General features: G+C 70.1%; 60 protein-coding genes (2 of these 60 cut by a window edge). 14 read left to right on the top strand and 46 right to left on the bottom strand.

The annotated features are described in order from the left end of the window. The 6 genes from SACCYDRAFT_RS05740 to SACCYDRAFT_RS05715 form a co-directional block, all read right to left on the bottom strand. Nucleotides 1-172: the start of a helix-turn-helix domain-containing protein gene (locus SACCYDRAFT_RS05740; protein WP_043536196.1), read on the bottom strand. Its footprint begins 1,730 nt before the window's first position; only the first 172 of its 1,902 coding nucleotides appear in the window; it begins with the start codon at nt 170-172; its stop codon lies beyond the left edge, outside the window. Next, nucleotides 123-1,442 (bottom strand): MFS transporter, encoded by a 1,320-nt coding sequence (locus tag SACCYDRAFT_RS05735; RefSeq protein WP_005454439.1) that lies wholly within the window; start codon nt 1,440-1,442, stop codon nt 123-125. The genes SACCYDRAFT_RS05740 and SACCYDRAFT_RS05735 overlap by 50 nt, the downstream gene beginning before the upstream one ends. A 45-nt stretch (nt 1,443-1,487) precedes the next feature. Next, nucleotides 1,488-2,240: a 3-hydroxybutyrate dehydrogenase gene (locus SACCYDRAFT_RS05730; RefSeq protein WP_005454438.1), complete on the bottom strand. Its 753-nt coding sequence runs from the start codon at nt 2,238-2,240 to the stop codon at nt 1,488-1,490. Nucleotides 2,241-2,330: 90 nt separating this feature from the next. Next, nucleotides 2,331-3,188 carry a type I methionyl aminopeptidase gene (gene map, locus SACCYDRAFT_RS05725; protein WP_005454437.1) on the bottom strand — a complete coding sequence of 286 codons (858 nt, stop codon included), beginning with the start codon at nt 3,186-3,188 and terminating at the stop codon, nt 2,331-2,333. A gap of 129 nt (nt 3,189-3,317) precedes the next feature. Further along, nucleotides 3,318-3,755: a VOC family protein gene (locus SACCYDRAFT_RS05720; RefSeq protein ID WP_005454436.1), complete on the bottom strand. Its 438-nt coding sequence runs from the start codon at nt 3,753-3,755 to the stop codon at nt 3,318-3,320. 1 nt (nt 3,756) lies between these two features. Beyond that, nucleotides 3,757-4,341, bottom strand: coding sequence for a DinB family protein (locus SACCYDRAFT_RS05715; protein ID WP_005454435.1), 585 nt, complete (start codon nt 4,339-4,341; stop codon nt 3,757-3,759). A 61-nt stretch (nt 4,342-4,402) separates the two neighbouring features. Here SACCYDRAFT_RS05715 and SACCYDRAFT_RS05710 point away from each other — a divergent pair, with 61 nt between their 5' ends. Further along, the gene (locus SACCYDRAFT_RS05710) at nt 4,403-5,362 is read left to right on the top strand and encodes a helix-turn-helix transcriptional regulator (RefSeq protein WP_005454434.1); all 960 of its coding nucleotides are present in this window, start codon (nt 4,403-4,405) and stop codon (nt 5,360-5,362) included. 25 nt (nt 5,363-5,387) lie between these two features. Here SACCYDRAFT_RS05710 and SACCYDRAFT_RS05705 read toward each other — a convergent pair whose 3' ends face one another. The 5 genes from SACCYDRAFT_RS05705 to dxr all read right to left on the bottom strand — a co-directional run bounded on the left by SACCYDRAFT_RS05705 (nt 5,388) and on the right by dxr (nt 10,644). Then, nucleotides 5,388-6,239, bottom strand: coding sequence for a GNAT family N-acetyltransferase (locus SACCYDRAFT_RS05705; RefSeq protein ID WP_005454433.1), 852 nt, complete (start codon nt 6,237-6,239; stop codon nt 5,388-5,390). 66 nt (nt 6,240-6,305) lie between these two features. Beyond that, entirely contained in the window at nt 6,306-6,875 is a 570-nt protein-coding gene (locus tag SACCYDRAFT_RS05700) for a Uma2 family endonuclease (RefSeq protein WP_005454432.1), read from the bottom strand. A 66-nt stretch (nt 6,876-6,941) separates the two neighbouring features. Beyond that, nucleotides 6,942-8,093 (bottom strand): flavodoxin-dependent (E)-4-hydroxy-3-methylbut-2-enyl-diphosphate synthase, encoded by a 1,152-nt coding sequence (ispG, locus tag SACCYDRAFT_RS05695; RefSeq protein ID WP_005454431.1) that lies wholly within the window; start codon nt 8,091-8,093, stop codon nt 6,942-6,944. A gap of 112 nt (nt 8,094-8,205) precedes the next feature. Continuing rightward, entirely contained in the window at nt 8,206-9,414 is a 1,209-nt protein-coding gene (locus tag SACCYDRAFT_RS05690; protein ID WP_005454430.1) for a M50 family metallopeptidase, read from the bottom strand. A gap of 3 nt (nt 9,415-9,417) precedes the next feature. Next, nucleotides 9,418-10,644 carry a 1-deoxy-D-xylulose-5-phosphate reductoisomerase gene (dxr, locus tag SACCYDRAFT_RS05685; protein ID WP_005454429.1) on the bottom strand — a complete coding sequence of 409 codons (1,227 nt, stop codon included), beginning with the start codon at nt 10,642-10,644 and terminating at the stop codon, nt 9,418-9,420. Nucleotides 10,645-10,738: 94 nt separating this feature from the next. Here dxr and SACCYDRAFT_RS05680 point away from each other — a divergent pair, with 94 nt between their 5' ends. Beyond that, on the top strand, nt 10,739-10,999 hold the full coding sequence (locus SACCYDRAFT_RS05680; protein ID WP_005454428.1) for a DUF2631 domain-containing protein: 261 nt from the start codon (nt 10,739-10,741) through the stop codon (nt 10,997-10,999). A 98-nt stretch (nt 11,000-11,097) separates the two neighbouring features. Here SACCYDRAFT_RS05680 and rlmN read toward each other — a convergent pair whose 3' ends face one another. Further along, entirely contained in the window at nt 11,098-12,219 is a 1,122-nt protein-coding gene (rlmN, locus tag SACCYDRAFT_RS05675; RefSeq protein ID WP_005454427.1) for a 23S rRNA (adenine(2503)-C(2))-methyltransferase RlmN, read from the bottom strand. Then, on the bottom strand, nt 12,216-13,004 hold the full coding sequence (locus SACCYDRAFT_RS05670) for a class I SAM-dependent methyltransferase (protein ID WP_005454426.1): 789 nt from the start codon (nt 13,002-13,004) through the stop codon (nt 12,216-12,218). The genes rlmN and SACCYDRAFT_RS05670 overlap by 4 nt, the downstream gene beginning before the upstream one ends. Nucleotides 13,005-13,072: 68 nt before the next feature. Here SACCYDRAFT_RS05670 and SACCYDRAFT_RS05665 point away from each other — a divergent pair, with 68 nt between their 5' ends. Beyond that, the gene (locus SACCYDRAFT_RS05665; RefSeq protein ID WP_005454425.1) at nt 13,073-13,915 is read left to right on the top strand and encodes a VOC family protein; all 843 of its coding nucleotides are present in this window, start codon (nt 13,073-13,075) and stop codon (nt 13,913-13,915) included. Nucleotides 13,916-13,925: 10 nt separating this feature from the next. On the opposite strand, the gene SACCYDRAFT_RS05660 is transcribed toward SACCYDRAFT_RS05665, so the two are convergent. The 5 genes from SACCYDRAFT_RS05660 to rpsB form a co-directional block, all read right to left on the bottom strand. Then, nucleotides 13,926-14,816 carry a phosphatidate cytidylyltransferase gene (locus SACCYDRAFT_RS05660; RefSeq protein ID WP_005454424.1) on the bottom strand — a complete coding sequence of 297 codons (891 nt, stop codon included), beginning with the start codon at nt 14,814-14,816 and terminating at the stop codon, nt 13,926-13,928. Then, complete coding sequence (gene frr / locus SACCYDRAFT_RS05655; protein WP_005454422.1) at nt 14,816-15,373, bottom strand: ribosome recycling factor; 558 nt, start codon at nt 15,371-15,373, stop codon at nt 14,816-14,818. The genes SACCYDRAFT_RS05660 and frr overlap by 1 nt, the downstream gene beginning before the upstream one ends. A 2-nt stretch (nt 15,374-15,375) precedes the next feature. After that, complete coding sequence (gene pyrH / locus SACCYDRAFT_RS05650; RefSeq protein ID WP_005454421.1) at nt 15,376-16,125, bottom strand: UMP kinase; 750 nt, start codon at nt 16,123-16,125, stop codon at nt 15,376-15,378. Nucleotides 16,126-16,225: 100 nt separating this feature from the next. Further along, the gene (tsf, locus tag SACCYDRAFT_RS05645) at nt 16,226-17,044 is read right to left on the bottom strand and encodes a translation elongation factor Ts (protein ID WP_005454420.1); all 819 of its coding nucleotides are present in this window, start codon (nt 17,042-17,044) and stop codon (nt 16,226-16,228) included. A gap of 41 nt (nt 17,045-17,085) precedes the next feature. Beyond that, on the bottom strand, nt 17,086-17,916 hold the full coding sequence (gene rpsB, locus SACCYDRAFT_RS05640; RefSeq protein WP_005454419.1) for a 30S ribosomal protein S2: 831 nt from the start codon (nt 17,914-17,916) through the stop codon (nt 17,086-17,088). Between the two features lie 411 nt (nt 17,917-18,327). Here rpsB and SACCYDRAFT_RS05635 point away from each other — a divergent pair, with 411 nt between their 5' ends. After that, nucleotides 18,328-18,897, top strand: coding sequence for a murein hydrolase activator EnvC family protein (locus SACCYDRAFT_RS05635; RefSeq protein ID WP_005454418.1), 570 nt, complete (start codon nt 18,328-18,330; stop codon nt 18,895-18,897). Nucleotides 18,898-18,928: 31 nt separating this feature from the next. Here SACCYDRAFT_RS05635 and SACCYDRAFT_RS05630 read toward each other — a convergent pair whose 3' ends face one another. The 19 genes from SACCYDRAFT_RS05630 to SACCYDRAFT_RS05540 all read right to left on the bottom strand — a co-directional run bounded on the left by SACCYDRAFT_RS05630 (nt 18,929) and on the right by SACCYDRAFT_RS05540 (nt 36,094). Further along, on the bottom strand, nt 18,929-20,077 hold the full coding sequence (locus SACCYDRAFT_RS05630; protein ID WP_005454416.1) for a FliA/WhiG family RNA polymerase sigma factor: 1,149 nt from the start codon (nt 20,075-20,077) through the stop codon (nt 18,929-18,931). Next, nucleotides 20,049-21,026 (bottom strand): tyrosine recombinase XerC, encoded by a 978-nt coding sequence (locus SACCYDRAFT_RS05625; protein WP_005454415.1) that lies wholly within the window; start codon nt 21,024-21,026, stop codon nt 20,049-20,051. The genes SACCYDRAFT_RS05630 and SACCYDRAFT_RS05625 overlap by 29 nt, the downstream gene beginning before the upstream one ends. 74 nt (nt 21,027-21,100) lie before the next feature. Continuing rightward, nucleotides 21,101-22,297 (bottom strand): DNA-processing protein DprA, encoded by a 1,197-nt coding sequence (gene dprA / locus SACCYDRAFT_RS05620; protein ID WP_005454414.1) that lies wholly within the window; start codon nt 22,295-22,297, stop codon nt 21,101-21,103. After that, a complete protein-coding gene (locus tag SACCYDRAFT_RS05615) occupies nt 22,294-23,805 on the bottom strand; it encodes a YifB family Mg chelatase-like AAA ATPase (RefSeq protein ID WP_005454413.1) in 1,512 nt (503 codons plus the stop codon). Before SACCYDRAFT_RS05615 ends, dprA begins: the two co-directional genes overlap by 4 nt. Further along, entirely contained in the window at nt 23,806-24,225 is a 420-nt protein-coding gene (locus SACCYDRAFT_RS05610) for a YraN family protein (protein WP_232283831.1), read from the bottom strand. Nucleotides 24,226-24,405: 180 nt separating this feature from the next. Next, nucleotides 24,406-24,729: a DUF2469 domain-containing protein gene (locus tag SACCYDRAFT_RS05605; RefSeq protein WP_005454411.1), complete on the bottom strand. Its 324-nt coding sequence runs from the start codon at nt 24,727-24,729 to the stop codon at nt 24,406-24,408. Beyond that, nucleotides 24,726-25,565 (bottom strand): ribonuclease HII, encoded by an 840-nt coding sequence (locus SACCYDRAFT_RS05600; RefSeq protein ID WP_005454410.1) that lies wholly within the window; start codon nt 25,563-25,565, stop codon nt 24,726-24,728. Before SACCYDRAFT_RS05600 ends, SACCYDRAFT_RS05605 begins: the two co-directional genes overlap by 4 nt. Before the next feature lie 4 nt (nt 25,566-25,569). Continuing rightward, a complete protein-coding gene (gene lepB / locus SACCYDRAFT_RS05595; RefSeq protein ID WP_005454409.1) occupies nt 25,570-26,550 on the bottom strand; it encodes a signal peptidase I in 981 nt (326 codons plus the stop codon). Between the two features lie 42 nt (nt 26,551-26,592). After that, nucleotides 26,593-26,952, bottom strand: coding sequence for a 50S ribosomal protein L19 (gene rplS, locus SACCYDRAFT_RS05590; protein WP_005454408.1), 360 nt, complete (start codon nt 26,950-26,952; stop codon nt 26,593-26,595). Nucleotides 26,953-27,103: 151 nt separating this feature from the next. Continuing rightward, nucleotides 27,104-27,883 (bottom strand): tRNA (guanosine(37)-N1)-methyltransferase TrmD, encoded by a 780-nt coding sequence (gene trmD, locus SACCYDRAFT_RS05585; RefSeq protein ID WP_005454406.1) that lies wholly within the window; start codon nt 27,881-27,883, stop codon nt 27,104-27,106. Between the two features lie 48 nt (nt 27,884-27,931). Then, complete coding sequence (gene rimM / locus SACCYDRAFT_RS05580; protein WP_005454405.1) at nt 27,932-28,456, bottom strand: ribosome maturation factor RimM; 525 nt, start codon at nt 28,454-28,456, stop codon at nt 27,932-27,934. 20 nt (nt 28,457-28,476) lie between these two features. Beyond that, complete coding sequence (locus tag SACCYDRAFT_RS05575) at nt 28,477-28,716, bottom strand: RNA-binding protein (protein WP_005444189.1); 240 nt, start codon at nt 28,714-28,716, stop codon at nt 28,477-28,479. Further along, the gene (rpsP, locus tag SACCYDRAFT_RS05570) at nt 28,713-29,168 is read right to left on the bottom strand and encodes a 30S ribosomal protein S16 (protein WP_005454403.1); all 456 of its coding nucleotides are present in this window, start codon (nt 29,166-29,168) and stop codon (nt 28,713-28,715) included. Before rpsP ends, SACCYDRAFT_RS05575 begins: the two co-directional genes overlap by 4 nt. 156 nt (nt 29,169-29,324) lie before the next feature. Then, nucleotides 29,325-30,776, bottom strand: coding sequence for an aldehyde dehydrogenase (NADP(+)) (locus tag SACCYDRAFT_RS05565; protein ID WP_005454402.1), 1,452 nt, complete (start codon nt 30,774-30,776; stop codon nt 29,325-29,327). Nucleotide 30,777: 1 nt separating this feature from the next. Then, nucleotides 30,778-32,382, bottom strand: coding sequence for a tripartite tricarboxylate transporter permease (locus SACCYDRAFT_RS05560; protein ID WP_005454401.1), 1,605 nt, complete (start codon nt 32,380-32,382; stop codon nt 30,778-30,780). Between the two features lie 20 nt (nt 32,383-32,402). Then, nucleotides 32,403-32,855 (bottom strand): tripartite tricarboxylate transporter TctB family protein, encoded by a 453-nt coding sequence (locus tag SACCYDRAFT_RS05555; protein WP_005454400.1) that lies wholly within the window; start codon nt 32,853-32,855, stop codon nt 32,403-32,405. Continuing rightward, nucleotides 32,852-33,835: a Bug family tripartite tricarboxylate transporter substrate binding protein gene (locus SACCYDRAFT_RS05550; protein WP_005454399.1), complete on the bottom strand. Its 984-nt coding sequence runs from the start codon at nt 33,833-33,835 to the stop codon at nt 32,852-32,854. The genes SACCYDRAFT_RS05555 and SACCYDRAFT_RS05550 overlap by 4 nt, the downstream gene beginning before the upstream one ends. 17 nt (nt 33,836-33,852) lie before the next feature. Further along, entirely contained in the window at nt 33,853-35,142 is a 1,290-nt protein-coding gene (locus tag SACCYDRAFT_RS05545; protein WP_005454398.1) for a glucarate dehydratase family protein, read from the bottom strand. Between the two features lie 10 nt (nt 35,143-35,152). Beyond that, nucleotides 35,153-36,094: a 5-dehydro-4-deoxyglucarate dehydratase gene (locus SACCYDRAFT_RS05540; protein ID WP_005454397.1), complete on the bottom strand. Its 942-nt coding sequence runs from the start codon at nt 36,092-36,094 to the stop codon at nt 35,153-35,155. A gap of 69 nt (nt 36,095-36,163) precedes the next feature. Here SACCYDRAFT_RS05540 and SACCYDRAFT_RS05535 point away from each other — a divergent pair, with 69 nt between their 5' ends. Genes SACCYDRAFT_RS05535 through SACCYDRAFT_RS05520 form a run of 4 tightly spaced genes read left to right on the top strand, consistent with a single transcriptional unit; the run spans nt 36,164 to nt 39,695 of the window. Continuing rightward, entirely contained in the window at nt 36,164-36,976 is an 813-nt protein-coding gene (locus SACCYDRAFT_RS05535) for an IclR family transcriptional regulator (RefSeq protein WP_043536189.1), read from the top strand. After that, nucleotides 36,973-37,737, top strand: coding sequence for a sulfite exporter TauE/SafE family protein (locus SACCYDRAFT_RS05530; RefSeq protein WP_005454394.1), 765 nt, complete (start codon nt 36,973-36,975; stop codon nt 37,735-37,737). Before SACCYDRAFT_RS05535 ends, SACCYDRAFT_RS05530 begins: the two co-directional genes overlap by 4 nt. Nucleotides 37,738-37,783: 46 nt before the next feature. Then, nucleotides 37,784-38,908 (top strand): L-talarate/galactarate dehydratase, encoded by a 1,125-nt coding sequence (locus tag SACCYDRAFT_RS05525; RefSeq protein WP_005454392.1) that lies wholly within the window; start codon nt 37,784-37,786, stop codon nt 38,906-38,908. A 10-nt stretch (nt 38,909-38,918) separates the two neighbouring features. Next, nucleotides 38,919-39,695 (top strand): FadR/GntR family transcriptional regulator, encoded by a 777-nt coding sequence (locus SACCYDRAFT_RS05520; protein ID WP_005454391.1) that lies wholly within the window; start codon nt 38,919-38,921, stop codon nt 39,693-39,695. On the opposite strand, the gene SACCYDRAFT_RS05515 is transcribed toward SACCYDRAFT_RS05520, so the two are convergent. The 7 genes from SACCYDRAFT_RS05515 to SACCYDRAFT_RS05485 form a co-directional block, all read right to left on the bottom strand. Next, the gene (locus SACCYDRAFT_RS05515) at nt 39,672-40,484 is read right to left on the bottom strand and encodes a CPBP family intramembrane glutamic endopeptidase (protein ID WP_005454390.1); all 813 of its coding nucleotides are present in this window, start codon (nt 40,482-40,484) and stop codon (nt 39,672-39,674) included. The two genes, SACCYDRAFT_RS05520 and SACCYDRAFT_RS05515, sit on opposite strands and share 24 nt — an antisense overlap. Nucleotides 40,485-40,540: 56 nt before the next feature. Then, nucleotides 40,541-41,260, bottom strand: a complete 720-nt coding sequence (locus SACCYDRAFT_RS05510; RefSeq protein WP_005454389.1) for a CPBP family intramembrane glutamic endopeptidase — start codon at nt 41,258-41,260, stop codon at nt 40,541-40,543. A 66-nt stretch (nt 41,261-41,326) separates the two neighbouring features. Then, nucleotides 41,327-42,391 carry an amidohydrolase family protein gene (locus SACCYDRAFT_RS05505; RefSeq protein ID WP_005454388.1) on the bottom strand — a complete coding sequence of 355 codons (1,065 nt, stop codon included), beginning with the start codon at nt 42,389-42,391 and terminating at the stop codon, nt 41,327-41,329. Nucleotides 42,392-42,400: 9 nt separating this feature from the next. Then, nucleotides 42,401-43,939: a signal recognition particle protein gene (ffh, locus tag SACCYDRAFT_RS05500; RefSeq protein WP_005454387.1), complete on the bottom strand. Its 1,539-nt coding sequence runs from the start codon at nt 43,937-43,939 to the stop codon at nt 42,401-42,403. 410 nt (nt 43,940-44,349) lie between these two features. Next, nucleotides 44,350-46,710, bottom strand: coding sequence for a [protein-PII] uridylyltransferase (locus SACCYDRAFT_RS05495; RefSeq protein ID WP_005454386.1), 2,361 nt, complete (start codon nt 46,708-46,710; stop codon nt 44,350-44,352). An 8-nt stretch (nt 46,711-46,718) separates the two neighbouring features. After that, a complete protein-coding gene (locus SACCYDRAFT_RS05490) occupies nt 46,719-47,057 on the bottom strand; it encodes a P-II family nitrogen regulator (RefSeq protein WP_005454385.1) in 339 nt (112 codons plus the stop codon). After that, a complete protein-coding gene (locus SACCYDRAFT_RS05485; RefSeq protein WP_043536185.1) occupies nt 47,054-48,352 on the bottom strand; it encodes an ammonium transporter in 1,299 nt (432 codons plus the stop codon). The genes SACCYDRAFT_RS05490 and SACCYDRAFT_RS05485 overlap by 4 nt, the downstream gene beginning before the upstream one ends. Nucleotides 48,353-48,519: 167 nt before the next feature. Here SACCYDRAFT_RS05485 and SACCYDRAFT_RS05480 point away from each other — a divergent pair, with 167 nt between their 5' ends. The 3 genes from SACCYDRAFT_RS05480 (at nt 48,520) to SACCYDRAFT_RS05470 (ending at nt 50,640) form a co-directional block, all read left to right on the top strand. Beyond that, nucleotides 48,520-49,377 (top strand): putative RNA methyltransferase, encoded by an 858-nt coding sequence (locus SACCYDRAFT_RS05480; RefSeq protein ID WP_005454383.1) that lies wholly within the window; start codon nt 48,520-48,522, stop codon nt 49,375-49,377. Between the two features lie 5 nt (nt 49,378-49,382). Beyond that, complete coding sequence (locus SACCYDRAFT_RS05475; RefSeq protein ID WP_043536183.1) at nt 49,383-50,057, top strand: (2Fe-2S)-binding protein; 675 nt, start codon at nt 49,383-49,385, stop codon at nt 50,055-50,057. Nucleotides 50,058-50,229: 172 nt separating this feature from the next. Beyond that, the gene (locus SACCYDRAFT_RS05470) at nt 50,230-50,640 is read left to right on the top strand and encodes a pyridoxamine 5'-phosphate oxidase family protein (protein WP_005454380.1); all 411 of its coding nucleotides are present in this window, start codon (nt 50,230-50,232) and stop codon (nt 50,638-50,640) included. Nucleotides 50,641-50,649: 9 nt separating this feature from the next. On the opposite strand, the gene SACCYDRAFT_RS05465 is transcribed toward SACCYDRAFT_RS05470, so the two are convergent. Together SACCYDRAFT_RS05465 and aceB are read right to left on the bottom strand one after the other, a co-directional pair. Further along, nucleotides 50,650-51,420: a LamB/YcsF family protein gene (locus SACCYDRAFT_RS05465; RefSeq protein WP_005454379.1), complete on the bottom strand. Its 771-nt coding sequence runs from the start codon at nt 51,418-51,420 to the stop codon at nt 50,650-50,652. A 61-nt stretch (nt 51,421-51,481) separates the two neighbouring features. After that, complete coding sequence (gene aceB / locus SACCYDRAFT_RS05460) at nt 51,482-53,056, bottom strand: malate synthase A (RefSeq protein WP_005454377.1); 1,575 nt, start codon at nt 53,054-53,056, stop codon at nt 51,482-51,484. 126 nt (nt 53,057-53,182) lie between these two features. Between aceB and SACCYDRAFT_RS05455 the strand changes: the two genes are divergently transcribed. The 3 genes in view from SACCYDRAFT_RS05455 to SACCYDRAFT_RS05445 are tightly spaced (at most 56 nt apart) and all read left to right on the top strand, a layout consistent with a single transcriptional unit that may run on beyond the window. Continuing rightward, nucleotides 53,183-53,959, top strand: coding sequence for an IclR family transcriptional regulator (locus tag SACCYDRAFT_RS05455; RefSeq protein ID WP_005454375.1), 777 nt, complete (start codon nt 53,183-53,185; stop codon nt 53,957-53,959). A 56-nt stretch (nt 53,960-54,015) separates the two neighbouring features. Continuing rightward, nucleotides 54,016-54,567, top strand: coding sequence for an RNA polymerase sigma factor (locus tag SACCYDRAFT_RS05450; protein WP_005454363.1), 552 nt, complete (start codon nt 54,016-54,018; stop codon nt 54,565-54,567). Beyond that, nucleotides 54,564-54,986: the start of an LCP family protein gene (locus SACCYDRAFT_RS05445; protein WP_005454361.1), read on the top strand. 648 nt of this gene lie beyond the right edge of the window; the window shows 423 of its 1,071 coding nt (coding positions 1-423); it begins with the start codon at nt 54,564-54,566; its stop codon lies beyond the right edge, outside the window. The genes SACCYDRAFT_RS05450 and SACCYDRAFT_RS05445 overlap by 4 nt, the downstream gene beginning before the upstream one ends.

Raw genomic sequence — 54,986 nt, 5'->3', positions numbered from 1 at the left:
GCTGCATGGTGGCGCTGTCCGCGGGCACCCGGGCGAGCTCGTCGCTGCTCGCGCCCGCGGACAGCAGCTCCAGCAACCGCCGGGCGGCCATACCGTCCTCCGGACGTGTGTGGGTCACCAGCTCATGCTGCCACCGAAGGCTCGCGGTCCGTGTCGGCGAGCGAGGTACCACGGGTCTCCTTCGCGAGGTAGACGGCGATGAACGTCACCACGCAGGTGACCGCCACGTAGATCGAGATGGGCAGGCTGGAACCATAGGAGTTGAGCAGTGCCGTGGCGATCAGCGGCGCGACACCACCTGCCGCGATCGACGCGAGCTGGTAGCCGATCGACGCCCCGGAGTAACGCACCCTGGTGCCGAACAGCTCCGAGAAGAACGCCGCCTGCGGCCCGTACATCGCGCCGTGCAGGAACAGACCGATCGACACCGCTGCGATCGTGGCGAGCGGAGTCGCCCCGTCGAGCATCGGGAAGAACAGGAAGCTCCACACCAGCATGCCCACGGTGCCGAAGAGGTAGACCGTCCGGCGGCCGACGACGTCGGAGAGCCAGCCCCACATGGGGATGGTGACGAAGTGGACGGCCGAGCCGACCAGCACCGCGTTCAGGCCGAGCGACTTGGGCAGTTCCAGGTGCGTGGTCAGGTACACGAGCACGAACGCGGTGATGACGTAGTAGGAGACGTTCTCGGCGAACCGGGCACCCATCGCGATGAGCACCTGGCGCCAACTGTGCTTCAACACCGTCACGATGGGAGCCTTCTCCGGAGCCGCCTGCTTCCCCGCCTTCTTCACGGCCTCCACGAAGACCGGGGACTCCTCGACCGCGAGCCTGATCCACATGCCGATCAGCACCAGCACACCGGACAGCAGGAACGGGATCCGCCAGCCCCACGAGTTGAACGCCTCGTCGCTCTGCACCACCGCGAGGACGGCCAGCACCGCCGTGGCCAGCAGGTTGCCCGCCGGGACGCCCGCCTGCGGCCACGAGGCCCAGAAGCCGCGCCTGCGGTCGTCACCGTGCTCCGAGACGATGAGCACCGCGCCGCCCCACTCGCCGCCGACGGCGAAGCCCTGGATCAACCGCAGTATCACCAGCAGGATCGGCGCACCCACACCGATCGTGGCGTAGGTGGGCAACAGGCCCATGGCGAAGGTCGCGCCGCCCATCAACAGCAGGCTGAGCACGAGCAGCTTCTTGCGACCGACCTTGTCGCCGTAGTGGCCGAAGACCAGACCGCCGAGCGGCCTGGCGACGAAGCCCACGGCCAGGGTCGCGAACGCCAGCATCGTGCCGACCAGCGGGTCGCTCTCGGGGAAGAACTGGGTGTTGAAGACGAGCGCCGCGGCCGAGCCGTAGAGGAAGAAGTCGTACCACTCAACTGTGGTGCCGATCATGCTGGCGCCGACGACCCGCTTGATCGACGTTCTCTGTGAGGACATGTTGATCACCACTCCGTTGTGCTGACGGGGACGGGGAAGGGACGTTCAGGTGGCGGTCCAGCCGCCGTCGAGCGGAATCGAGGCGCCGGTGAGGTAGCTCGCCTCGTCGCTGCACAACCACAGCACCAGCGCCGCCACCTCGCCCGGCTCGATGAGCCGCTTGACGGCGGTCCGGCGCAGGAACACCTCGTCGACGACCGTGTCGGCGGGGATGCCCCGCGACTCCGCCTGCGCGTCGATCTGGTTGGTCACCAGGTCGGTGCGCACGTAACCGGGGGCGATGCAGTTGCTGGTGACACCGTGCTCGGCGCCCTCCACAGCGGCCACCTTGGACAGTCCCTCAAGAGCGTGCTTGGCCGCGACGTAGGCGGACTTGTGAGGACTGGCGCGCAGGCCGTGGACGCTGGAGATGTTCACGACGCGCCCCCAGCCCCGCTCGTACATGGCGGGCAGGCAGTGGCGCATCAGCAGAAACGGCGCCGTGACCATCAACCGCTGGAGGAACTCGAACCTCTCGGGCGGGAAGTCCTGGATGGGCGCGATGTGCTGCACACCCGCGTTGTTGACGAGGACGTCGACGGCACGGGGCAGCGAGGAGACGGCGTCGGGGTCGGTCAGGTCGACGACGTGGGCGACGGCGTCGTGGGTGTCGGCCACGTCCTTCGCGGCGGCGCCGTCGACGTCGACGAGGTGCACCGTGGCCCCGGCTTCGCTCAGGGCCGCGACACAGGCCCGTCCGATACCGTTGGCGCCGCCGGTGACGAGGGCCGTCTTCCCGGTCAGTGGTCTGGTCGACATGACAGCCGACAGTAGAAGCCGGCTGCCCTGTCAACCATGTGTGAGCGGACTACAAGTCCGTGGCCGACCGTGTGGTCCGACCACACCGGATTACGGCAAAGTGAGGATTTCCACGCCGTCGTCGGTGACCAGCACCGTGTGTTCGAACTGGGCGGTCCACTTCTTGTCCTTCGTGGTGACCGTCCAGTCGTCGTCCCACACGTCGTAGTCGATCGTGCCGAGCGTGATCATCGGCTCGATGGTGAACGTCATGTTCGGTTCGATGATCGTCGTCACGGACGGCTCCTCGTAGTGGAGCACCGTGGGACTGGTGTGGAACGCCGGGCCGACGCCGTGACCGGTGAAGTCGCGCACGACGCCGTAGCCGAACCGCTTGGCGTAAGACTCGATGACCCGGCCGATGACGTTGAGCTGCCTGCCGGGACGCACGGCCTTGATCGCCCGCATGGTGGCCTCACGGGTGCGCTCGACCAGCAGACGGACCTCCTCCGAGACATCCCCGGCGAGGAAGGTGGCGTTGGTGTCACCGTGTACGCCGTCGATGTAGGCGGTGACGTCGATGTTGCAGATGTCGCCGTCCTGGATCACCGTCGAGTCGGGGATCCCGTGGCAGATCACCTCGTTCAGCGAGGTGCAGCACGACTTCGGGAAGCCTCGGTAGCCCAGCGTCGACGGGTAGGCGCCGTGGTCGAGCAGGAACTCGTGCACCACGCGGTCGATGTCGTCGGTGGTGTTACCGGGCTTGACGGCCTTACCGCCCTCCTCCAGCGCCTGCGCCGCGATGCGACTCGCCTTGCGCATCGCCTCGATCACCTCCGGGGAGCGCACGCCGTTGCCGGTGTCGCGCTTCGGCGCGGGCTTGCCGACGTACTCGGGGCGAGCGATGGAGGCAGGAACGGGGCGTGGCGGCGATTGGACGCCGGGTGTCAACGGTGCACGATCGGGCATGTCCCCCAGCCTACGACCCGTGGCAGGCACCGATTCCCGGCCCGCTCCACCCGCTTGCCGCAGCGTGGCGTGGCGCTGCTCACCCGCGGGCGGGGCGGGGCCTCGGTGCCGGCCCCGCTGGGCGGTCGATCAGTCGAGGCAGAACTCGTTGCCCTCGGGATCGGCCATCACGATGTGCCCGCCTGCCAGCGGTGGAGCGGGCTCATGGCGCCGCAACCGGGTGGCGCCGCGGGAGACGAGCCGCTCCGCCTCCGCCTCCAGCGCCGCCATCCGCGCGTCGCCCCGGAGACCGGGTGCGGCGCGCACATCGAGGTGCACGCGGTTCTTGACCTGCTTGCCCTCGGGCACCCGCTGGAAGAACAGCCTCGGTCCCGCACCCTCGGGGTCGACCACCGCCGAGGCGTCGTTGCGGCGTTCGGGCGGCACCCCCATCGCCTCCAAGGCCTGTTCCCACGACTCGAAGCCCTCGGGCGGGTCCTGTACCCGGTAGCCGAGCGCCTCGGCCCAGAAAGCCGCCAGCGCGCCCGGGTCTGCACAGTCGAACGTGACCTGAACGTCGTGGGCCATCTCAGCTCGCCTCCCGCCGGGTCCGCTGCTGGGTGTGCAGGTAGAGGTCCCGAAGCAGGCAGACCTCGGAAAGATGGTGGATCACCTCGCGGTGGATGTGCAGCACGAGTCGCGCCATCGGGCTCTCCGCGTAGGGACCTTCCGCCTGCCCGCACGGCCGGGCGAGACCCGCTTCGCCGAGTGACTCCACCCCGGCCAGCCACGTGGCGTACTCCGCGTCGAGCTGGGCCAGCGCCTCGGACGCGGTCGCCGCGTAGGTGAACGACCGGTAGTCGGTCGGCGTGCGGCCGAAGTGCGCGGCGTTGCGCACCGCCAGCACGCCCACGATCACATGCCCGAGTCGCCAGGCGATCGTCGTGAACGGCGCCGGATCGGGCTCCGGCATCGCGAAGTCGATGGTCATCGCCCCGGCGCCGGCCTGCACCGGGGCGACGCCGGTGCCACGGGGTCGCACGCTCCAGCAGCCGGGTACCGGCTCCCAGAAGTACTCGTCGTCGGTGAGTCCGTCGAGGCGCTTGCGGAGCTGGTTGGTCCAGTGCCAGGCGAGCTGGTCCCGCAACAGGGCGTTCTGCGTCTGGTCGGTCATGACTTCAGCCTTCCGCAGATAGCGGACAGCTTCGTTCCGTGATTCGTGCGACGATGGCCGCGTGACAGTGGAGGCGACGACCGAACGGGTGCTACGGCTTTTGGCACTGCTTCAGCGCAGACCGTCGTGGACCGCCGCCGAGCTGGCAGCGGAACTCGGAGTCACCGACCGTTCCGTGCGGCGCGACGTGGAGCGGCTGCGCACGCTCGGCTACCCCGTACACGCGACGGCGGGCGTCGGCGGCGGCTACCAGCTCGGCGCGGGCACCCGGCTGCCACCGCTGCTCCTCGACGACGAGGAGGCGATCGCGACGGCGGTGTCCCTGCGGTGGGCGTCGGGCGGCACGGTCGCCGGAGCGGGAGAGGCGGCGCTGCGTGCGCTCGCGAAGCTCGACCAGGTGATGCCGCCCCGGCTGCGCGCGGAGGTACGGGCCGTGCACAGCGCCACCGAACCTCTCATCGGCCCCGGCATCGAGATCGACGCCGAGGTGCTGGTGACACTCGCGCGAGCCTGCCGGGACACCGTGCGGGTGCGGTTCGCCTACGCCGGTCGCGACGGAGGGCAACGTGAACGCACGGTCGAGCCCGTGCGGATGGTCGCCACCGGCCGCCGCTGGTACCTGATGGCGTGGGACGTCGACCGCGACGACTGGCGCACCTTCCGGCTGGACCGGATGCGCGAGGTGGTGGCGACGACCTGGCAGTTCCGGCCGAGGAAGCACCCGGACCCTGCGTCCTACGTCCAGCGGTCCGTGGCCGAGGCGCCGTACCGCTACCACGCCCGCGTGCGGATGCACGCGCCGCCGAACCGGGTGCGGGAACTGGTACCGCCTCAGGTGGGTCGTGTCGAAGCCGACAGGGACGACTGGTGCGTGCTCGCCGTCGGCGGGGACGACCTGGACTGGCTCGCTATGCACGTCGCCCGGCTGGGTTTCGAGGCGGAGGTGCTGGAACCTCCGGAACTGCGGGAGGCCACCAGGGCGCTTGCCCGCAGGCTCGCGGCGATGGCCGGGAGCGACTGACAGCGGCCCCGTCCCGCGAGAACGGCTAGAACAGCACGGTCGCGTACCGGCCGACCTGCCGGAACCCCACCCTGCGGTAGGCGGCCAGCGCGGGAGCGTTGAACGAGTTCACGTACAGGCTCGCGACACGTCCGAGGCCGTGTACCAGCCGGTCGGCCACGGCTGCCGTGCCCGCCGCTCCGAGCCCGCGTCCCCGATGCCGGGGGTTCACCCAGACGCCCTGGATCTGGCCCACGCTGCCGGACATCGCGCCGATTTCGGCCTTGAAGACGACCTCACCACGTTCGAACCGCGCGAACGCCCGCCCGGCCGCGATGAGTTCGGTGACGCGCGCCCGGTAACCCGCTCCCCCGTCGCCGAGGCGCGGGTCGACACCGACCTCCTCCCGGAACATGGCCACGGCCGCGGGGAAGTACACGTCGATCTCCTCCGGCCGCACGCGGCGCACCGCCGGGTCCGGTGTCACCGACGGGGTGTCGTCGAGCGCCATGAGCGGCTGGTCGGGACGAACCTCACGCGCGGGCCCCCACTCGTCCACCAGCTCGTCCCACAGTCCCAGGACCTGGTCCGCGGGGCCGACCAGCGACGAGCAGGCGCGCGGCCTGCGCAACGCCCGGTCGGCGAACGAACGCAGCGCGGCGGAGTTGCCCCGCAGCGGGATCAGGTTGGGGCCCGCGAAACACAGCCCCTGGAGCCCGCCGACGCGGCGGCGGGCTTCGGTGCCCCAGAGCTCGCCCCCCAGCCGCCACGGATCGAGACCGGCGATCTCGACTCTCGCGGCCACCATGCAGCTCCCCACCGGATCCGTCGCGAGCAGCGAACGGACCGCCGGGTAATCCTTCTCGTCGAGCAGCCTCGCACCGGCCAGCCGCAACACAACGACAAGATTGCCAGATCACAGCCGCTCGTGGGGACCGTCGAAGGATGTCCACACGCGAACCCGTCAGAACTCGGCGGTATCCAACACCAGGCCGAAGGGAGAACCCAGCGTGATCTTCTCCCCGAAGGGGATCCGGCACGCCCGCCGGTAGGCGCCGTCACCGGGTTCGGAGAACAGCGTCACGGCCGCACCGTCCGGATCGTGCGGGTCGATCAGCAGGTACCGCTCGATGCCGCCGTGCGCGTAGGCCCACTTCTTGCGGGACCGGTCGTGGTTGGCGTTGCCCGCGGACGTGATCTCCACGGCCAGTAGAACGTGCTCCGAACGCACCGACTCAGCGCCCTCGGGCACGTGAGCCCGAGGGACGACACAGAGGTCCGGAACGTAGATGCCTCCGACCACGGGCACCGAGATGCCCAATGTCTGGAACACTTCGCTCCCAGCAGGCGTGCCGGGCAACAGCTGACGATGCACCCAGCCGGCAATCAGGTTGTGCTGTCCCCCAGGGGGCGGCGACATGCGGATCCCCTCGATCGTCACCTCGGGCCGCCACCCCTCCGGAACGTCCAGCTCTCGCCAGGTGTGCACCAGGTCGTCCCAGTCCAGCGGCGTGTCGACGATCGCAGCGCTCATCGGCGGCCTCCCAGTCATCGGATACACCTCCAATGTAGCACGCTAGCCACGCCTGGTGTTGAACGATCAGCTCACCGTGACGACCGGCTCTCCACTGCCCGCGACGTCCCCGTTCTCCTCGGCGATCCGCATGGCCTCGGTGATGAGGGTCTCCACGATCTGGTGCTCGGGCACGGTCTTGATGACCTCGCCCTTGACGAAGATCTGGCCCTTGCCGTTGCCGGACGCCACGCCGAGGTCGGCCTCCCTGGCCTCACCCGGACCGTTGACGACACAGCCCATCACGGCCACCCGCAGCGGCACCTCCAGGCCGTCCAGACCCGCGGTGACCTCGTCGGCCAGCTTGTACACGTCCACCTGCGCACGCCCGCACGACGGGCAGGACACGATCTCCAGCTTGCGAGGCCGCAGGTTCAGCGACTGAAGGATCTGCGTGCCGACCTTCACCTCCTCCACGGGAGGCGCGGACAGCGACACCCGGATCGTGTCACCGATGCCCTGCCGCAGGAGCGCCCCGAAGGCCACGGCCGACTTGATGGTGCCCTGGAAGGCCGGGCCCGCCTCGGTGACACCGAGGTGCAGCGGGTAGTCGCACTGCTCGGCGAGGATCTCGTAGGCGCGCACCATCACGACCGGGTCGTTGTGCTTCACCGAGATCTTCAGGTCGTGGAAGTCGTGTTCGGCGAACAGCGACGCCTCCCACAGCGCCGACTCGGCCAGCGCCTCCGGGGTGGCCTTGCCGTGCTTCTTCAGCAGGCGCGGGTCGAGGGAGCCCGCGTTGACGCCGATGCGGATGGGCGTCCCGTGGTCCTTCGCTGCCTGCGCGATCTCGGCGACCTTGTCGTCGAACTTCTTGATGTTGCCCGGGTTCACGCGCACCGCCGCGCACCCCGCCTCGATGGCGGCGAACACGTACTTCGGCTGGAAGTGGATGTCGGCGATCACCGGGATCTTCGACTTCGCCGCGATCGCGGGTAGCGCCTCCGCGTCGTCGGCACTCGGGCACGCCACGCGGACGATGTCGCACCCCGCGGCCGTCAGCTCGGCGATCTGCTGGAGCGTCGCGTTGACGTCCGCCGTGACGGTGGTCGTCATCGACTGCACCGAGATCGGGTGGTCGCTTCCGACCCCGACGGACCCCACCTGGAGTTGTCGGGTCTTGCGACGTTCGGAGAGAACGGGAGGAGGCGTGGCGGGCAAACCCAGGTCGACGGTCATCGATTCCTCTGCACTTTCGCTGACTGCGTGCTGCGCCGAAGGCACTGCCGGGACGAGCCGGCTGCCGACGTCCACGATACGTGAACGCCCGACCCCGGCTGTCCGGGCGTTACTACTGTTGGATGAGCCGGATGGGGTTCACGATGTCGGCCGTCACGGTGAGCAACACGATGGCGCCACCGATCACCATCACCACCCCCGTGACCGCGCTGAGCTTGGTGTAGTCGACGGGACCGCCAGCCGCCTTGCCCCGAAGCTTGCGAATCCAGTCGCGCACTCGTTCGTACCAGGTCACGGCGATGTGCCCACCGTCGAGCGGCAACAGTGGCAACAGGTTGAAGATGCCGACGAAGAAGTTCAGGCTCGCGAGCAGGAGGAAGAACACCTCCCACAGTCCCTGTTCCACGGCCTCGCCACCGATACGGCTCGCGCCCACCACACTGACGGGGGTCTCCGGGTCACGCTCCCCGCCGAAGATGGCCTCGACGACGGCCGGGATCTTCTCCGGGAACTCCAGCAGCCGTTCCCAGGTCTGCACCAACAGCTCGCCCGTGAACGCGGCCGAGCCACCGAACGCCTCCCCCGGCCCGTACGGCAGCATGAGCGCCTGGGACGCGCCGATGGCCCCCAGTTGCTCCGTGCCGCCCTCGGCAGTGGGGCGCGTCACCCTCGCCACGTCGACGGTGAGGGTCAGAGCCTCGCCGTCACGCAGCACACGCACGTCGGTGGGTCCCTCGGCCCTCTGCACGGCGCCCAGCAGGTCCTGCCAGGTCTCCGTGGGAGTGCCACCGACCGCGACCACCTCGTCACCGGGCTTCAGCCCCGCCGCCTTGGCCGGGGCCGGATCGGAAGCCCGGCACGTCGGGTCGTTCCACTCCTGCGGCGTGGTGGCGCTGCGCACGCAGTCGGACACCTCGTCGATGACCGGCTTGTCGGAGATGTTCGGCAGCCCCATCGAGACGGCCATGAGGTAGAGCACGATGAAGCCCAGCACGAAGTGCGTGAACGACCCGGCGGCGAGCACCACCGTGCGTTTCCACGTCTTGAAGCGCCACATCGCCCGGGGAGCCTCGTCGGGCGTGACCTCGTCCAGCGCCGTCATCCCGGCGATGTCGCAGAACCCGCCGAGCGGGATCCACTTCAGGCCGTACTCCGTCTCGCCCCGCTTGAACGAGAACACCGTCGGGCCGAAGCCCACGAAGTAGCGGCGCACCTTCATGCCGAAGGACTTGGCGGCCACCATGTGACCGGCCTCGTGCAGCGCGACGGACACGCAGATGCCGAGCGCGAAGAGTGCGACCCCCAGGATGTAGACGAGCACGCGCTACTTCCCTCCCGACATGATCGTGGCCGCACGGTCGCGCGCCCATTGTTCCGCAGCGAGGACGTCGGCCAGGTCACGGGGCGGGCGGCGCCACTCGTCAGCGGCCTCGACGACCTGGGCAACAGTGTCCACGATGGACGTGAAGCTGGTGTTGTGTGCGACGAACTCGGCGACGAGCCGCTCGTTCGCCGCGTTGAACACGGCGGGCAGGCACCCGCCCGCGGAGCCGACGTGGCGGGCCAGCTCCACCGCGGGGAACGCGACGTCGTCCACGGGCTCGAACGTCCAGGTGGCCGCCTGGTCCCAACGGCAGGGCCGCACGGCACCCGGCACCCGGTCGGGCCAGCCCAGCGCGAGCGCGATGGGCAACCTCATGTCGGGCGGGCTGGCCTGCGCCAACGTCGAGCCGTCGGTGAACGTCACCATCGAGTGCACGATCGACTGCGGGTGCACCACCACGTCGATCCGCTCGCACGGGATGTCGAACAGCAGGTGCGCCTCGATCAACTCGAGTCCCTTGTTCACCAGGGTCGCCGAGTTGATCGTGACGAGCTGTCCCATGGCCCACGTCGGGTGGGCCAGCGCGTCCTCCACCGTGACGTTCGCCATCTGCTCCCGCGTACGACCCCGGAACGGGCCGCCCGACGCCGTGAGCACCAGCCGGTCGACCTCCTCGGCACGCCCGCCCCGCAGCGCCTGCGCGAGCGCCGAGTGCTCCGAGTCGACCGGCACGATCTGGCCCGGCCGCGCCGCGGCCCGCACCAGAGGCCCACCCGCGATGAGTGACTCCTTGTTCGCCAACGCGAGTGTCGCGCCGCTCTTCAGCGCACCCAGAGTCGGTCCGAGTCCCTGCGAACCCGGCATACCGTTGAGCACCACGTCGGCGGGCACCGCGTCGATGAGTTCCTCCACCGCGTCCGGTCCGGCGAAGACCCGGGGCAGGCGGAACTCACCACGCGCGTAGTCACGTTTCTGCGCCTCGGCGTAGAGCGCGAGCTGGAGGTCCTCAACCGCCGTCGACCGGGTGATCGCCACGGCCTCGACCTCGTGCTCGATCACCTGCGCGGCCAGGGCTCGCGGGTCCGAGCCGCCCGCGGCGAGACCGACCACCCGGAACAGTTCGGGATTGCGCCCTGTGACGTCGAGGGCCTGCGTGCCGATGGAGCCAGTGGAGCCCAGCACCAGCACGGTCCGGGGGGAACTCGTGGTGACGGTCATGGTGACCATTGTCGCGGACGTCCCCTGCGGTCCCGGCAGGAGGCATGTGCGATTATCGAGCCACACGAAGTCGCGCCGAGCGGGCTCGAGTGGAGGAGTGATCGTGGCAGGCAAGGCTGTCGAGAAGCGCACCGGTACCGAGGTCGACCCCAGGGACGAGCCGTCGGCCGAGTGGGGCTGGCACGGCGCCTTCCCCAAGGCAGCACGCGCAGGCGCGGTGGCCGCGGCGGCGATCATGTTCCTGATGCTGATCGGCAACCACCAGAACCGCACCGAAGACGTCGTGCTGATCATCACCGGTGTCGGCATCCTGCTGGGCGTGCTGTTCGACGTGCGCCGTAGCCGCACCGCCTGGCGTCGCTGACGACAACGCGGGAACGGTCTCCGGGCGAGCCCTGTGTCGGCACCGCCCGGAGCCCACGGAAACGGTGAACCGGTTCCGGACGGTCGGTCGCGCGGCGCTCATCCCTCGGCAGCCAGTTGTCCACAGGCGGCAGCGATCTCCTGGCCCCGCGTGTCACGCACCGTGCAGGCGACACCACCCGCGTTGACCCGGCGCACGAACTCCCGTTCCACAGGCTTCGGGCTCGCGTCCCACTTGCTGCCCGGTGTCGGGTTCAGCGGGATGACGTTCACGTGCACCAGCTGGCCGAGGTGCTCGCGCAGCCGTTCCGCCAGCAGGTCCGCCCGCCAAGGCTGGTCGTTGATGTCGCGGATGAGCGCGTACTCGATGGACACCCGCCTGCCGGTGCGATCAGCGTAGTAGCGGGCCGCCCGCAGCACCTCGTCGACCGACCACCGGTTGTTCACCGGCACGAGTTCGTCACGCAGCTCGTCGTCCGGAGTGTGCAGCGACACGGCGAGACGGACCTGCAGCCCCTCGTCGGCGAGTTTCCGGATGGCCGGGGCCAGGCCCACGGTGGACACCGTCACCGACCGCTGCGAGATGCCCAGCCCGGCGGGCGAGGGGTCGGTGATGCGGCGCACCGCCGCGAGCACGCGCTTGTAGTTCGCCAGAGGCTCGCCCATGCCCATGAACACGATGTTCGACAGCCGACCGGGAGCCGGTGCGCCGTCGGGCCCCGGCATCAGACCGTCGCGCATCACGGCGGCCGCGGCCCGCACCTGGTCGACGATCTCGGCGGTCGACAGATTGCGGGTCAGCCCGCCCTGCCCGGTCGCGCAGAACGGGCAGGCCATACCGCAACCCGCCTGGCTGGAGATACACAGCGTGGCGCGGTCCGGGTACCGCATCAGGACGCTCTCCACCAGCGTGCCGTCGTGCGCCCGCCACAACGTCTTCCTCGTGCTGCCGCCGTCGCAGTCCACGACACGGACCTGCGTCAGCAGCGACGGCATCAACTCGTCGACGAGACGCTGCCGTGACGCCGCGGGAATGTCGGTCATCGCCTCCGGGTCGGCGGTGAGCCGGGAGAAGTAGTGGTGCGAGAGCTGCTTCGCGCGGAACGGTTTCTCGCCGAGCTCGGCGACGGCCTCGGCCCGTTCGGCCACTGTGAGGTCGGCGAGATGGCGCCGGGGCAGACCACGGCGGGGTGCGTCGAAGACCAGGGGTAATGCAGTCATGGCTCTGTCAGTGTCCCATGCCCGGCCAGCGGCTTCGACGCCCGTACGAGACCGGCCGGTTTGCGCCGCACGAGCACGCGATAACCCACCGGCAGATGGAACGGCCCGGTGCGGTTCCGGTTGAGTCGCAGCGTCTCCACCACGGCCCGCGAAGCCACCCTCGGGCTGAACTCAATCCGCAGGATGGCCTCCATGGTCTCCCGGTCCGGAAACGACCACCGAGTCGTGATGCGCCGGCACGCGAAGCCCTCCTCGGCGAAGAACGCGTCCACCTCGGCGGGCCGGTATCGGGGCAGGTCCGCGAGCATCCACTCGCCGTAGGGTTCGAGCAGGGCGTCGAGGTCCACGATCACGAGCGCACCGCCCGGTCGCAGCACCCGGTCCGCCTCACGCAACCCCGGTTCGCAACCGGGGCCGAAGAAGTACGCGGTCCGCGCGTGGACGACGTCGGCGGAGGCGTCCGGCAGGGGCAGCCGCTGCGCCGTCCCCCGCAGCACGTCGACCGACGGCCGACCGGCCATGCGTTCGCGGGCCCTGCGCACCAGCGGAGGGTGCGGTTCGATGCCGACGACCGAGTTCGCCGTGGCGGCGAACCTCGGCAGATGGAAGCCGGCACCACACCCGACGTCCACCACGTCGGCGCCGTTCCAGGGCACCTGGGTGGCAAGATGCTCCCAGATCGCGTCGTCGACGTCCTGCACCTGGTTCTCCCGCTCGTAGACGTCGGCGTGGTACCAGATGTTGGGACTCGGCACGACCTCCGTCCGGCGGCCGAAGATTCTCACGGAAGTCAGCCTAACCCGGCGCTGCGGCCCCTAAGATGATCTCTTCAGCGTCCTCGGGGAGGTGTCCCATGTCCCTCGGCACAACCGTCACCACACCCGACTCACCCTCGGGAACACCGTGCTGGGTCGAACTCTCCGCGCCGGACACCTCGGCCGCCCGCGCCTTCTACGGCGCGCTGTTCGGGTGGGAGTTCCACGTCAAGGGCGACCCAGTCGGCGGCGACGGCCGCTACACCATCGCCGTTCGCGACGGCGTGCAGGCCGCAGGTATCTACCAGGCGTCCCCGGGTCAACCCACCGGCTGGTCGGTCCACCTCCGTGTGGCCGGCGCCGCCAACACCGCACAGTGGGTGGAGCACCTCGGCGGCGCGGTCCGGCTCGGGCCGGTCGACATCCCGGAGCGCGGGACGGTGCTGCACGCCGTCGATCCGAGCGGGGCGCCCGTGGTGTTCTGGCAGCCACCGCCCGGTTGGGCCTTCGGCGCGCAGCTCCCCGGCATGTTCAGCGGGGCCGACCTCAACACCCACGACGGGTTCGCGGCCGACGAGTTCTACTGCAAGCTGTTCGGATTCACCAACGAGCAGATCGGCGGCGACGGCATCGACTACGCGGAATGGCGCATCGGCCACGAACCCGTGCTCTACCGGTGCGTCATCGACGACGGGTCCTCCGCCGTGCCGCCCCACTGGCTCATCTACTTCGAGGCCGACCCGTTGCTGGGTACCGACGCGCTCGCCGAGACGGCGCGCGGGCTCGGCGGCGGAGTGCTGGCCGAGCCCTACGACACACCGTTCGGCCGCACCGCGCTGCTCACCGATCCGGACGGGGCACTGTTCGCGGTGATCGACCACTCCCGTCCAGTCGATCTCGGGGCCGGTCGGGCGGAGGTCGACGACCCGCACGACGACTGACCCCGCCGACCTACACCGGAACGAACGCGCTCAACAGCAACCACGACACGACAGCCGACGGCAGCAGCGAGTCCAGGCGGTCCATCAACCCGCCGTGCCCTGGCAGCGTGTTGCCCATGTCCTTGATGCCGAGATCGCGTTTGATGAGCGACTCCATCAGGTCACCGAGCGTCGCCGTCAGCACGATCGCCGCGCCGAAGACCACACCCTGCCAGGCCTGTCCGTCGAGCAGCAGAGCCACCGACAACGCTCCACCCGTGATCCCGGCGGTGAGGGAGCCCGCGAAACCCTCCCACGTCTTCTTCGGGCTGATGGTGGGTGCCATCGGATGCTTGCCGCTCAACACGCCCGCGACGTAGCCGCCCGTGTCGCACGCGACGACCACGATCATGAACGACAGCACCCTGCCGACGCCGTCCTCGGGCGGTACGAGCATCGCCGCGAACGACGCGAACAACGGTAGGTAGGCTGCCGCGAACACCGACGCGCTGACATCGCGGAGGTAACCCTCGGCGCCCGACGGCAGCCGCCACAGCAGGCATGCGATCACGGTCACGACGAACGCCGTCACCGCGCCCTGCTGGCCGAACGGCCACGCCAGCCAGATCATCGCCTGCCCGCCGACGAGGACGGGGACCAGCGAGATCCTCACCCCTGCCGCTCGGCGGAAGGCACCGGCCAACTCGATCGTGCCGACCGCGATCGCCGCCGCGATGATGCCGATGAACAGGTATCGGACGGTGAACAAAGACCCCAGGATCGCCGCGCCAAGCGCGACCCCGACTGCGATCGCGGCAGGGAGATCCCGTCCGGCTCTGGACGGTCTCCTGCCCGGTTCCTCTGACCCGTCGGGTTCGGCCGCGTCCTCGCGCTCCCCCTGGTGGTCGCTCACTGTTGTCATCAGACCTCGAGGAGCTCGGCTTCCTTGTGTTTGACGAGCTCGTCGACCTGGTGAACGTAACGGTCCGTCAGGTTCTGCAGCTCCTTCTCGGCCCTGGCGACCTCGTCCTCGCCAGCCTCGCCGTCCTTGGCGATCCGGTCGAGTTCCTCCTTGGCCTTCCGGCGAACGCCACGGATGGAGACACGGGCTTCCTCGCCCTTGCTCTTGGCGACCTTCACCATTTCCTTGCGGCGTTCCTCCGTCAGCTGCGGAATCACGACCCGGATGATGTTGCCGTCGTTCGTGGGGTTGACGCCGAGGTCGGAGTCCCTGATCGCCTTCTCGATCGCGGCGAGCTGCGAGGCGTCGTACGGCTTGACGACAGCCATCCGCGCCTCGGGGATGTTGACGCTCGCGAGCTGGTTGAGAGGCGTGGGAGCACCGTAGTACTCGACGACGATGCGCGAGAACATCGCAGGAGTCGCCCTGCCGGTACGCACCGAAGCCAGGTCCTCCTTGGCGAAGGAGACCGCTTTTTCCATCTTTTCTTCGGCGTCGAAGAGGGTCTCGTCGATCACGGCTACTCCAGATGTGTGGGTGTACTGACCAATGTGCCGATCCTCTCACCACTCACCGCTCGAGCGATGTTGCCCTCGGTGAGAAGGTTGAACACGATGATCGGCATGTTGTTGTCCATGCACAGGCTGAAGGCCGTTGCGTCGGCGACCTTGAGTCCCTGCTCCAGGACCTCGCGATGGGTGATCTCGTCGAACAGCTTCGCGGCCGGGTCGACGCGCGGGTCGGCGGTGTAGACGCCGTCGACGGCCTTGGCCATCAGTACCACGTCGCAGCCGATCTCGAGAGCCCGCTGGGCCGCGGCGGTGTCGGTCGAGAAGTACGGCATGCCGGTTCCCGCACCGAAGATCACGACGCGGCCCTTCTCGAGATGCCGCTCGGCGCGGCGGGGAATGTAGGGTTCGGCGACCTGGCCCATGGTGATCGCCGTCTGCACCCTGGTGGGCACGCCTTCCTTCTCCAGGAAGTCCTGGAGCGCCAGGGAGTTCATGACCGTGCCCAGCATGGCCATGTAGTCGGCGCGGTCCCGGTCGAGCCCGCGCTGCGACAGCTCCGCGCCACGGAAGAAGTTGCCACCCCCGATGACGACAGCCACCTGCACGCCGTTGCGCACGACGTCGGCGATCTGTACCGCTATCGAATGCACCACGTTCGGATCGACGCCGACGGAACCACCGCCGAACATCTCGCCGCCCAGTTTCAGCAATACCCTTCGATAACCGTACCCTGACCTGGCGGTACCGTCCTCGTTCATCTCGCCTCCGCCCGCTGTAGTGCTGGGGTGTGCCGCTCTCACAACTGTGCCCCGCCTCCTGGACTGGCGGGAGACGGGGCACAACTGCCGGACCGGCAGGCTATGCCTGGCCGACCTCGAAACGCGCGAACCGGGTGACGGTCACGCCCGCCTCGTCGAGCAGGGCCTTCACCGTCTTCTTGTTGTCCGTGACCGACGGCTGCTCCAGCAGCACGGTGTCCTTGTAGAAGGCGTTGACCTTACCCTCGATGATCTTCGGCAGCGCCTGCTCGGGCTTGCCCTCCTCGCGGGCGGTCTGCTCGGCGATCCGACGCTCGTTCTCGACGACGTCCGCGGGAACCTCGTCGCGGGTGAGGTACTTCGGCTTCAGCGCCGCGACCTGGAGCGCCGCGGTACGGGCGGCGTCCGCGTTGTCACCGGTGTACTCGATCAGCACGCCGACCGCCGGGGGCAGGCCTGCGCCACGGCGGTGCAGGTAGGTGTTGACCTGGCCCTCGAAGCTGACCACACGACGCAGTTCCAGCTTCTCGCCGATCTTGGCCGACAGCTCCTGGATCGCCTCGGCGACGGTCTTGCCTTCCTCGAACTCGGCGCCCTTGAGCTGCTCCGTGTCGCTGGTGCGCAGCTTCTTCGCAGCCTCGACGATCTTGTCGGCCAGCGCGCCGAACTCCTCGTTCTTCGCGACGAAGTCGGTCTCCGAGTTGAGCTCGATCAGCACGCCGCCGTCACCGGCCACGAGCCCCTCGGCGGTGGCCCGCTCGGCACGCTTGCCGACGTCCTTGGCGCCCTTGATGCGCAGGTGCTCGACGGCCTTGTCGAAGTCGCCGTCGTTCTCCTCCAGGGCCTTCTTGCAGTCCATCATGCCCGAGCCCGTGAGCTCGCGGAGGCGCTTGACGTCTGCCGCGGTGTAGTTAGCCATCGTGCGTTGTCCGTTCCTTCTGCGGTACGCGGTGAAAGGGATCAGGAGGCGGGGGTCTGCTCGCTCGACTGCTCCGAGCCCGCGGCTTCGGAACCGGCCAGCAGCTCCTGCTCCCACTCGGGGAGCGGCTCGTCCGTCGCCACGGCGGGCTTGTCCTCGCCCTCGGCAGCGGCACCGTTGCGTCCGGAACGCGCCATCAGACCCGCGGCCGCGGCCTCCGCGACCACCTTGGTGAGCAGAGCCGCCGAGCGGATGGCGTCGTCGTTACCGGGGATCGGGTAGTCGACCTCGTCCGGGTCGCAGTTGGTGTCGAGGATCGCGACGACCGGGATGTTGAGCTTGCGCGCCTCGTTGACGGCGATGTGCTCCTTCTTGGTGTCGACGATCCACACAGCGCTGGGCACCTTGGACATGTCGCGGATACCACCGAGGGTCCGCTCCAGCTTGTCCTTCTCACGGGTGAGCGTCAGGATCTCGCGCTTCGTCAGCCCCTGGAAACCGCCGGTCTGCTCCTGCGACTCCAGCTCCTTGAGGCGCTGAAGGCGCTTGTGCACGGTCTGGAAGTTGGTCAGCATGCCGCCCAGCCAACGCTGGTTGACGAAGGGCATGCCCACGCGCAGCGCCTCGTTGGCGATGGCCTCCTGGGCCTGCTTCTTGGTACCGACGAACAGGATCGTGCCGCCGTGGGCGACCGTCTCCTTCACGAACTCGAAGGCACGGTCGATGTAGGACAGCGTCTGCTGCAGGTCGATGATGTAGATGCCGTTGCGCTCGGTGAGGATGTAGCGCTTCATCTTCGGGTTCCAGCGGCGGGTCTGGTGCCCGAAGTGCACGCCGGAATCGAGCAACTGCTTCATGGTGACGACGGCCATGGCCGGATTCGCACCTCTTCTGTGTCGAGCGCACCCTGGGGCGCGCGTGGCCGGTTGTCGCGAGAACCGGGTGGTCCCCGCCCTGGTGCAGTGCGAGCGCCCGGACTTCCGGAACACGTCCGGAAGACCGCCGAGCGCCCGTGCGCCGTTCACCGTCGGGCGAACCACCGGCGAACGGAGCGCGCACGTGCACGCGAAGTCAGCTGTGCGAGCACAAACTGCGCCAATCAGTGTACGCGGCCACCTGCTCGGAGCTCGACTCGGCGGCCACTTGTCCACAGGCCGGCGTTTCCACGGAAAGTCACCACCCGGTTGTCCACAGCTTCGATTTCCCGGCTTTCGCCCGGCCACCATCCCGCCGACGCTTTCCACATGGCCTCCCCACCTGCGACCCCACGCCGGCCTGCGCCGATGGCCGCGCTGACCGCGCTGGTCGGCGCGCTCCTGCTCACCGCAGGGGTCGCACCAGCCGTGACCGGACCGGTCGCCCCCGAGGCGTGGGCGGAACAGGCAGAAGCGAGCACCTCGGCGGATCCCCGCGCCGACCCGCCGAGGTTCTCGTGGCCGTTGGAGGGACGTCCCTCGGTGGTGCGAACGTTCGACCGGCCGCCCGGGCCGTACGGCCCGGGCCACCGCGGCGTCGATCTCGCGGCCACCACGGGCCAGGACGTGCTGGCCTCCTCCGAGGGAATCGTGGTGTTCGCGGGGCGAGTGGCCGGACGCGGAGTCGTCTCGATCGACCACGACGGCGGTGTACGCACCACGTACGAGCCGGTGGTGTGGAAGGTTTCGGCGGGTGAACGGGTGTACGGCGGCCAGGCCATCGGAACCGTTGCGGCCGGGCACCCCGGCTGCCCCGTGGAGGCGTGTCTGCACTGGGGCGTACGGCGTGGGAGCGACTACCTCGATCCGCTCCGGATCGTCGTTCCGAACGCCGCCCTACGACTCAAGCCCTGGGTGGTGACGCACGTGCCGCCCTGAACCCGCGTGCGGGGGTCGCAGGGTGCCCGTGTCACGACCCGACGTTCTCGACCAACTTGGCGCGCAGTCGTAGGACGGCCCGGGTGTGCAGTTGGCTCACCCGCGACTCGGTGACCCCGAGGACCTTGCCGATCTCGGCGAGCGTGAGGTTCTCGAAGTAGTAGAGGCTCACCACGATGCGGTCGCGCTCGTTGAGCTGGGCGATGGCCTCGGCGAGCTGCTTGCGGTTGTCCTGGTCGACGAGCACGGCGGCGGGGTCCACCGCGTCGTCGTCCGGCAACGTGTCGGCGGGTGAGCCCATGCTGTTGTCCTTGTTCGGCCCCATGAGGTCGTCGAGTGCGAGAACGCTCGTCAACCTGAGCTGGCCGTACAGGTCCCGCAGGTCCCGCAGGGAGATACCGAGTTCGGCCGCGACCTCCGAGTCGGTCGGTGTGCGACGCAGCCGTGCACCGAGCCGCTCGTGAGCACGCTCGATCTCACGCGCCCTGCTGCGCACAACTCTTGGAACCCAGTCCTGGGAACGGAGGTCGTCGAGGATCGCACCCCGAATGCGCTGCATGGCGTACGTCTCGAACCGCAGGCCCCGGCCGGGGTCGAACTTCTCGATGGCGTCGACCAGCCCGAAGATGCCCGACTGGATGAGGTCGGCCACGTCGATGTGGGTGGGAAGTCCCGTGCCGACCCGGCCTGCGACGTACTTGACCAGCGGGGCGTAGTGGAGAACGAGCCGGTCACGTACCCGCTGGCTCGGCGAGCGAGCGAACTGTCGCCACAGCGCCTCGATGGTCGACTCAGCCGGTTCGGCAGCATCCTCCGCAACCGGTTCGGCCATCGATCCCGCAGCCGGTTCGCTGGTGGGCTCGGCGACAGGCTCGGCGCCGGATTCGGCGACCGCCTCGATGGTGCGTCCGCCGTCGGACTCGGTGCCGGGCTCGGTGTCGGGGTCGGATTCAGCAGCGGCGGACCCAGCGGCCGGCTCCCCGGCAACGTGTTCGGCGGCGGGCTTCGCGACCGGCGCGGCGGATGCGGTCGATCGATCGTCGACTCGGGCGGGGGGACAGGTGCTCTCGGTCGTGGCCGCGGTCATGACCTTCCCGTCTCCCCGGCCGTCCTGTGGCGGAGCCGCTGCGCCCGCCTCGGCAGTGGCGGCCTCACCGGGCACGGGGGTGGGTCTGGTCATGGATCGCCTTCAGCCGATCGACTGTCACGTGAGTGTAGAGCTGCGTCGTGGCAAGCGTAGCGTGACCGAGTAGTTCCTGAACGCTGCGAAGATCGGCGCCGCCGTCGAGCATGTGGGTTGCCGCGGAGTGCCGCAGTCCGTGCGGACCGATGTCGACAGCGCCGGGCACAGCGGCCACGGCCTCGTGCACGACCCGTCGTACCGTTCGCGGATCCACCCGCCCGCCCCGCGCGCCGAGGAAGAGGGCCGGACCGGAGTCGTGGGTCGCCACAGCCGGGCGTCCCTGCCTCAGCCACGACCGGAGCGAACGCTCCGCAGGCAGGCCGAACGGCACCATTCGTTGTTTCCTCCCCTTTCCCAGGACGCGGACGATCCGACGTTCGAAGTCGGCGTCATCGATGTCTAGTCCGCACAGTTCTGAGATTCGCACACCTGTGGCGTACAGCAACTCGATCAGAGCGTGATCACGTAGCGCGAGGGGATGCCCCTCCTCGGCTCCCCTCGCGGTGACCTGCATGAGTTCGCCGGCCTCGTCCCGGCGGAGCACACCGGGAAGCCTGCGCTGCGGCCGTGGCGCGGCCAACCGCGCACCGGGATCGGAAGCCAACAACCCGCGCCGGTGCGCCCACGCGGTGAATGTCCTCGCTGACGCCGCGCGCCGGGCCAGTGTGGTACGGCTGCGTCCCTGCTCGTGTTGTTGGGCGAGCCAGGCCCTGAGCACGCCGATGTCGAGGGTTTCGAACCGGTCGCGACCGTCGGAGAACTCGGGCTGCTCGCCGCACTCGTCGTCCGTCGTCACGCCGTGGAGGAACGCCAGCAGCGACACGACGTCCCCGAGGTACGCCCTCACGGTGTGCTGGGACAGACCACGTTCATCGCGCAGGTGATCCTCGTAGTCGCCCACGACCTCGGCCGCGTGCTGCGGGAGGGCGGAACGCAACCGCTCCACCACGGCCCTGCCGGCTCCACGATGAGGACGCTTCGTCGTCATGCCCTGACGCTGCGCTGCCGGGCACCACGCAGTCAAGCATCGCCACGCCCAACACGTGGATCGTGATCGTCATCCCCTCGTCGCCGACTCGCGCCTTGGTCGTTTCGCTGTTTCCAGCCCTCATCGCACCGCTGGGCCAGGCCGTCGAGCTCCAGTGCGGGCAGCACCGCACGGACGCGTCGGAGGCTGACGCCCGACTCGGTGGCGATCGCGTCGGGCGAGCGACCACCCCGTGAGGGCAGTGCCTCGAACACCCGCAGCGACTCCGGGTCGAGACCGTCGGTACGCCGCCGCGCACCGGCGCCACGACGGGCCAGACCGCTGCCCAGCCTGCCGACGGTGTCCACCACATCGGACACGGAGGAGACCAGCGTGGCCTGCGAGTCCCTGACGAGCTGGTGACATCCCACGGACATCGCCGACGTGATCGGTCCCGGCACCGCCATGACCGCCTTGCCGAGCAGCCCCGCAGTGGTGGCCGTGTTGCGAGCGCCGCTGCGGCGACCGGCCTCGACGACGAGCGTCCCGGCGGTCAGGGCGGCGATCAGCCGGTTGCGTACCAGGAAGCGGTGTCGTGCCGGCTGGGTACCCGGCGGGTACTCCGAGATCACGGCGCCGCGCTGCACCACGCGGTTGAGCAGCCCGACGTGACCGGCCGGGTATCCCACGTCGAGGCCACAGCCGAGCACGGCGACCGTGACTCCCCCGGCCGCGAGCACCCCTCGGTGGGCCGCACCGTCGATGCCGTACGCCGCCCCCGACACGACGGTCACCTCGGCATCGGTGAGTTCGTAGGCGAACTCGGCCGCCGTACTCTCGCCGTAGTCGGTCGCCGCGCGGGCACCGACGACGGCCACCGCGAAGGCGAGCACGTCGTCGAGCACGGCTTCGCCACGTACCCACAACGCCAGCGGAGGCGCCATCCCCTCGACACCGCGTCCGGTGGCGACCTCGAGCGACAACAACGGCCACGCAGGCCATTCGTCGTCCTCCGGGATCACCAGGCGTGCCCCCTGCGCGGCACCGAGCTCCAGGTCGCGGGTGGCAAGATCGAGTTGCCGACGTGCGGCCGTCTCGGCCGCCACGCGGTCGGGTACGTCGGCCGTGCGCACTCTGCGTGCCGCTTCCACCGGTCCGTGCTCGGCGACGAACCGCCAGAGAGCTGATGCGGGCGGCTCGGCGACGCGAAGCAGATAGGCCCGCGCCGACCTGATGGCGTCGGCGCTCATGCGGCCCTCCTGTCGCGGAACTCCAGCGCCGCCGCGACGTGGTCACTCTCGGGGCGGGCGGCTCCGTCGAGATCGGCCAGGGTCCAGGCGACCCTCAGACAACGATCAGCGCCCCGAGCCGTGATCGCTCCGCGTTGGAGACCATGCTCGACCAGCGCCGTGGTACTCCGGGGCAGCGCGAACTCCCGCCACAACGCGGGGCCGGGCACGGCAGCGTTGGTGCGCCAACCGCGTTCGGCCCAGCGCGCGGCCGCACGGTCCCGTGCCGCCACGACGCGTTTGCGTACCACCTCGGTGGACTCCGGCCTGCTCACTTCGTGAGTTCTCATGGCCGTGACCGGGCGCATGCGGACCCGTAGGTCCACCCTGTCGAGCAACGGCCCGGACAGCCTGCCCAGGTACCGTCGCCGCGCCGAGGGCGTGCACGTGCAGTCGGTCTCGCGCGGCGGCGCGCACGGACAGGGATTGCTCGCCATCACGAGCTGGAACGACGCCGGGTATCGCACGACACCCCTGGCACGCGCGATGCGGATCTCGCCTTCCTCCAGAACCGTGCGGAGGGACTCCAGGCGCTCGGCTCCGAATTCGGCGGCCTCGTCCAGAAAGAGGACGCCTCGATGCGCCTTGGTGATGGCTCCGGGTATCGCCAGGCCGCTGCCTCCCCCGACGAGCGCCGCCGCCGAAATCGAATGGTGTGGCGCGACGAACGGCGGCACCAGGGCAAGAGGCGCCGACCGGCTCAGTGATCCGTCCACCGAGCGGATGGCCGCCACTTCCAACGCCTCGTCCTTCGACAGTGGGGGCAGCAACCCGGGAAGGCGGGTGGCGAGCATCGTCTTGCCGATCCCCGGAGGGCCGGTCAGCAGAACGTGATGCCCGCCCGCGGCGGCGACCTCCAGCGCCCAACGGGCTTCGGGCTGTCCCACCACGTCCGCGAGGTCCGGAGCGTGCTCGACGTGGTCGACCTCGACGGCGTCAGCACGTACCAACTCGACCTCGTGTCGCAACCACCCGACGACATCGGCCAATGCGGGAGCTCCCAGTACGTCGACACCGTCGACGAGCGCCGCCTCCGGTACGCACTCGACGGGGACGACGGCGCAGCGGTGGCCGAGCCGCCGAGCCGCCAGGAGTGCGGGCAGTACACCCGGGACCGGGCGCAGACGACCGTCCAACGCCAACTCGCCCAACAAGACGATGCCGCCGAGTTCACCGGCGGGCACGACCCCCGACGCTGCGAGCACCGCCACGGCGATGCCGAGGTCATACGAGGAACCGACCTTGGGCAGGTTCGCAGGCGAGAGTCCCAACGTGACGTTGGTGTCCGGCCAGGTGTACCGGCTGTTGCGGATCGCGGCCCGCACCCGGTCCTTCGCCTCGCGCAGCCCGGGATCAGGAAGCCCCACCAGCTTCGTGCCGGGCATTCCCGCGCCGATGTCCGCCTCGATCTCCACCAGCCGCCCTTCGATGCCGAGCAGGGCGATGGACCAGCTCCGTGCGAGCGCCATTCAGAACGCCCCCACGAGATGCCGCAACACCGGGGTTCCTTGTGGTGGACAGTCGATGGCGATGACGTCGAACCGCAGCGGGCACCACGCGACCCGCCTGGCCGCCAGCCAGCGCAGGGCGAGGCTCCGGATGCGGTTGCGCTTCTCCGGGGTGACGGATTCGGCGGGGCTTCCGTAGCCTCGCCCGGACCGCGTCTTGACCTCGCACACGATCAACGTCCGGCCGTCGGTGGCGAGTACGTCGATCTCGCCCTCCCGGCAGCGCCAGTTGCGTTCCAGCACGGTCAGCCCCTGCCGCCGAAGATGCTCGGCAGCGAGGTCCTCGCCACGCCGCCCGAGCCGTGCCGGTCGCCCGGCCTCCTCCGACCTGGTCGTCCCGGCCGATCCCGGTGTTCGTCTGCCTGGCCGCACCGCGCGCACTGCGCTCACGCTCGTCACCCCCGATGTTCGTTCCTGCTGGCAGCACTCACGCTGCCAGCGCGACCATCGGGACAACCAGCTCGGAATGACGAGGCTGTGGACAGCCGACCCCCTGTGGACAACCGCCCTCGCGCACAGGCGGACAACGCCCGGATGCGCTATGTGCCCACCACAGGTGGCTCAGGTACCGAACGGCCCGTCCTCCGGAAGCCGCAGCTCCGGCTTGACGAGCTCCTCGACGTTGACGTCCTTGAAAGTGATCACGCGGACGTTCTTCACGAAGCGGGCGGGACGGTACATGTCCCACACCCAGGCGTCCGACATCCGCACCTCGAAGTACACGTCGCCGCCACCGTCACGCACCTGCACGTCCACGGCGTTGGCCAGGTAGAAACGCCGCTCCGTCTCCACGACGTACGAGAACTGGCCGACGATGTCGCGGTACTCCCGGTACAGCGACAGCTCCATCTCGGTCTCGTATTTCTCGAGATCCTCTGCACTCATGAAACCCGAGCCCCTCCTCGCGCGCCTTGCAACCCGTCGTCGGCAGAAGCTCCATTCTCGCTCACCACCGCCGTGTCGGCACCCGCCGCCGGGGCATGCGTACCAGCCGCCGTGCCGGCCTGCAACGCGGCGAAACTCAGCAGCACCCGCCGAGGCGGCCGCATGCCACGCGCCACACCGACGGACGCCACGTTCGTGAACGACCAGCGGTGCGCCTCGCACGGACCGTGCTCGGCCAGGGCCGCACGGTGTTCGGCGGTCGTGTATCCCTTGTGGACGTCGAAACCGTACACCGGATACTCGCTGTGCAGGCCCGCCATGATGCGGTCCCTCGTGACCTTCGCGAGCACGGACGCCGCGGCCACGCACGCCACCGCGCGGTCGCCTTTCACCACCGGCACGCTCGGAGCGGGCAGACCCGGCACCCGGAAACCGTCGATCAGCACGTAACCCGGCCGCACCGACAACCCGGCCACGGCCCTGCGCATGCCTTCGATGTTGGTGACATGGATGCCGTGCGCGTCCACCTCGGCGGGCGGGACGACGACGATCGAGTGGTCCAGCGCCCGCCGCATGATCTGCTCGTACACGCGGTCGCGGGCGAGCGGTGTGAGCAGCTTCGAATCCGTGAGTTCGGTGAGCCGGGAGGCGTCGCCGGGCCGCAGCACGCACGCCGCGACCACCAGCGGCCCCGCACAGGCCCCGCGGCCGGCTTCGTCCACCCCCGCCACGGGGCCCAGCCCCCGCCGGTCGAGAGCGGACTGCAACGCCCACGCCGTGTCGCCACGGATGACGGCGCGAGGTGGACGGAGCACGCTCACGCTGCTGGCGCTCACTGCGCTATCGCTCCCGTCTGAGGCGCCTCGTCACCAACCGGCGCACTCCCACGCCGGCCTTGCGGCTCACGAACAGTGTGGGCCACGCCGCGAGCGCACCCGCGGCCAGGGGCAGCCCCTGCTGCCAGGCCGGGGCGCTCATCGCCGAGTGTTGCTCGGTGGAGGCCTGTGGATCGTGGTCGCTCACCACGTCCCAGCGGGACGGGGGAAGGACGATGAACCGGGCCTTGCCGATGATGTTCTCCACCGGCACGGCGCCGCGTTCGCCACCGCCGCCCTGGTACCGGGAGTCGGACGAGTTGTTGCGGTTGTCGCCCATCACCCACACGGTGTTCTCGGGCACTGTCACCGGCCCGAACTCCTGCTGCTTCGCTTCGCCGCCCTGCCAGTAGATGTACGGCTCGTCCAGCGGCTTGCCGTCGACCACGACGCGGTTCTGCTCGTCGCAGCACTCGACGGTCTGCCCGCCGGTGGCGACGATGCGCTTGACGAAGTCACGCTCGTCGGGCGGTGCGAGCCCGAACGCCGAGCCGATGTTCTGGAAGAAGCTCGCGATCGGGTTTCCGGACGAGTCGCTGGGTGGATCGTCCTCCACCCACGCGTCCGGGCCCCGGAAGACCACAACGTCACCCGGCGCGGGATCGGTGAAGTGGTAGGTGACCTTGTCGACGAGGATGCGGTCCGGAGTGCAGCCGGGACAGCCGTGCAGCGTCTGTTCCATCGAGCCCGACGGGATCATGTAGACCCGCGCGACGAACTGCTGGATCAGAAACGCCAGCACGAGCGCGACGACGATGAGGATGGGCAGCTCTTTCCAGAAGGAACGCTGCTTGTTCTGCTTGGCCGACCGCGTGCCGTCCTCGTCTGCCCCGGAAGACGACGAATCGCCCGGAGTGGACTCGGTCGAGGCGGCGTCCGAAGACGCTCTCGCCTTCTCCTCGTTCTCAGGGCGATCCGGCTCGTCTTCCGCAGCGTTCGAGGGCACTGACTCCACCACGTCGTCAGACTACGGTAGTCGGCCGACTACTCACGAAGCAGAGGGGGTTTCCCGGCGCTCCTTGATCTTGGCGGCCTTGCCGCGCAGGTCGCGCAGGTAGTAGAGCTTCGCGCGACGCACGTCACCGCGGCGGGCGACCTCGATCTTGGCGATGTTCGGCGTGTGAACGGGGAAGGTCCGCTCGACGCCGACACCGAAGGACACCTTGCGCACGGTGAAGGTCTCGCGGATGCCACCGCCCTGGCGGCGGATGACCACGCCCTCGAACACCTGGTTGCGCTCGCGGTTGCCCTCGATGACGCGGACGTGAACCTTCAGCGTGTCGCCCGGGCGGAAGTAGGGGATGTCAGAACGCAGCGACTGAGCGTCCAACGCGTCCAGGGTGTTCATCGGTGTCCGTCCTCGTCCTTGTGTGGCATGTGGCTTCACTTGATCCGGGCGCGCGCCAGCCAGCCAGTGTCACCGACGGCGGGCGGCCCAGGAGCTTCGGCGCGTGAACCGGTCGCGCCAACCTCGCAAGTATTGCAGACGTGCGCGGGCGTCAGTCACCGGCCTCCCGGCGAAGCCGGTCGAGCACCTCGCGATCGTGCTTGTCCAGGCTACTCTCCGGCAGGCGTTCCAGCAGGTCGGGTCGGCGACGAAAGGTCCTCGTCAACGACTCGTCCCGGCGCCACCGGTCGATCAGCGCGTGGTTGCCGGAGCGGAGCACGGGCGGCACGGCGAGGCCCCGCCACACCTCCGGCCGGGTGTAACTGGGACCTTCGAGGAGCCCGTCGGAGAAGGAGTCCTGCTCGGCCGAGACCGGGTTGCCCAGCACGCCCGGCAGCAGCCGGGCGACCGCCTCGACCATGGCGAGCACGGCGACCTCTCCCCCGACGAGCACGAAATCCCCGATGGACACCTCGTCCACCGGCATGCGCCGGGCGGCATCGGTCATCACCCGCTGGTCGATGCCCTCGTAGCGTCCGCACGCGAACACGAGGTGCCGTTCGGTCGCGTACTCCCGCGCCGTCTGCTGGGTGAACGGGCGACCGGCCGGAGTGGGTACGACGAGGCGCGTGTGTTCACCGCACACGTCGTCCAGGGCCTCGCCCCACACCTGCGGCTTCATCACCATGCCGGGTCCGCCGCCGTAGGGCGCGTCGTCGACCGCCCGGTGCACGTCGTGCGTCCAGTCACGCAGGTCGTGCACGCCGACCTCCAACAGGCCCCGCTCGACAGCCCTGCCGAGCAGCGCGGCCCGCAGGGGCTCGAGGTACTCCGGAAAGATCGTGACGACGTCGATGCGGAGTGGCGGTTGCGAAGAGCTCGACTCGCTCACGTGTTCCTTCTCATCCTCGTCGCGTGAACGGCGGATCGGACGGCGGGCTCAGCCGTCGAGCAGGCCCTCGGGTGGATCGAGCACGATCCGGCCCCCGACGACGTCCACACGCGGCACGATCGCGGTCACGAACGGCACGAGGACCTCCCGCCGGGCACCGGACTCCTCGATGTCGACGGCGAGCAGTTCCCCACCGGGCGAGTGCACCACTTCACGGACCGTGCCGACGACGGTGCCGTCGGCCAACTCCGCGCGCAGGCCTTCCAGCTCGTGGTCGTAGAACTCGTCCGGGTCGTCGATCGGTGGCAGGTCCTCGGCGTCGACCAGCAGGGACACGCCCCTGACCTCCTCGGCCGCCGAGCGGTCCGGCACCTCGGTGAACCGCACGAGCAGCCGTCCGCCGTGAGGGCGGACGGCTGCCACGGTGAGCGGACGGGTGCTGCCACCACGAGATCGGGCGGTGAGCACCGCGCCCGGTACGAAGCGTTCCTCGGGCGAGTCCGTGCGCACCTCGACGGTGAGTTCACCTCGAATGCCGTGCGGCTTGACCACCCGACCCACCACGACCTGCACGTTCGGAAACCTTCGCGCGGTCAGCGGTCGGTGTCGATGACGTCCACGCGGACGCCGCGACCACCGACGGATCCCATCACGGTGCGCAGTGCGGTGGCCGTGCGGCCACCACGGCCGATCACCTTGCCGAGATCGTCGGGGTGGACGTGGACCTCCAGCGTCCTGCCCCGACGGGTGGTGATCAGCTCGACCTGCACGTCGTCGGGGTTGTCGACGATGCCGCGCACCAGGTGTTCGAGCGAGTCGGCGAGGAAGCTCACGCCTCGTCGGCCTTCTTCTCCGCCGAGTCACCGGACTCGGACGCCTCGGCCTTGTCGGCCTTCTTGCCGCTCTTCTTCTTCGGCGTGGTGGCCTCGACGCCGGGCTCCTCGTTGGCCGCGGCGAGCGCGGCGTTGAACAGCTCCTGCTTCGAGGGCTTGGGCTCAGGCTGACGGAGCGTGCCCTCGGCGCCGGGCAGGCCCTTGAACTTCTGCCAGTCGCCGGTGATCTCGAGGATGCGCTGCACGGGCTCCGTGGGCTGGGCGCCGACCTTCAGCCAGTACTGAGCGCGCTCGGAGTCCACCTCGATGAAGCTCGGCTCCTGCTTCGGGTGGTACTTCCCGATGGTCTCGATGGCCCGGCCGTCACGACGGGTGCGGGCGTCCGCGACCACGATGCGGTAGTAGGGCGCGCGAATCTTGCCGAGGCGCTGCAGCTTGATCTTGACAGCCACGGGTGTGGGTACTCCTGTCGTCTTCTCGTACTCGGGTCGGGACACGATCCGAGTGGGGAGCCGGATCCGAGTGCCCGCAGGTAGGTGGTCGCCCCGGCACGGTGAGAGGGCCCGAACCGGAGCGGGCAAGCTCCCATTTTGCCAGAGCGGGCGAACTCAGTCCGTGCCGGGGAGCGTGAGCACTCCGTCCACGCGGCGCGGCACAGGCGCCGGGCCGTCCCTGAGTTCGGGGGGCAGCACCGCCTCGGGCGCACCCTGCCACGTGTAGGGGCGCAGGAAACGGCGGATCGCGCCCGCGCCGACCGACGTGTGGACGGCGTTGGTCGACGGCCACGGACCGCCGTGGTGCTGGGCCCACGACACGGCCACACCCGTGGGGTAGCCGTCGAAGACGAGCCTGCCCGACAGCCGCTGCAGCCGCGTGAGCAGGTCGCCGCGGCGCTCCGCCTCGTCGCGCCCGAGGTGCACGGTCGCCGTCAGTGACGGTTCCAACGCCGCCAACGCCGCCAGGAGTTGCTCGTCGTCCCGGTAACGGACGACGACCCCGAGGGGCCCGAAGCACTCGCGGGTGAGTGCCTCGGCGAGGTCGCCTCCCTCCGTGAGATCCAACGAGAGCAGCAGCGGCGTGACGCCGAACCCCTCGCCGTCGTAGGCGCCGCCGGTGGCCAGGGTGGTGACGCCCGCGACGGCCGTGAGTGCGGTGGAGATCTCCGCGTAGGCGTCGCGAATGCCGGCGTTGAGCAGGACCGGCGGCTCGGCCTTCGTCACGGCGGCGGCCGCCGCCTCGACCAGCCGGTCGCCGTCCGCGGTGGCGGGCACGAACGCCAGTCCCGGCTTGGTGCAGAACTGCCCCGCGCCGAGCAGCACCGACTCGGCGAGTCCCCGGCCGATGTCCTCCGCCCGTTCCCGCGCGGCCTCGGCGGTGATCACGAGCGGGTTGATGCCGCTGAGTTCACCGTAGAACGGGATCGGGTCGGGCCTGGAGTTCACGATGTCGAGCAGCGCCCTGCCGCCGTGCGCGGACCCGGTGAACCCGACGGCGGTGACGGCGGGGTGCCGCACGAGCCGCGTCCCGGCCTCCCGGCCGTACACCACGGACACCGTGCCCTCGGGCGCGCCGCACGCCGTCGCCGCCGCCGCGAGCGCCTCACCGCACAGCCGGGACGTCCGGGGGTGCGACTCGTGAGCCTTGACGACGACGGGACACCCCGCGGCCAGCGCGGAGGCCGTGTCGCCGCCGGGCACCGAGAAGGCCAGCGGGAAGTTGCTCGCCCCGAACACGGCCACGGGGCCGAGCGGGACGAGCATGTGCCGCAGGTCCGGCCTCGCGCCCATCGGTGTCGGCCCGGCGTGGTCGACGGTCGCCTCCAGGTACCCGCCCTCGGTGACCACGTCGGCGAAGAACCGCAGCTGGTAGCAGGTGCGCGTGAGCTCGCCGTTCAGCCTCGGCTCGCCGAGCGCGGTCTCGGCGTCGGCCGTGGCGACGATCTCCTCGCGCCGCGACTCCAACTCGTCGGCCATGGCCCGCAGCAGGCCGGCCCGCCAGGCGCGGTCACGGCCGTTCAGCACGTCGAACGCCGCCTTGGCCCTGGCACAGGCGGCGTCCACGTCATCGGCTGTGCTCGGCGACGGTCCTGTCCCCGTCAACTGCGCTGTCTGCGCTGTCTGCGCTGTCGTCGTTGTCCGCCCCGTCCTCGGGTCGATGCTCGGCAACTGGTCGGTCATGGGTTCCTTTCCGCTTGGTTCGCACGGTCTGGAGGAGGGTGAGCAGGACGAGCAGCACGATGACCCCGAGCAGGGCCGCGGCGATCGGTTCGCCCAGGAAGCCGGAGAGCTGCCCGTCGAACATGCGCATGGCGCGCCGGAACGCGGGTTCGAGGATGCCGCCGAGCACGAACGCCAGCACGAGCGGCCCGGGTTCGAACCCGACCTTCTTCATGAGGTAGCCGAGCACGCCGAGCACGACGACGAGCACCATGTCGCCGACGTTCATGCGCACGGTGTACACGCCGATCATCGCGATCATGACGGTGAGCGGCGCGAGGATCGTGGGCCGCACCCGCACGATGCGCACGAAGACGCCGATCAGCGGCAGGCTCAGTGCGAGTAGCAGCAGGTTGCCCACGTACATCGAGTTGACGACGCCCCAGAACAGCTCCGGCTCCTCGTCCACCAGGAGCGGACCCGGCGTGATGCCCTGCAGCATGAGGGCGCCGAACATGACCGCCATCGTCGCGTTGGCGGGGATGCCGAGCGACAGCAGCGGAATGAACGACGAGGTGGCGGCGGCGTTGTTGGCGGTCTCGGGACCCGCGACGCCCTGGATGGCGCCCTTGCCGAAGCGCTCCGGGTGCTTCGCGGCCTTCCGTTCGGCGGCGTAGGCCACCATCGACGACATCGTGGCTCCGCCGCCGGGCAGGATGCCCAGCAGGAAACCGATCACCGAGCCGCGCGCGAACGAGCCCTTCACCTCACGGATGTCCTTGCGCGACGGGTACACCGACCCCACCTCGACGCGCGGTTTCGGCCTCCCCCGCAGCGATTCGAGGTTGTGCAGGATCTCCGCGACACCGAAGAGGCCCATCGCCACGACCACGAAGTCGAGGCCGTCGAGGAGCTGGTCGCTGCCGAGCGTGAAGCGCGCCTCGCCGAACAGCGGGTCCTGGCCGATCGTCGCGAGCAGCAGGCCCAGCATCGCCATGGCCAGGCTGCGCGGCACCGAGCCGGTGCCCAGGGTGGTGACGAGGAGGATGCCGAGCAGTGCGAGCATCGTGTACTCGGCCGGTCCGAACTCGACGGCGAACCCGGAAACCAGCGGCGCCACGAACGTCAGCGCGATGATCGAGATGGTGGCGCCGACGAAGGAGCCGACGGCGGAGATGCCGAGCGCGACCCCGGCCCGTCCCTGCCGTGCCATCTCGTAGCCGTCGATGGCCGTCACCACGCTCGGCGCCTCACCGGGCAGGCGCAGCAGGACGGACGTGATCGTGCCGCCGTACTGGGCGCCGTAGAAGATGCCGGCGAGCATGATGATCGCCGAGGTGGCCTCGATGCTGTAGGTGACCGGCAGCAGGATCGCGATCGTCGCCGCCGTGCCGAGGCCGGGCAGCACACCGACGAGCATGCCGAGGGTGACGCCCAGCAGGCAGTAGAGCAGGTTGTCCGGTTGGAAGACGACACCGAAGCCGTCGATCACCGGGGAGAGGAAGTCCATCGCGTCTCAAACCCTTCCTCTTACAGGTGGACGATGTGCGGCAGCGACATGTCCAGGCCGGTGATGAACAGCAGGTACACCACCGCGGTCGCCCCCACCGACACGGTCGCCGTGACCTTCCACGACTCCCTGCCGAACCCCTTCAGCCACAGCACGAGCAGTGCGATGGTGGGGATCTCGAAGCCGACCCGCTCGAACAGGAACGCATAGGCCAGCAGGGACAGCACCGCGCCGACGACCACGAGCGAGTCCCGGCTGAACCGTTCCTCCGCACCCGTGGGGTGCGACCGCACCACGAGCACGGCGGCGAACACCACCAGGCCGACGCTGACGATCAGGGGCCAGAGGCCGGGGCCGGGGTCGGCGGGTTCGCCGACCCCGAGCTGCCACGACGCGATCGCGGCGACGATCCCGACGCCCAGCAGAATCGCCGCGGCGACGATGTTCTGCTTGCGTTCGTACGACGTGCTCATGACTGCCCGGCGAGGTCGATACCGAGTTCGTCGACCAGGTCGGCGAAGCGGGTGCGGGACTTCTCCAACTGCTCACCGACCGCGTCACCCTTGGCGTCCCACCGGCTGATGTAGTTGTCGGCCAGCACGTCGTTGTAGTCCTGCGACTCCACGGCCTTGCCGATGGCGTCGGCGAGGGTGTCGCGGACGTCGTCCGGCAGGCCCGCCGGGGCCGCGACGAAACGCCGCTGGTCCACGACGACGTCGTAGCCGAGTTCTGTGGCGGTGGGCACGTCGGGCATCGCGTCGAGACGTTCGGGCGAGAACACGGCCAGAGCCCTCAACTTGCCCGCCTTCACCTGCTCCACCGCCTCCGCGATCTGGAGACCGCCCGCGTCGACCTTCTCCCCGAGCAGCGCGTTGAGCAGCGGACCACCGCCGTCGAACGGCACAGCGGTGGCGTCGGTCCCGGCGAGGCCGAACAACAACGCCTGGGCGAGCTGGCTTCCCGTACCCGCACCGGTGGTGCCGTACTTCACCGAGTCGAGCGCGGTCAGGTCGTCGAGCTTCTTCACCGGCGAGGTGGCGGGCACGGTGAGCACGTAGTCCTCCACCGTGAGACCCGCGACGAACGTCATGTCGTCGAGCTGGATGGCGTCGGGGTCGTCGAGCACCAGCGGACCGACGGCGAACAGCGACTGCGGCATCACCGCGACGCGGTAGCCGTCGGGTTCGCTGCCGAACACGTCCTTGCCTGCGATCTTGCCGTTGGCGCCGGGCTTGTTCACCACGGCGATCTGCGTTCCGAGCGGTTCCTCCAGGTTCTTGGCGAGGGCGCGCGTGACGAGGTCGGTGGCGCCGCCCGCGGAACTGGAGACCGTGAACTCCACGGCGCGGCTGGGATAGTCCCCCTTCTCGCCGCCCGAACCGCCCTGGACCGAGCAGGCGCCGACCGCGAACACCGCGGCGCAGGCGAGCGCGAGGGTCGTGCGAATCCTCATTGATTCCTCCGAAAGTGCTACCAGCGGGGAAGTGGGGGTTGCGTCCACGACGGGTCGGCCTTGCGCATCGCGGCGACGTCGTCGCGATCGTGCATGTCCTCCCGGCGGACCCAACGTTCGTGCAGGGCGGCGAGGGCGTCGGTGTCCAGTTCGATCCCGAGGCCGGGCTCGTCACCGACCTCCAGCGCTCCGTCGACGAAGGTGTGCGGACGCGTGACGACGTCCTCGGTCTGCCATGGACGGTGGCTGTCGCAGGCGAAGTCGAGGTTGTCGACGACGCTGGCGACGTGGGTCATGGCGGCGAGGCTCACGCCGAGGTGGGTGTTGGAGTGCATCGACAGCGCGACGCCGTGGGTACGGCACACCGCGGCGAGCTCCCGGGTCGCGGTGAGCCCGCCCCAGTAGTGGTGGTCGGACAGCACGACCTGAACGGCGTCCTTGGCGAACGCCTCTGGGATCTCGCCGAACGTGGTGACGCACATGTTCGTGGCGAGCAGGGCACCCGTGCGCCTGCGCACCTCGGCCATGCCGTCGATGCCCGTGGTGGGGTCCTCCATGTACTCGAGCACGTCGGCGAGCTCCTCGGCGACGCGCACGCTGGTCTCGACCGACCAGCCGCCGTTGGGGTCGAGTCGCAGCGGCATACCCGGGAACGCCTTGGCCAGCGCCTTGATCGCCTCGATCTCGGCGTCGGGTTCGAAGACGCCGCCCTTGAGCTTGAACGAGCGGAAGCCGTAGGTGTCGGCGAACCGCTGCGCCTGCCGCACGACGCCGTCGGGGTCGAGGGCCGCGCCCCAGTCGTCGCGCGGCGCGTCGGCCTCCGGGTGTTCGGCCCAGCGGTAGAAGAGGTAGGCGCTGTAGTCGACGCGATCGCGGATCTTGCCGCCGAGCAGCGCGTGCACGGGCAGGCCGAGTTCCTTGCCGAGCGCGTCGAGGCTCGCCACCTCGAACGCCGACACCACACTGCGCACGGTCTTCTCGGGCGTGCGGCGACCGCGCAGCCCCGCGGGGTCGAACTCCTCGCCGTCATCGGTGAGCTGCGCGGCCGAGTAGGCCAGTTCGGACAGCCCGTTCAGGGCGGTGACCGGCTTTCCCACCACGGCCTCGGCGAGCGCGCGGGCCACGCGCAGGTACTCGGTGTCGCCGTAGGTCTCGCCGACTCCGGTCGCGCCGGTGTCGGTCTCGAGCTCCACGATCGTGCGGGGCGTGTACGGCTGGTGCACACCGAGGACGTTCAGCAGCGGCGGGTCGGAGATCAGGATCGGCGTGACGCGCGCTTTGACGATCTTCGGGACGGGTCGGGACATCGGTGCTCCTCTACGCGGCGTTGGCCAGGGACAGACCGGTGGTGAGCAGGGCTTCGAGCCGGTCGAGATGCTCCTGCGGCGGGTCGGACAGCGGGGCGCGGACCGAGCCGACCTTGTGTCCGCGCAGGCGCGCCGCCGCCTTCACGAGCGAGACGGCGTAGCCCTTGCCCTGGTCGCGCAGTTCCACGAGCGGCAGGTAGAAGCCGGAGAGCAGCCTCTCGACCTCGGCGTGGTCGTCGGCGTGCAGCGCCCGGAAGAACGCCTGGGAGATCTCCGGAGCGAACGCGTGCACGGCGGAGGAGTAGGCGGGCACCCCGATGGCCCGGTAGGCGCGGGCCTGGAGTTCCGCCGTGGCGGCTCCGTTGAAGAACAGCCAGTCGTCGGGCGCGGCGAGTTTCATGCGCTGCACCTGGTCGAGGTCGCTGTGCCCGTCCTTGACGCCGATGACGCTGGGGATCTCGGCCAGTTCCGCGACCGCCGCCGTGCTGATTTTCACCTGCGCGCGCTGGTAGACGATCAGCGGCAGCGCGGTGGAGGTGGCGACCTTGCGCACGTGCTCGACGAGGCCCGGCTGCGGGCCGTCCACGAGGTACGGCGGCAGGAGCAGTGCGGCGTCGGCACCGGCGCGCTCGGCAGCGGCGGCGAACCGGGCTGCCTGGGCCCAGCCGTACCCCACGCCGGCCACGACCGGCAGGCGGCCTTTGGCCTCCTCCACGGCGGCGGCCACGAGGGTCTCGTACTCGTCCTCGGCGAGCGAGAAGAACTCTCCGGTGCCGCAGCAGGGGAACAACGCACCGGGGCCCGCGGCGACCTGTGCGCGGATGTGGTCGCGGAAGGCGTCGAGGTCGACGGCTCCTTCGTCGTCGAACGGCGTGAGCGGGAACGACAGCACCGCCGTCTCCATACCGCGACGGAGGCGATCGACAACCTCACCTGTACACGTGGCAGTCAAGTTGTCTCCATATGTAGACGAAAGTCAGGTGGGCAGAAGTCTTACTCCTGACTTGATAAGCTGTCAACCGTGGCGAGTGAGCGAGAAAGCGGCGTGCGAGGAGTGAAGTCGGCGGCTCGGACCGTCGAACTTCTGGAACTGCTGGCGTCGAGGCAGAACCGGCCCGCGAGACTCCGGGAACTGAGCGAGGCGCTCGGCGCGCCCCGTAGCAGCGTCTACGCGCTCATCCGCACCCTCGTGGAGCACGGCTGGGTTCGCGTCGACGAGAGCGGGACGCAGTACAGCATCGGTATCAGGGCACTGCTCGCCGGAACGACGTACCTCGACACCGACCCGTATCTGCGCATCGTCCAACCGCTCATCACCGAACTGAGCGCCGAACTGGACGAGACCATCCACTACGGCAGGCTCGACCGTGGCGACATCGTCTACCTCGCCACCAAGGAGTCCAGCAAGTACATCCGGCCGTTCAGCCGGGTGGGCCGCAGACTGCCCGCGTTCAGCACCTCCATGGGCAAGGCTCTGCTGGCCGAACGACTCGACGAGGGCATCGACGAGCACGTGCCCTCGGAACTCACCGCGATCACACCCCGCACGATCACCGACCACGCCACCCTGCTGTCGGATCTCGACCTCACCCGCAGGCGCGGGTACGCGATCGACAACGAGGAGAACTACCTCGGCGTCACCTGCTTCGGACTCGCCCTGCGCTACACGCGCCCGGCGGTCGACGCGATCAGTTGCTCCATCCCACTGACCGGACTCACCGACGAGCGCCGCCGCGAGATCCTCGAAGCCATGGAACGCACACGGCTGGAGATCGAGAGGATGGCCCCGGTCGACCTCACCGGCGCTGTCTCCCCGGCCGGTTTCGGCGGGTGACGGCCGGCTCCGCCGCGCTGCTGCTCCTCGCGGGAGTGGCTGCGGGTCTCACGGGGTCGATCGCGGGTCTGGCCTCACTGTTCAGCTACCCGGCCCTGCTCGCGGCCGGACTGCCGCCCATCGCGGCCAACGTCACGAACACGGTGGCACTGTTCTCCACCACCGTCGGCGCCGCCGCCGCGTCGCGGCGGGAGCTGCGCAGCCAGCGCGCCCGCCTGGTACGCCTCGCCCTGCTCGCCGTCGTCGGCGGTTCGGTCGGTGCGGTGCTGCTGCTCAGCACGCCGCCCGAGGCGTTCGAGGCGGTGGTGCCGTGGCTCGTCGCGCTCGGCGCGGGGCTCCTGCTCGCTCGCGACCGGCTTCGCGCGATGGCCGACCAGCGTGCGGCGGGGCCGACGTCGGCGATCCTGCCCGCGATCCCGGCGATGATCGCCGTCGTACTCGTGGGCGTGTACGGGGGGTACTTCGGGGCCGGCGCGGGTGTGCTCATGCTCGCCGTGCTGTCGGTGACGGCCACGGAACCGCTTCCGGTGACCAACGCCGTGAAGAACGTGGTGACCGGAGCGGCCAACGTCACCGCGGGGGTGGCCTACGCGTTCCTGGCACCGGTGGACTGGGTGGCGGCGGTGGCGCTGGGCGCCGGCGCGCTCGTCGGCGCCTGGATCGGGCCCGCGATCGTGCGCAGAGTTCCCGAACGTCCGTTGCGCATCGCGATCGCGGTGGCCGGGTTCGGGCTCGCCGGGCATCTGTGGCTGTCAGGCTGACTCGAAGGGTCGTCATATCTCTCGGCTAGTTGTACGATCTCTGACCATGACGTCTGACCGCATCTCCCGCATCCGGTTGTCCTCCGTGGCGCTGCCGCTGTCCACTCCCGTCAGCGACGCCAAGGTGTTCACCGGCAGGCAGAAACCCATGACCGAGGTGTCGATGCTGTTCGCCGAGATCGCCACCGAAGGTGGACACGAGGGCCTCGGTTTCAGCTACTCCAAGCGCGCGGGTGGTCCCGGCCAGTACGCCCACGCCGCCCAGGTCGCTCCCGAACTGCTCGGCGAGGATCCCAACGACATCGCCCGGCTCTGGGACAAGCTCGTGTGGGCGGGCGCCTCCGTGGGCCGCAGTGGACTGTCCACCCAGGCCATCGCCGCCCTCGACATCGCACTGTGGGACCTCAAGGCCAAGCGCGCCGGGTTGTCGCTCGCCAAACTACTGGGCGCCCACCGCGACTCCGTGCGGTGCTACAACACCTCGGGTGGCTTCCTGCACACGCCGCTGGAGCGGGTACTCGACAACGCCGCCGCGGCCGTCGAGCGCGGCGTCGGCGGCATCAAGATCAAGGTCGGCCACCCGGACGGCGGTGTGGACGTGAAGCGCGTGGCCTCGGTGCGCGAACGCCTCGGCGACGACGTCCCCCTCATGGTCGACGCCAACCAGCAGTGGGACCGCGCCACCGCCCTGCGCCGCTGCCGCGAACTGGAGCGCTTCGACCTCGTGTGGATCGAGGAACCGCTCGACGCCTACGACCACGCCGGTCACGCCCGGCTCGCCGCCACCTGCGACACACCGATCGCGACCGGGGAGATGCTCACGAGCGTCGCCGAGCACGCGGAGCTCATCCGCGCGGAAGCGGCCGACATCCTGCAACCGGACGCCCCGCGCGTCGGCGGTGTCACCCCGTTCCTGCGGCTGCTCGCCCTCGCCGAACACGCGAAGCTGCCCGTCGCCCCGCACTTCGCCATGGAACTCCACGTCCAACTCGCGGCGACCTACCCGCTGGAGCCGTGGGTGGAGCACTTCGACTGGCTCGAACCGCTGTTCGTCGAACGCCTCGAGATCACCGGCGGGCGGATGATCGTCCCGGACCGGCCCGGGCTGGGCCTCACGCTCACCGAGCGGGCCAGGGCCTGGACCACCGACCAGGTCGTTCTGGATATGTGAGGATTCCCCCGTGGCCAGCCGGACCCAGGAACTCGTCGAGCACCTCACCGCCCGTATCCGTGAGGGTGTCATCCGTCCGGGCGAGAAGCTGCCGACCGAGGCCCGCCTGGTCGCCGACCACGGGGTGAGCAGGACGGTGGTGCGGGAGGCGATCTCGCGACTGGCCGCGGCGGGCCTGGTGGAGACCCGCCACGGCAAGGGCAGTTTCGTGCTCGCCCAGCCCAGCACCAGCAGCTTCCCCACCGTCGAGGGCGGCGAGCGCACCCTCGACGACGTCGTGGACCTCGTCGAGTTCCGCATCGCCGTGGAGACCGAGGCCGCCGCCCTCGCCGCCGTCCGGCGCTCGCTCACGCAACTGTCGGACCTCGAACGGGCACTCGACGAGTTCGCGTCCCGTGCCGACAACCCCGGCGCGGCCGTGCGCGCCGACCACCGGTTCCACGTGCGCGTCGCGCTGGCCACGGGAAACCGCTACTTCTCCGACCTGCTGACGTCCTTCGGGCCGTCGCTGATCGTCATGCACCGCGACCGTCTGCCGTCGGGCGAGGCGGGGTTCGCGCACGTCGTGGCCGAGCACGCCGAGGTGTACGACGCGATCGCCCGCTCGGACCCCGACCACGCCCGCGCCGCCATGCGGCTGCATCTCACCCGCAGCCGCGCCCGGCTGCTTGCCGCGCAACGGCAGGCGTCAGAGCCTGTTCCTGGCCCCTTCTCCGCCGCGAGCGGTGGGCAGCAGGTAGCTGAGGGTGCGCAGAACAAGCGCTCAGGCGGTGAGGACGCCGAGTGAGGTCAGCAGTATCGCCAGCGCGGGCAGGAAGTTGTTCATCTGGTGGGCGACGATACTGCCGAGCAGTCTGCCGGTGACCAGCCTGGCCAGCCCGATCGGGATGGCGATGACGAGCAGCAGCGACGTGCGCAGCGGTTCGAGGTGGCTCACGGCGAACACCGCCGTCGACAACACGAACGCCGCGAACCGGCCCCACCGCTCGGAACCCCAGCCCAGTCGTTCGGCCGCTCCCCACAGCAGTCCCCGGTAGATGATCTCCTCGCAGATCGGGCCGAGCAGCCACAGGTAGACGAACATGGTCACGGCCGCCGACACCGACATCGGCTTGTCCTCCACCAGCGCGCCGATGGCCGAGGTGGCGTTGTCCTCCCCCACCAGCCGGGTCCAGACCAGCACACCCACCACCGTGCACACCAGGCCGAGAGCGCCGAACTTGAGACCGATCTTCACGTCGTCCCAGCGCCAGGCGAGGCACAGGTCGGCCAGCGGGCCGTTGCCCCGGACCTTGGTGATGACCAGCGCGGACAGCGCGGCGAGCACCGTGGGCGTCATCGTGCCGATGAGCACGTCGCGTACCGGCACCGACTCCGGCGTCTCCCCGCGAAGGAAGGCGCCGACGAACGCCGCCGTCGCCAGCAGCACGGCCTCCACGAGCAGAAACGCCCCGAAACCCCAGCGGTGGGTGGGCCGGTGGAACCCCGGTCGTTCGCTCGGCTCGGAATCCGACGGCCCGGACGCATCGGCACCGACCGTCTCGCCCACCGGGTCCTGTGAGTCCGATGACCCCACGCGTTCCCCTCCGCCTTTCGTGATCTTCTCACCGAGCCTACTGGGTCGGGGATCGATCACGGGCCGCCGAACAGCAGCAACGCGGGCGGGAGGTTGTTGGTGGCGTGCGCGATGACGCTCGCACTCACCCTTCCGGTGATCAGCCGCGCCATGCCGATGGCGATGCCCTGTCCCAGCAGGGCCAGCGTGCGCTCCGGCTCCCCGTGTACCTGCGCGAAGATCAGCGCCGTCAGTACGAGGATCACCCAGGGCGGCACCCGGTGGTGCGCCAGGCCGGTCCACAGTGCTCCCCGGAACAGCAACTCCTCGGTCAGGGGCGCGGCCACCACCACGACGAGCGCCGCGAACACGAGCCAGCCGAGGCCGGACGTCATGCTCCTCAGCACTTCCGTGGTGGAGTCGGACAGGTGGTCGTCGCCGTAGACCTGGAGCAACACCAGGTTCAGCACGTACGCCGCGAGCAGCGAGAACCCGCCGCAGGCCAGGCCAACGCGCAGGTCGCGGCCGGTGGGTCGCAGTCCGAAGTCGACCCGCGTTCCCCCGCCCCACCGGCGCGAGGCGAGGACCGGCCCCACGCCCAGCAGGAGGTTCGGCACGAAGGCCAGCAGGATGAGCGGCCCGAGGTCGGAAAGGGCGATCCGCCCGTGGAAGGCGAGCCCGGACAACAGCAGTGAGAGTACGTAGTAGGCGCCAAGGGAGGCGATGAAGGCGACCAGAGCCCAGTGTGCCCCCAACACCAGCCCGTCACGGGCCGACGTCGCCCCCTCGTCCTCCACCGCACCTCCCGGACCGCGGACGCCGATCACTGTGTGGTCAACACTACGGCGGAACGGCCCAGGACGTCAGTCGATCAAAGCTCCCCGCAGGAGGATGTGACGCGGACTGCGCAGCACCGACAGGTCCTCACGCGGGTCCGCGTCGAACACGAGCAGGTCCGCGGGCGCGCCCTCGGTGATCCCGTCGGCGCCGAGCCAGTCCCTCGCCGCCCACGACGCCGAGGCCAGCGCCTGCTCCTTCGCCAGACCGGCCTTGTGGAGTGCCTCGATCTCGTCGACGAGCCTGCCGTGCTCCACCATGCCCCCCGCGTCGGAACCGGCGTAGACCGCCACACCGGCGTCGACAGCGGCGCCCACCATGTCGGTGACGCCCGCGTGGAGCGCCCGCATGTGGGCGGCGTAGGTGGGATAGCGTCCCGCACTGTCGGCGATGGCGGGGAAGTTGTCGATGTTGATGAGCGTCGGCACGAGCGCGACGCCCCTGCGAGCGAGCTCGGTGAGCTGGTCGGGGGACAGTCCCGTGCCGTGTTCGAGGCAGTCGATGCCCGCCTCGATCAGCCCTGGCAGGGCCGCTTCCCCGAAGACGTGCGCCGTCACACGGGCCCCGGCCTCGTGGGCGACACGGACGGCCTCGGCGAGCACGTCGTCGGGCCACAGCGGCGCGAGGTCACCCACCGACCGGTCGATCCAGTCGCCGACGAGCTTGACCCAGCCGTCACCGTCCTCGGCCTGGACCGCCACCGCGGCGGGCAGTTCGTCGGGATGCGCGAGCTCGACGGCGTATCCGGGGAGGTAACGCTTCGGCAGGGCGAGGTGCCGCCCGCTGCGGATGATGCGCGGCAGGTCGGCGCGACGCTGGAGCGGGCGCACGTCGATCGGCAGCCCGCAGTCCCTGATCAGCAGGGTGCCCGCGTCCCGGTCCCGCAGCGCCTGCGCGCATGCCTCGTCGAGCGTGGTCGGCCCGTCCGGTCCGACACCGGGATGGCAGTGCGCGTCCACCAGACCGGGGAGCACGAACGCCCCTTCGAGCGTGCGGGCACCGTCGACCGGCTCGAAGGTGATCCGCCCGTCACTGATCCAGACGTCGCGCTCCTCGCCGTCGGGAAGCACGACCCCGCGAACGTGGTACATGGGCGCGGCCTACTTCTTCTTCGGCAGCTTCAGCTTCGACGGGTCGAACCCGGGCGGGAGCTCGTTCAACCCGCCGCCGAGCTGGGAAAGGTCGGGCATGCCGCCGCCACCGCCCTGCGGGAACCCGCCGGGAAAGCCACCGGGAAGCCCGCCCTTCATCTTGGGCTGCGTGGGCCCCTTGTTCTTGCCCTTCTTGCCCTTCTTGCCCTTGCGCTTCTTGGTCGCGCTCGTGCCCGGACCGAAGCCGAACCGGCCCGCCATCTGCTGCATCATCTTGCGGGCCTCGAAGAAGCGGTTCACCAAGTCGTTGACGTCGCGCACCGTGACGCCCGAACCCCTGGCGATACGCTGCCTGCGCGAGGCGTTGATCATCTTGGGGTTGGCCCGCTCGGCGGGGGTCATACCCCGGATGATCGCCTGGAGCCGATCGAGATGGGCGTCGTCGACCTGCGCGAGTTGGTCCTTCATCTGCCCCGCGCCGGGCAGCATGCCGAGCAGGTTGCCGATGGGACCCATACGCCGCACGGCCTGCATCTGCTCCAGGAAGTCCTCCAGCGTGAGCTCACCGGTGCCCAGCTTGGCCGCGGCCTGCTCCGCCTTCTCCTGGTCGAACGCCTGCTCCGCCTGTTCGATCAGGGTGAGCATGTCGCCCATCCCGAGGATGCGGCTGGCCATCCGGTCGGGGTGGAAGACGTCGAAGTCCTCGAGCTTCTCGCCGTTGGAGGCGAACAGGATCGGCTCGCCGGTGACGTGCCGCACCGACAGCGCGGCACCACCACGCGCGTCACCGTCGAGCTTCGTGAGCACCACGCCGGAGAAGCCCACCCCGTCGCGGAACGCCTCCGCCGTGGTCACCGCGTCCTGACCGATCATGGCGTCGACGACGAACAGCGTCTCGTCGGGCGTCACGGCGTCGCGGATGTCGGCGGCCTGGCGCATGAGTTCCTCGTCGACACCGAGCCGGCCGGCCGTGTCGACGATGACCACGTCGTGCTGGGCCCGGCGGGCCTCCTCGATCGACCGCCGCGCCACGTCCACCGGGTCGCCCACGCCGTTGCCGGGCTCGGGCGCGAACGTGGTGACGCCCGCGCGCTCCCCGACGACCTGGAGCTGGGTCACGGCGTTGGGCCGCTGCAGGTCACACGCCACGAGCAGCGGGGCGTGCCCCTGCTTCTTCAGCCACAGCGCGAGCTTGCCCGCCAGCGTCGTCTTACCGGAGCCCTGAAGACCCGCCAGCATGATCACCGAGGGCGGGTTCTTGGCGAGGTTGAGCCTGCGGGTCTCGCCACCGAGGATCGCGATGAGCTCCTCGTTGACGATCTTGATGACCTGCTGGGCCGGGTTCAGCGCCTGCGAGACCTCCGAGCCCTTGGCCCTCTCCTTGACGTGCTTGATGAACTCCCGGACCACGGGCAGCGCGACGTCCGCCTCCAGCAACGCGATGCGGATCTCCCGCGCGCTCGCGTCGATGTCGGCGTCGGAGAGCTTGCCCTTGCCGCGCAGGTTCTGCAGGACCGACGTGAGCCGGTCGGAGAGTGTGTCGAACACGAGGTGCACGCTCCAGCAGGTCGTGGTTGTCCGGTGCGGGCCACGAGTACCAGGGCCCGACCGCGACTTCCAAGGGTAGACGACCCCGGCACCCCGACGGTCGGCCCGCCCGGCCGGGCGCTCCCCCCTCTGCGCCCCCCTTCCGGCCGGACGAGCCTCGCCCGGTGGGGCGTTCGCCGGGTCCGGCTTTCGTCGCGACGTTCGCCAGACCCCCAGAACTGGCGACCGCCCGGGTCGGCCTTCAGCACCCCACCGAGGTGTCTACAGCTTGCCCGTCCCGTCGCGGCGTGGGCAGCGTGAAGACACCGAGTAATCGGTGAGTAGTCCTACGCAATCCGACTCGGGGGACATTCCTCACCGTTTCCGGCGGCCGTCCGGCAACGGGAGGAGCACGGAAGGCGAACCGGCGGCTACCGGCGGAGGTCGGTGTGGGCCCGATCCGCCGCGTTCAGCACGGCGTCGGTCACTCTCGCACGCCATGCGGTGTCCGGCGTTCCCCGGCGGGGTGACACCGCGAACGAGGCGACGACTCCCGAACCGTGTTCGGTGACCCTCGCCCACCGCACCCGTACGTCGTTCGCCCTGAACGCGCACGCGACCAGGTACAGCAGTCCGATCCCGGTCACCGCGCGCAGTTCGAGTACGACCTCGCGGCCCGAGACCTCCTCGTCGAACCACAGGACCACGGGGTCGGCCCGCTCCGGGGCCTGGTTCCGCGTGGCGTAGGCACGCTCCTTCTCGGCGAGCCGATCACCGAGGTGAAGGCTGCCCGCCACCGCGCGAGCGAACTGGTCGCGCAGCAGTCCCTGGTCGGGAGGGCTGCCGAACACGGGCGAGACGGTGAACACGCCCACGGTGCCACCGAGATGCTCGCGCAACACCGCCGACAACACGCGTAACGAGTTCGCCGCCAGCACTCCCGTGGCGGGCACGAGCAGCGACCGGCCCGGCGGTACGGCGAACTCGACGGTGAGCAACTCCTCGCCGCCGTCACCCGAGCCACCGTCACCCGAGCCGGTGCCCACCCGGGTGCGGCCCCCGGCCGTGCGGATCGCCTCGGCCACGAGTTCGCGCTGCGCCCCGGTGAGCTCCTTCGGCGGCGGTGTGGGCTCCTCGCCGAGCATCAGGACCCGGCAGCGGGCCACCAGCTCGCCCACCAGCCGGGCCCGCCACGACGTCCACGCCCCCGGGCCCGTCGCCCGCGCGTCGGCCTCGGTCAGCGCGTGCAGCACGTCCAGCAGCACCACGTCACCACCGAGTGTCGCGACGACACGCTCGACGGTCGCGCGCTCCGCGATGTCGCGTCGCAGGGCCGTGTGGGGCAGCAGCAGGTGGTGGCGCACCGCCGCCGCCAGCACCGTCCTGTCCCGCCCTGTCAACCCGATCCGCTCGGCGATCCGTTCGGCGAGGCGCGCTCCCAGCTCGGAGTGGTCGGTGTCGCGCCCCTTGCCGATGTCGTGCAACAGCGCGGCCAGCAGGAGCAGGTCGGGCCGGGACACCGAGGTGCTGAGCCGGGCCGCCTCCACACACGTGCGGAGGAGATGAGCGTCGACCGTCCACGAGTGCACGGGCTCCCTCGGAACCAGGTCGCGGACCGCACCCCATTCCGGGAGGAGCCTGCCCCACAGGCCCGAGCGGTCGAGCGCCTCGACCGCCGCGACGAGCCCCTCTCCCGCGCCGAGCAGGCGCAGCAGCGTGTCGCGGGCGCTCGCGGGCCACGGCGGGCGCGGTTCGGGCGCCGCCGCGGCCAACGTCGCGAGGGTGCCCTGGGCGACAGGAGCACCCGTGACGGCCGAAGCCGCCGCCACCCGCAGCACCAGGAACGGGTCACGAGCCGGTCTCACACCACGGGCGAGGGCGACCTCGGAGCCGTGCAGCACCACACCGTCGTCGAGGGGTGTCCGCAACGGCCTGCGCCCGGTGCTCGGCGGTCGCGCGGCGGCTCGGAACGCGACGTCGACCGCGTACGCGACGGCCCGCGTCCCGCCCGACAACGCGCGGGCGAGTGAGAACCGGTCGTCGAAGCCCAGTCGCTCGGCGACGGTCTGCGCCTCGGGCGGATCGAGCACGTCCCGGGCGCGGCGCAGGAGCCTGCGCAGTTCGGTACGCACGTCCAGGAGGAGTTCGCGGGCCGAGGTCACCTCCTGGCCGGGACGGCCGACGAGCTGTGCCGCCGCGAGGGCGTCCAGCAACGCCAGGTCGCGCAGCCCACCCCGACCGTGTTTGACGTCCGGTCGCGCGGACTGCGCGATCTCACCGCTGCGTTCCCACCGGGTGCGCGCCGACGTGAGCAGCTCGGGCGCCGTGCGCCGAGCGAGCCGGCGCCACTGCTCCCACGCAGCCTCCCGCAGCCGCGAGACGAGCGCCTCGTCCCCCGCGACAGGACGGAGATCGAGCAGCCCGATCGCGGTGCGCACATCTCCGGCCGCGACCTCCAGCGCCTGGTCCGGAGTTCGAACCACGTGATCGACTCGGACGCCGGAGTCCCACAGCGGGTACCACACCGCCTCCGCGATCCGGCCCGCCTCCGGATGCCCGTCGTGAAGCAACACCAGATCGAGGTCGGAGAACGGCACCAGCTCGCGGCGGCCGAGGCCACCGACGGCGGCCAGCGCGACACCGGTCGCCCCGGTGCCCACGCCTGCCGCCGCGGCGGCGCGGCGGAGCCAGAAGTCGTACAGCTCGACCAGCATCGACCGCACCGCCGCCGCGTTCGTCCCACGCACGTCGATCAGGCGGTTCGCCACCTCCACGAGGCCGGGTTCGGCCATGGCCGCGGCTACAACGCGTCCGCGCCGCGTTCACCGGTGCGGACGCGGACCACCGTCTCGACCGGAGTCACCCACACCTTGCCGTCACCGATCCGCCCGGTGTGGGCGGCGGCCACGACGGCGTCCACCACCTTGTCGGCCGTGGCGTCGTCGGTGACCACCTCGATGCGGGTCTTGGCCACGAAGTCGACGGCGTACTCGGCGCCCCGGTAGACCTCCGTGTGCCCTTTCTGCCGTCCGTAGCCCTGGACCTCGCTGACGGTCATGCCCAGCACTCCGAGCTGTTCGAGCGCCGTGCGCACGCCGTCCAGCGTGTACGGCTTCACGATCGCGGTGATCAGTTTCATGACGTGCTCTCCTCAAGCCTCCTGGCGACCACCGTCGACGCACCCGTTCCGACCGACGCGGCCCTCCCACCGCGCGCACCGGCGAAGTCGTACGCGGACTCGGCGTGCTCCGCCTCGTCGATCCCCGAGATCTCCGCGTCGTGGCTGACGCGACCACCCGTCAACACCTTCACGAGCAGTCCCAGCACCGCCGCGACCAGAGCGGAGTAGGCCATCACCGCCACGACGCTGAGCACCTGCACACCCAGCAGGCCCGCACCGCCGCCGTAGAACAACCCGTCGGAGCCGTCCTCGCCGACCACGGAGGACGTCGCCACGAACCCGAGCAGAACCGTGCCGACCAGGCCACCGACGAGGTGCACGCCCACGACGTCGAGCGAGTCGTCGAACCCCAGCCGGTACTTGAGGCCGACGGCCAGCGCGCACAGCGCCCCCGCGACCGCGCCGACCACCAGCGCCCCCCACGTGTCCACGTAGGCGCACGCGGGCGTGATCGCGACCAGACCCGCCACCACGCCGGACGCCGCCCCGAGGCTCGTGGCCCTGCCGTCCCGCAGGCGTTCGGCGAGCAGCCACGCCAGCATGGCGGCGCACGTGGCGGTCACCGTGTTCACGAAGGCGATCCCGGCGACCCCGTCCGCCGCGTACGCCGACCCGGCGTTGAACCCGAACCAGCCGAACCACAGCAGCCCCGCGCCGAGCATCACGAACGGAAGGTTGTGCGGTTTCATCGGCTCCGACGGCCAGCCGACCCGCTTCCCCAGCACCAGCACCAGTCCGAGCGCGGCGGCTCCGGCGTTGACGTGCACGGCGGTGCCGCCTGCGAAGTCCAGCGCGCCGAGCTCGTCGATCCACCCGCCGTCGCCCCACACCCAGTGGGCCACGGGGAAGTACACCAACGTGACCCACAACCCCGCGAACAGCAGCCACGAGCCGAACCGCATCCGGTCGGCCACCGCTCCCGCGATCAGCGCGGTGGTGATGATGGCGAACATCGCCTGGAACGCGACGTCCACCGTGCCCGCCGTCGGGTCCCCCTCCGGCGTCATCAACCCGGAGAGCCCGAGGTGGTCGAACGGGTTGCCGACCAGTCCCGCGACGTCGGTGCCGTACGCGGTGGAGTAGCCGTAGACCACCCACAGCACCCCGACGAGCCCCATGGCCCCGAAACACATCATCAGCATGTTGAGCACGCTCTTGGCGCGCACCATGCCCCCGTAGAAGAACGCCAGCCCCGGTGTCATCAGCAACACCAGCGCGGCACTGGTGAGCAACCAGGCCGTACTGGCCTCCACGTGCCCTTCCACACTGCCTCCTCGCCGTCGTGAACCCGCGGTCCGGTCCGAGCATCGGAGGGACGTGTTGCGGCGGATCGCTCGCGATGTTGCGGGGAGGTGAACCCGGCCACAGCGGTCGTAACGGCTGCGTTTCACGCCGAATTCGGGCGTGGTCGAATAGGCCCATGCGCCAGCACCCCTCCCCCGCGACCCCGGCTCCGCCCGCCACCGTCGTGGCGGCGTTGCGGTGTTCGGTGTGTGGGGAGGCGGTGGCGCTGGACGGACGGGCGCTGCGCTGCGAGCACGGGCACACGTTCGACCTGGCTCGGCAGGGCTACGTCAACCTCCTGCACGCCAAGGTCCCGAAGGGAACCGCCGACACGGCCGACATGGTGGCGGCGCGGGTCGCGTTCCTGCGCGCCGGTTTCTACGAGCCCCTCGCCAGGACACTCGCGGCGCGAGCGACGGGACGGCTGGTGGTCGACGCGGGTGCGGGCACGGGCTACTACCTCGCCCATGTCCTGGACGCGCTGCCGGAGGCCACCGGGCTCGCCCTCGACGTGTCCGCGCCGGCGCTGAAACGGGCAGCCCGCGCCCACCCGAGGCTGGGAGCGGCGGTGTGGAACCTGTGGCGACCGTGGCCGGTGGGCACCGCCGTGGCCGAGACGGTGCTGAACGTCTTCGCACCCCGCAACACGGACGAGTTCCGCCGCGTGCTCGTCCCGGGAGGCAGGCTGCTCGTGGCCGGGCCGGGACCCGGCCACCTCGACGAACTCGCCGAGTCGCTGGGGTTGCTCGACGTCGGCGCCGACAAGTCCGAGCGCCTCGACAACGCGCTCGCGGAGGGTTTCACGCTCGTCGAGCGCACCGACGTCACCGACCGCGTCACGTTCTCGCCCGACGACGTACGTAACGCCGTGCTCATGGGTCCCAACGCCCACCACCTGCACCGGGACGGTCTCGGCGACCGGCTGGCCGCCGTCACCGAACCGGCGCGCGTGACACTGTCGTTCACGGTGTCGGTCTATCGAAGGTTGGGGTGAGAGGCGTGGAACTGCCCGCGACAGCGCTCGCGGACCCCGCGTGGGTGGCCGACGACCTCGACCGAGCGCGGCGGCTCCACGGCCCGGCCGCCCCCGCCGTGCTGGGCACCATCCGGTGGTACTCGGCGTCGTCGGTGCTCGTCGCACCCGCCGTCGAGCCCTGGGTGCACACGGGAGTGGCACGGGACCCGGCGCTCGCCGCAGTGACGTTCGACGTCACCCCCGACGGCAGGTTCCTCGACGCCCACTCGGCCCGCACTCTCGGCCATGAGCCCGCCGACCTCGGCGCGGCGCTCGTGCGGGCCGTCGACGCAGCCGTCACCGCGTTCGCGCAGGCCAGTGGCGCGTCACCGCGCGCGTTGTGGGCCGTGGGGGTGGACTCGCTCGCCAACCGCCTGCTGTGGGCGGCGGCCACCACCGGCGACTCCGACGCGGCACCTCGGCTGGCCGGCGAACTCGCCGATCACATGGAACGGGCCGCCCGCGACCTACCGGGATGCGTGTGGAACGGCTCACCGCGCCCCCGGTTCACGACGGTGGGTGATCGGCTGGTGTTGCGGCGCTCGTCGTGCTGCCTGATCTACGAGGCTCCGGCGACGCGGGACGCGAAATGCGTGAGCTGCCCCCGCCAAACCCCGTCCGAGCGGGAACAACGACTGCGTCTGCTCCTCGGCCCCTGAGCCGCCCGGCGTGTCGTTGGGTCACCTCAGACGGGTCTTTGTGCCCTGCTCCGAGCCGCGGTTCGTGACGCAGAGTCGATGACGAGGCTCGGCCGACGCGAACCGCGTCGAGTCGGGGCAGGCTACGGAACAAGGGATACAGCCGGTGACACAGCCACGGTCCGGGAAGACGATGACCGCTCCGGTCGAGATGCGGGAGCTCAGCGAGGTCGAATGCCTCGACCTGTTGAGAACCGAACCCGTCGGGCGGCTCGTCTTCACAGAGAAGGCGCTACCCGCCATCCGCCCGGTGAACTACGTCCTCGACGGCCGTGACGTGATCATCAGGACTTCGGCGGACTCGTGGGCGAGCCGGGTCGCGGGCAACGTCGTGGCGTTCGAGGTCGACCACATCGACAACACCAGCCACACCGGATGGAGCGTCGTACTGCTCGGCACCGCCACGGTCATCACCGACATCGACACGCTGGTGCGGGTCACCGACTTCCGTGACCGGCCATGGGCGCCGGGCCACCGCGACCAGTACCTGCGCATCCAGCCTGGTCAGCTCACGGGGCGACGACTCTCGTTCACCCCGGCCTGAGGAGCCCGCTCAGTCGACTGCGACGAAAGACCTCACCGAGACGCCCGCATCGGCGAGCGCCTTGCGAACCCTGCGCGCGAGGTCCACGGCACCGGGTGTGTCCCCGTGGACGCACAGGGACCGGGGGCGCAGCGTCAGCACGCTGCCGTCCACGGCGCGCACGGCACCCTCGACGGCCATGCGCACGCTGCGTTCGACGACCTCGCCGGGATCGCGGACCACGGCATGCGGCTCGCGGCGCGACACCAACGTGCCCTCCGGGGTGTAGGCGCGGTCGGCGAACGACTCCAGCACCACGGCCAGACCCGCCTCCTCGGCCTGTTTCACCAGCTCCGAGCCGGGCAGCCCCAGCACGGGAAGGGTGGGGTCGTAGCGCCGGATCGCCTCCACCACGGCGGCGGCCTGCTCCGCGTGGGAGACCACGGCGTTGTAGAGCGCGCCGTGCGGCTTGACGTAGCACACGGCCGAGCCGGCGACCCGGGCGAACCCGTCGAGCGCGCCGATCTGGTAGATGACGTCGTTGGCCAGGTCGTGTGGGTCCATGTCGATGAAGCGGCGACCGAACCCGGCCAGGTCGCGGTAACCGACCTGCGCGCCGATCGCCACACCACGTTCGGCGGCGCGCTCGGTGACCCGGCGTAGCACACTCGGATCGCCCGCGTGGAAACCGCACGCCACGTTGGCGCTGGTCACCACGTCCAGCAGCGCTTCGTCGTCCCCGAGCGGCCAGGCGCCGAAGCCCTCGCCCAGGTCGCTGTTGAGGTCGATCACCACGTCCACACCGACAGGGTAGCCGTGCCCCGGCCCGCCCGAACGGGCGCGGCCGGGGCACGGCGGAGGGTCACTTGATCCGCTCGTACGCGGGCAGCGTGAGGAAGTCGGCGAACTGCTCGGCGAGCGCCACCTGCTCGAACAGCTCCACCGACGGGGCGAGCAGGTCGGCGGGGACCACGTCGGCGAGTTCGCCACGGACCTCGTCGATCACCGAGCGCACGAGGTCGGCGGTGACCTTCTCGCCGGTGTCGAGCTCCACCCCGTTGCGCACCCACTGCCACACCTGCGAGCGCGAGATCTCGGCGGTGGCGGCGTCCTCCATGAGGTTGTGGATCGCCGCCGCGCCGTTGCCTCCCAGCCAGGACGCGATGTAGCGCACGCCGACGTCCACGGCCCCGCGCAGGCCTTCCCTGGTGGCGCGGCCCTCGGTGGCGGCGACGTCGAGCAGCTGGTCGGCCGTCACGGAGACGTCCTCGCGGAGGCGGTCGAGCTGGTTCGGCCTCTCGCCGAGCACCTTGTCGAACTCCTCCTTGCACAGCTCGACCATGCCCGGGTGCGCCACCCAGGAGCCGTCGAAGCCGTCACCGGCCTCCCGGGCCTTGTCGTCGCGCACCTTGGCGAACGCCTTCTCGTTCACCTCGGGGTCCTTGCTCGGGATGAACGCGGCCATGCCGCCGATCGCGAACGCGCCGCGCTTGTGGCAGGTGCGCACCAGCAGTTCGGTGTAGGCGCGCATGAACGGCGCGGTCATGGTCACGCTGTTGCGGTCGGGCAGGATGAACTTCTCGCCCGCGTCGCGGAAGTACTTGATGACGCTGAACAGGTAGTCCCAGCGGCCCGCGTTGAGGCCCGAGGCGTGCTCGCGCAGCTCGTAGAGGATCTCCTCCATCTCGAAGGCGGCCGGGATGGTCTCGATCAGCACCGTGGCGCGGACGGTGCCGTGCTCGACGCCGAGGGTCTTCTCGGCGTGGGTGAACACGTCGTTCCACAGCCGCGCCTCGAGGTGGCTCTCCATCTTCGGCAGGTAGAAGTACGGCCCCGCGCCCCGGTTCAGCAGTTCCTTGGCGTTGTGGAAGAAGTACAGGCCGAAGTCCACGAGCGCCCCGACGGCCTTACGCCCGCCGAACTCCAGGTTGTGCTCGTCGAGGTGCCAGCCGCGGGGACGGACGACGATCGTGGCGTGCTCGACGTCGTCGCGGAGCTTGTAGTGTTTCTTTCCCGTGTCGAGCTCGATGGTCTTCCGGACGGCGTCGTACAGGTTGACCTGGCCCGACACGACGTTGGCCCAGTGCGGGGTGTTGGCGTCCTCGAGGTCGGCCAGCCACACCTTCGCGCCCGAGTTCAGCGCGTTGATGGCCATCTTGCGGTCGGTGGGCCCGGTGATCTCCACCCGACGGTCGCACAGTGCGGGCGGAGCCTCCGCGACCTTCCACTCCGACTCGCGGATCTCCTTCGTCTCAGGCAGGAAGTCGAGCCTGCCCGTCCGCTTGGCCTCCTCGCGACGCCGCACCCTGGCCGCGAGCAACTCGTCCCGCGTGGCAGCGAAGGAGGAATGGAGCCCGGCGAGGAACTCCAGCGCCTCGTCCGTCAGGATTTCGTCGCCACGCTCGACAGCGGCACCGAGCACGCGCACATCAGACATCGAACACCCCAAACATGAGGACACACGAACTGCAGAACAGTCATCACGATCAACACGGTCAAGATTTTCTGTATATCGGACTATAGTTTCTACATTGCGGAACATCAACGGGAGAGGAGTCACCCGGTGGCGACTGCCAGATCGGGTAACGGAGGCGTGCAGTCGCTCCAGCGCGCGTTCGAACTGCTGGAACGGCTCGCGGACACCGGCGGGGAGGCGAGTCTGTCGGAACTGGCGGCCTCGTCGGGGCTGCCCATGCCCACGATCCACCGGCTGATCCGCACCCTCGTCACGCTCGGCTACGTGCGGCAGAACACCAACCGCCGCTACGCCCTCGGCGCGCGGCTCATCCGGCTCGGCGAGAACGCGAGCCTGCAGTTCGGCACGTGGGCGAGGCCGCTGCTGGCCGAACTCGTCGACGAGGTGGGCGAGACCGCCAACCTGGCCGTGCTCGAACGCGACGAGGTCGTCTACGTCGCACAGGTCGCCTCCCAGCGGCACTCCATGCGGATGTTCACCGAGGTCGGGCGCAGGCTCCTCCCCCACGGCACCGGCGTCGGCAAGGCCATGCTGGCGAGCTTCGACCCCGACGACGTGCGGGCTCTGCTGGAACGCACCGGAATGCCGTCCTACACCGACCACACGCACACCGACGTCGACACCTTCCTCGACCACCTCGCCGACATCGCCGAGCTCGGCTACTCGCTCGACGAGAGCGAACAGGAACTGGGCGTGCGCTGCATCGCGGTGGCCGTGCCCGGCGCCCCCTCACCCACCGCCGTGTCGGTGTCGGGTCCCGAGGGGAGGCTGACCGACGAGGCGGTGCGGCGCATCGCCCCCGCCGTGCAGCGCACCGCCAAGCGCCTGTCGGAGCAGCTGGCCACACGCCAACCCGTCGAGTGAGGCGGCAATTCGGGTCGGTGGCTCAACAAACCGGGGTGTCGTGACGTTGCAGGCTTGTGACTGATCCGACCCGGAGCGAAGCGGTACCGGACCGCTTCGACGACTTCGTACGACAGCGACTCGATCGCCTACTGCGTTACGCCACGGCGCTGACCTGCGACCCGCACCTGGCACAGGACGTCGTCCAGGACGTCCTGCTGCGCGCGCAGCGACGGTGGGACCGCGTCTCCACCCTCCATGCGCCGGACGCCTACGTACGTCGCATGGTGACCAACGAGTACCTCTCGTGGCGGCGTCGGCGGGCCGCCCGGCACGTCGCGGCCACCCACGAAGCGCTGGAGGTGCTGACGACCCCGGTGGCCGACCACGCCGCGCACTACGCCGAGCGGGACGCCATGCGCGCCCGGATCGCGACGCTACCGCGCAAACAGCGTGCCGCGCTCGTGCTGCGCTACTACGAGAACCTCACCTATGCCGAGATCGCCGAGGCCCTGGGCTGCGGCGAGAGCACCGTCCGCAGCCACATCTCGCGCGCGCTGTCCGCTCTGCGCGCGGCCGAGGCCGCTCGTACCGGCCGCACCGGGTCCGTGAAGGGGGTTCTGGCATGACCGGCGACCGCACCGAATCTCTGATCCGAGAGGCCCTCGCCCACGAGGCGGGCCGGGCCGTCGACCCGAGCGTGGTGAGGACCCGGTTGTCCCAACGGGGTCCCCGGCCCGCGCTCCGGCGCAGACCCGCTGTGGTCCTGGCGGCGGCGGCCGTGGTCGCCGTCGCGATCGCCGCCGTGATCACGCCCCGGTTGCTGGGCACGGACCCGTCCGAGCAGGCCACCACACCTGCGACCTCGCAGTCGGTCGACGAGCGCACCCTGGTGATCGCGGGCATGGACGGCGCCGGGCATCCCGACGCGATCCTGCTGGCGCGCGTGCGCCCCGACGGTGCTTCCGTGGTCTCGCTACCGCGGGACGCGGGGGTCACGGTTCCCGGTCACGGGCAACACCCGCTGAACAGCGCCTACCAGCTCGGC

The organism is Saccharomonospora cyanea NA-134 (genome assembly GCF_000244975.1).
Lineage (GTDB): Bacteria > Actinomycetota > Actinomycetes > Mycobacteriales > Pseudonocardiaceae > Saccharomonospora > Saccharomonospora cyanea.
Note: the sequence above shows the minus strand (reverse complement) of the source record. Positions and strands in the feature narration are given on the sequence as shown.

Excerpts from the sequence above, each read along its gene's own strand:
- SACCYDRAFT_RS05735 (WP_005454439.1), bottom strand. The coding sequence starts at position 1,442 with ATGTCCTCACAGAGAACGTCGATCAAGCGGGTCGTCGGCGCCAGCATG.
- SACCYDRAFT_RS05730 (WP_005454438.1), bottom strand. The coding sequence starts at position 2,240 with ATGTCGACCAGACCACTGACCGGGAAGACGGCCCTCGTCACCGGCGGC.
- map (WP_005454437.1), bottom strand. The coding sequence starts at position 3,188 with ATGCCCGATCGTGCACCGTTGACACCCGGCGTCCAATCGCCGCCACGC.
- SACCYDRAFT_RS05720 (WP_005454436.1), bottom strand. The coding sequence starts at position 3,755 with ATGGCCCACGACGTTCAGGTCACGTTCGACTGTGCAGACCCGGGCGCG.
- SACCYDRAFT_RS05715 (WP_005454435.1), bottom strand. The coding sequence starts at position 4,341 with ATGACCGACCAGACGCAGAACGCCCTGTTGCGGGACCAGCTCGCCTGG.
- SACCYDRAFT_RS05700 (WP_005454432.1), bottom strand. The coding sequence starts at position 6,875 with ATGAGCGCTGCGATCGTCGACACGCCGCTGGACTGGGACGACCTGGTG.
- ispG (WP_005454431.1), bottom strand. The coding sequence starts at position 8,093 with ATGACCGTCGACCTGGGTTTGCCCGCCACGCCTCCTCCCGTTCTCTCC.
- dxr (WP_005454429.1), bottom strand. The coding sequence starts at position 10,644 with ATGGTCACCATGACCGTCACCACGAGTTCCCCCCGGACCGTGCTGGTG.
- rlmN (WP_005454427.1), bottom strand. The coding sequence starts at position 12,219 with ATGACTGCATTACCCCTGGTCTTCGACGCACCCCGCCGTGGTCTGCCC.
- SACCYDRAFT_RS05665 (WP_005454425.1), top strand. The coding sequence starts at position 13,073 with ATGTCCCTCGGCACAACCGTCACCACACCCGACTCACCCTCGGGAACA.
- SACCYDRAFT_RS05660 (WP_005454424.1), bottom strand. The coding sequence starts at position 14,816 with ATGACAACAGTGAGCGACCACCAGGGGGAGCGCGAGGACGCGGCCGAA.
- pyrH (WP_005454421.1), bottom strand. The coding sequence starts at position 16,125 with ATGAACGAGGACGGTACCGCCAGGTCAGGGTACGGTTATCGAAGGGTA.
- tsf (WP_005454420.1), bottom strand. The coding sequence starts at position 17,044 with ATGGCTAACTACACCGCGGCAGACGTCAAGCGCCTCCGCGAGCTCACG.
- rpsB (WP_005454419.1), bottom strand. The coding sequence starts at position 17,916 with ATGGCCGTCGTCACCATGAAGCAGTTGCTCGATTCCGGCGTGCACTTC.
- SACCYDRAFT_RS05635 (WP_005454418.1), top strand. The coding sequence starts at position 18,328 with ATGGCCGCGCTGACCGCGCTGGTCGGCGCGCTCCTGCTCACCGCAGGG.
- SACCYDRAFT_RS05630 (WP_005454416.1), bottom strand. The coding sequence starts at position 20,077 with ATGACCAGACCCACCCCCGTGCCCGGTGAGGCCGCCACTGCCGAGGCG.
- dprA (WP_005454414.1), bottom strand. The coding sequence starts at position 22,297 with ATGAGCGCCGACGCCATCAGGTCGGCGCGGGCCTATCTGCTTCGCGTC.
- SACCYDRAFT_RS05615 (WP_005454413.1), bottom strand. The coding sequence starts at position 23,805 with ATGGCGCTCGCACGGAGCTGGTCCATCGCCCTGCTCGGCATCGAAGGG.
- SACCYDRAFT_RS05605 (WP_005454411.1), bottom strand. The coding sequence starts at position 24,729 with ATGAGTGCAGAGGATCTCGAGAAATACGAGACCGAGATGGAGCTGTCG.
- rplS (WP_005454408.1), bottom strand. The coding sequence starts at position 26,952 with ATGAACACCCTGGACGCGTTGGACGCTCAGTCGCTGCGTTCTGACATC.
- SACCYDRAFT_RS05560 (WP_005454401.1), bottom strand. The coding sequence starts at position 32,382 with ATGGACTTCCTCTCCCCGGTGATCGACGGCTTCGGTGTCGTCTTCCAA.
- SACCYDRAFT_RS05555 (WP_005454400.1), bottom strand. The coding sequence starts at position 32,855 with ATGAGCACGTCGTACGAACGCAAGCAGAACATCGTCGCCGCGGCGATT.
- SACCYDRAFT_RS05550 (WP_005454399.1), bottom strand. The coding sequence starts at position 33,835 with ATGAGGATTCGCACGACCCTCGCGCTCGCCTGCGCCGCGGTGTTCGCG.
- SACCYDRAFT_RS05545 (WP_005454398.1), bottom strand. The coding sequence starts at position 35,142 with ATGTCCCGACCCGTCCCGAAGATCGTCAAAGCGCGCGTCACGCCGATC.
- SACCYDRAFT_RS05525 (WP_005454392.1), top strand. The coding sequence starts at position 37,784 with ATGACGTCTGACCGCATCTCCCGCATCCGGTTGTCCTCCGTGGCGCTG.
- SACCYDRAFT_RS05505 (WP_005454388.1), bottom strand. The coding sequence starts at position 42,391 with ATGTACCACGTTCGCGGGGTCGTGCTTCCCGACGGCGAGGAGCGCGAC.
- SACCYDRAFT_RS05495 (WP_005454386.1), bottom strand. The coding sequence starts at position 46,710 with ATGGCCGAACCCGGCCTCGTGGAGGTGGCGAACCGCCTGATCGACGTG.
- SACCYDRAFT_RS05490 (WP_005454385.1), bottom strand. The coding sequence starts at position 47,057 with ATGAAACTGATCACCGCGATCGTGAAGCCGTACACGCTGGACGGCGTG.
- SACCYDRAFT_RS05480 (WP_005454383.1), top strand. The coding sequence starts at position 48,520 with ATGCGCCAGCACCCCTCCCCCGCGACCCCGGCTCCGCCCGCCACCGTC.
- SACCYDRAFT_RS05470 (WP_005454380.1), top strand. The coding sequence starts at position 50,230 with ATGACCGCTCCGGTCGAGATGCGGGAGCTCAGCGAGGTCGAATGCCTC.
- aceB (WP_005454377.1), bottom strand. The coding sequence starts at position 53,056 with ATGTCTGATGTGCGCGTGCTCGGTGCCGCTGTCGAGCGTGGCGACGAA.